The 57671-nt window shown below is 68.0% G+C and carries 51 protein-coding genes and 2 pseudogenes (1 of these 53 running past the window's edge); 24 read left to right on the forward strand and 29 right to left on the reverse strand.

Annotated features, from left to right (window positions below; translation table 11 throughout):
* The first annotated feature begins 140 nt into the window (after nucleotides 1–140).
* Nucleotides 141–1172, forward strand: coding sequence for a nucleoside hydrolase (locus GOAMI_RS09240; protein ID WP_006436221.1), 1032 nt, complete (start codon nucleotides 141–143; stop codon nucleotides 1170–1172).
* Nucleotides 1173–1240: 68 nt separating this feature from the next.
* Nucleotides 1241–2191 (forward strand): LLM class F420-dependent oxidoreductase, encoded by a 951-nt coding sequence (locus tag GOAMI_RS09245; RefSeq protein WP_006436222.1) that lies wholly within the window; start codon nucleotides 1241–1243, stop codon nucleotides 2189–2191.
* 19 nt (nucleotides 2192–2210) lie between these two features.
* Here the strand turns inward: GOAMI_RS09245 and meaB are convergent, their stop codons facing one another.
* Genes meaB through GOAMI_RS09260 form a run of 3 tightly spaced genes read right to left on the reverse strand, consistent with a single transcriptional unit; the run spans nucleotide 2211 to nucleotide 7425 of the window.
* A complete protein-coding gene (gene meaB / locus GOAMI_RS09250) occupies nucleotides 2211–3209 on the reverse strand; it encodes a methylmalonyl Co-A mutase-associated GTPase MeaB (RefSeq protein WP_006436223.1) in 999 nt (332 codons plus the stop codon).
* On the reverse strand, nucleotides 3209–5494 hold the full coding sequence (scpA, locus tag GOAMI_RS09255) for a methylmalonyl-CoA mutase (protein ID WP_006436224.1): 2286 nt from the start codon (nucleotides 5492–5494) through the stop codon (nucleotides 3209–3211). Before scpA ends, meaB begins: the two co-directional genes overlap by 1 nt.
* The gene (locus GOAMI_RS09260; RefSeq protein ID WP_006436225.1) at nucleotides 5491–7425 is read right to left on the reverse strand and encodes a methylmalonyl-CoA mutase family protein; all 1935 of its coding nucleotides are present in this window, start codon (nucleotides 7423–7425) and stop codon (nucleotides 5491–5493) included. The genes scpA and GOAMI_RS09260 overlap by 4 nt, the downstream gene beginning before the upstream one ends.
* Before the next feature lie 165 nt (nucleotides 7426–7590).
* Here GOAMI_RS09260 and GOAMI_RS09265 point away from each other — a divergent pair, with 165 nt between their 5' ends.
* The 3 genes from GOAMI_RS09265 to GOAMI_RS09275 are packed head-to-tail and all read left to right on the forward strand — an operon-like array spanning nucleotide 7591 to nucleotide 9631.
* On the forward strand, nucleotides 7591–8349 hold the full coding sequence (locus tag GOAMI_RS09265) for a TVP38/TMEM64 family protein (RefSeq protein WP_006436226.1): 759 nt from the start codon (nucleotides 7591–7593) through the stop codon (nucleotides 8347–8349).
* 53 nt (nucleotides 8350–8402) lie between these two features.
* Complete coding sequence (locus GOAMI_RS09270; protein ID WP_006436227.1) at nucleotides 8403–9011, forward strand: hypothetical protein; 609 nt, start codon at nucleotides 8403–8405, stop codon at nucleotides 9009–9011.
* Nucleotides 9008–9631: a hypothetical protein gene (locus tag GOAMI_RS09275; RefSeq protein WP_006436228.1), complete on the forward strand. Its 624-nt coding sequence runs from the start codon at nucleotides 9008–9010 to the stop codon at nucleotides 9629–9631. Before GOAMI_RS09270 ends, GOAMI_RS09275 begins: the two co-directional genes overlap by 4 nt.
* A gap of 29 nt (nucleotides 9632–9660) precedes the next feature.
* Here the strand turns inward: GOAMI_RS09275 and GOAMI_RS09280 are convergent, their stop codons facing one another.
* The 3 genes from GOAMI_RS09280 to GOAMI_RS09290 form a co-directional block, all read right to left on the reverse strand.
* Nucleotides 9661–10854 (reverse strand): SPFH domain-containing protein, encoded by a 1194-nt coding sequence (locus GOAMI_RS09280; protein ID WP_040004712.1) that lies wholly within the window; start codon nucleotides 10852–10854, stop codon nucleotides 9661–9663.
* 45 nt (nucleotides 10855–10899) lie between these two features.
* Nucleotides 10900–11328, reverse strand: coding sequence for an NfeD family protein (locus tag GOAMI_RS09285; protein ID WP_006436230.1), 429 nt, complete (start codon nucleotides 11326–11328; stop codon nucleotides 10900–10902).
* A 65-nt stretch (nucleotides 11329–11393) separates the two neighbouring features.
* On the reverse strand, nucleotides 11394–12221 hold the full coding sequence (locus tag GOAMI_RS09290; protein ID WP_006436231.1) for a DUF3097 domain-containing protein: 828 nt from the start codon (nucleotides 12219–12221) through the stop codon (nucleotides 11394–11396).
* A gap of 119 nt (nucleotides 12222–12340) precedes the next feature.
* Between GOAMI_RS09290 and GOAMI_RS09295 the strand changes: the two genes are divergently transcribed.
* The gene (locus GOAMI_RS09295) at nucleotides 12341–13189 is read left to right on the forward strand and encodes an Rv1486c family protein (protein ID WP_006436232.1); all 849 of its coding nucleotides are present in this window, start codon (nucleotides 12341–12343) and stop codon (nucleotides 13187–13189) included.
* Here the strand turns inward: GOAMI_RS09295 and GOAMI_RS09300 are convergent.
* The 9 genes from GOAMI_RS09300 to GOAMI_RS09340 all read right to left on the reverse strand — a co-directional run bounded on the left by GOAMI_RS09300 (nucleotide 13159) and on the right by GOAMI_RS09340 (nucleotide 22916).
* The gene (locus GOAMI_RS09300) at nucleotides 13159–13785 is read right to left on the reverse strand and encodes a hypothetical protein (protein ID WP_006436233.1); all 627 of its coding nucleotides are present in this window, start codon (nucleotides 13783–13785) and stop codon (nucleotides 13159–13161) included. The genes GOAMI_RS09295 and GOAMI_RS09300 overlap by 31 nt on opposite strands.
* 519 nt (nucleotides 13786–14304) lie before the next feature.
* Nucleotides 14305–15396 (reverse strand): ferrochelatase, encoded by a 1092-nt coding sequence (locus GOAMI_RS09305; protein WP_006436234.1) that lies wholly within the window; start codon nucleotides 15394–15396, stop codon nucleotides 14305–14307.
* A gap of 17 nt (nucleotides 15397–15413) precedes the next feature.
* Nucleotides 15414–16253 (reverse strand): NADH-dependent enoyl-ACP reductase InhA, encoded by an 840-nt coding sequence (gene inhA / locus GOAMI_RS09310; protein ID WP_006436235.1) that lies wholly within the window; start codon nucleotides 16251–16253, stop codon nucleotides 15414–15416.
* Between the two features lie 69 nt (nucleotides 16254–16322).
* The gene (gene fabG1 / locus GOAMI_RS09315) at nucleotides 16323–17057 is read right to left on the reverse strand and encodes a 3-oxoacyl-ACP reductase FabG1 (protein WP_006436236.1); all 735 of its coding nucleotides are present in this window, start codon (nucleotides 17055–17057) and stop codon (nucleotides 16323–16325) included.
* An 88-nt stretch (nucleotides 17058–17145) separates the two neighbouring features.
* Entirely contained in the window at nucleotides 17146–18114 is a 969-nt protein-coding gene (locus tag GOAMI_RS09320) for a VWA domain-containing protein (RefSeq protein WP_006436237.1), read from the reverse strand.
* 3 nt (nucleotides 18115–18117) lie between these two features.
* Entirely contained in the window at nucleotides 18118–19056 is a 939-nt protein-coding gene (locus GOAMI_RS09325) for a DUF58 domain-containing protein (protein WP_006436238.1), read from the reverse strand.
* Entirely contained in the window at nucleotides 19046–20242 is a 1197-nt protein-coding gene (locus GOAMI_RS09330) for an AAA family ATPase (RefSeq protein WP_006436239.1), read from the reverse strand. The genes GOAMI_RS09325 and GOAMI_RS09330 overlap by 11 nt, the downstream gene beginning before the upstream one ends.
* A gap of 142 nt (nucleotides 20243–20384) precedes the next feature.
* On the reverse strand, nucleotides 20385–21923 hold the full coding sequence (locus GOAMI_RS09335) for an NlpC/P60 family protein (RefSeq protein ID WP_040004713.1): 1539 nt from the start codon (nucleotides 21921–21923) through the stop codon (nucleotides 20385–20387).
* Nucleotides 21924–22286: 363 nt separating this feature from the next.
* On the reverse strand, nucleotides 22287–22916 hold the full coding sequence (locus GOAMI_RS09340; protein WP_006436241.1) for an Rv1476 family membrane protein: 630 nt from the start codon (nucleotides 22914–22916) through the stop codon (nucleotides 22287–22289).
* Nucleotides 22917–23212: 296 nt separating this feature from the next.
* Between GOAMI_RS09340 and GOAMI_RS09345 the strand changes: the two genes are divergently transcribed.
* Both GOAMI_RS09345 and GOAMI_RS09350 read left to right on the forward strand, forming a co-directional pair.
* Nucleotides 23213–26014: an aconitate hydratase gene (locus tag GOAMI_RS09345; RefSeq protein ID WP_006436242.1), complete on the forward strand. Its 2802-nt coding sequence runs from the start codon at nucleotides 23213–23215 to the stop codon at nucleotides 26012–26014.
* A 14-nt stretch (nucleotides 26015–26028) separates the two neighbouring features.
* Complete coding sequence (locus GOAMI_RS09350; protein WP_006436243.1) at nucleotides 26029–26595, forward strand: TetR/AcrR family transcriptional regulator; 567 nt, start codon at nucleotides 26029–26031, stop codon at nucleotides 26593–26595.
* Here GOAMI_RS09350 and GOAMI_RS09355 read toward each other — a convergent pair whose 3' ends face one another.
* Complete coding sequence (locus GOAMI_RS09355) at nucleotides 26596–27456, reverse strand: hypothetical protein (RefSeq protein ID WP_006436244.1); 861 nt, start codon at nucleotides 27454–27456, stop codon at nucleotides 26596–26598.
* A gap of 122 nt (nucleotides 27457–27578) precedes the next feature.
* Here GOAMI_RS09355 and GOAMI_RS09360 point away from each other — a divergent pair.
* Nucleotides 27579–29201 (forward strand): annotated as a pseudogene (locus GOAMI_RS09360) (GMC oxidoreductase).
* Between the two features lie 137 nt (nucleotides 29202–29338).
* A complete protein-coding gene (locus tag GOAMI_RS09365) occupies nucleotides 29339–30883 on the forward strand; it encodes an AMP-binding protein (protein WP_006436246.1) in 1545 nt (514 codons plus the stop codon).
* A gap of 18 nt (nucleotides 30884–30901) precedes the next feature.
* On the opposite strand, the gene GOAMI_RS09370 is transcribed toward GOAMI_RS09365, so the two are convergent.
* Entirely contained in the window at nucleotides 30902–32530 is a 1629-nt protein-coding gene (locus GOAMI_RS09370) for an ABC-F family ATP-binding cassette domain-containing protein (protein ID WP_006436247.1), read from the reverse strand.
* 99 nt (nucleotides 32531–32629) lie between these two features.
* Here GOAMI_RS09370 and GOAMI_RS09375 point away from each other — a divergent pair, with 99 nt between their 5' ends.
* Nucleotides 32630–33445: an SDR family oxidoreductase gene (locus GOAMI_RS09375; RefSeq protein ID WP_040004714.1), complete on the forward strand. Its 816-nt coding sequence runs from the start codon at nucleotides 32630–32632 to the stop codon at nucleotides 33443–33445.
* Between the two features lie 58 nt (nucleotides 33446–33503).
* Nucleotides 33504–34655, forward strand: a complete 1152-nt coding sequence (locus GOAMI_RS09380; protein ID WP_040004715.1) for a lycopene cyclase family protein — start codon at nucleotides 33504–33506, stop codon at nucleotides 34653–34655.
* 2 nt (nucleotides 34656–34657) lie between these two features.
* On the opposite strand, the gene GOAMI_RS09385 is transcribed toward GOAMI_RS09380, so the two are convergent.
* Nucleotides 34658–35146, reverse strand: coding sequence for a nitroreductase family deazaflavin-dependent oxidoreductase (locus GOAMI_RS09385; protein ID WP_006436250.1), 489 nt, complete (start codon nucleotides 35144–35146; stop codon nucleotides 34658–34660).
* Nucleotides 35147–35297: 151 nt separating this feature from the next.
* On the opposite strand from GOAMI_RS09385, the pseudogene GOAMI_RS09390 reads away from it, so the two are divergent.
* Nucleotides 35298–35887 (forward strand): annotated as a pseudogene (locus GOAMI_RS09390) (sigma factor).
* Nucleotides 35888–35956: 69 nt separating this feature from the next.
* On the opposite strand, the gene GOAMI_RS09395 reads toward GOAMI_RS09390, so the two are convergent.
* Genes GOAMI_RS09395 through GOAMI_RS09430 form a run of 8 tightly spaced genes read right to left on the reverse strand, consistent with a single transcriptional unit; the run spans nucleotide 35957 to nucleotide 42838 of the window.
* Nucleotides 35957–36358 carry a DnaJ family domain-containing protein gene (locus GOAMI_RS09395; RefSeq protein WP_006436253.1) on the reverse strand — a complete coding sequence of 134 codons (402 nt, stop codon included), beginning with the start codon at nucleotides 36356–36358 and terminating at the stop codon, nucleotides 35957–35959.
* Nucleotides 36359–36377: 19 nt separating this feature from the next.
* Nucleotides 36378–36776 carry a metal-sulfur cluster assembly factor gene (locus GOAMI_RS09400; protein WP_006436254.1) on the reverse strand — a complete coding sequence of 133 codons (399 nt, stop codon included), beginning with the start codon at nucleotides 36774–36776 and terminating at the stop codon, nucleotides 36378–36380.
* Nucleotides 36773–37252: a Fe-S cluster assembly sulfur transfer protein SufU gene (gene sufU, locus GOAMI_RS09405; RefSeq protein ID WP_006436255.1), complete on the reverse strand. Its 480-nt coding sequence runs from the start codon at nucleotides 37250–37252 to the stop codon at nucleotides 36773–36775. Before sufU ends, GOAMI_RS09400 begins: the two co-directional genes overlap by 4 nt.
* 3 nt (nucleotides 37253–37255) lie before the next feature.
* Nucleotides 37256–38542, reverse strand: coding sequence for a cysteine desulfurase (locus GOAMI_RS09410; RefSeq protein ID WP_006436256.1), 1287 nt, complete (start codon nucleotides 38540–38542; stop codon nucleotides 37256–37258).
* Between the two features lie 26 nt (nucleotides 38543–38568).
* Complete coding sequence (gene sufC, locus GOAMI_RS09415; protein ID WP_006436257.1) at nucleotides 38569–39342, reverse strand: Fe-S cluster assembly ATPase SufC; 774 nt, start codon at nucleotides 39340–39342, stop codon at nucleotides 38569–38571.
* Between the two features lie 54 nt (nucleotides 39343–39396).
* Nucleotides 39397–40584: a Fe-S cluster assembly protein SufD gene (gene sufD / locus GOAMI_RS09420; protein WP_006436258.1), complete on the reverse strand. Its 1188-nt coding sequence runs from the start codon at nucleotides 40582–40584 to the stop codon at nucleotides 39397–39399.
* Complete coding sequence (gene sufB, locus GOAMI_RS09425; RefSeq protein WP_006436259.1) at nucleotides 40584–42038, reverse strand: Fe-S cluster assembly protein SufB; 1455 nt, start codon at nucleotides 42036–42038, stop codon at nucleotides 40584–40586. The genes sufD and sufB overlap by 1 nt, the downstream gene beginning before the upstream one ends.
* Nucleotides 42035–42838 (reverse strand): helix-turn-helix transcriptional regulator, encoded by an 804-nt coding sequence (locus tag GOAMI_RS09430; RefSeq protein WP_024497103.1) that lies wholly within the window; start codon nucleotides 42836–42838, stop codon nucleotides 42035–42037. The genes sufB and GOAMI_RS09430 overlap by 4 nt, the downstream gene beginning before the upstream one ends.
* Before the next feature lie 175 nt (nucleotides 42839–43013).
* On the opposite strand from GOAMI_RS09430, the gene mptB reads away from it, so the two are divergent.
* The 4 genes from mptB to GOAMI_RS09450 all read left to right on the forward strand — a co-directional run bounded on the left by mptB (nucleotide 43014) and on the right by GOAMI_RS09450 (nucleotide 47728).
* Nucleotides 43014–44846, forward strand: coding sequence for a polyprenol phosphomannose-dependent alpha 1,6 mannosyltransferase MptB (mptB, locus tag GOAMI_RS09435; protein WP_040004716.1), 1833 nt, complete (start codon nucleotides 43014–43016; stop codon nucleotides 44844–44846).
* A gap of 109 nt (nucleotides 44847–44955) precedes the next feature.
* Nucleotides 44956–45894, forward strand: coding sequence for an ABC transporter ATP-binding protein (locus GOAMI_RS09440; protein WP_040004727.1), 939 nt, complete (start codon nucleotides 44956–44958; stop codon nucleotides 45892–45894).
* 11 nt (nucleotides 45895–45905) lie between these two features.
* Nucleotides 45906–46709: an ABC transporter permease gene (locus tag GOAMI_RS09445; RefSeq protein ID WP_006436263.1), complete on the forward strand. Its 804-nt coding sequence runs from the start codon at nucleotides 45906–45908 to the stop codon at nucleotides 46707–46709.
* Nucleotides 46706–47728, forward strand: coding sequence for a COX15/CtaA family protein (locus GOAMI_RS09450; protein WP_006436264.1), 1023 nt, complete (start codon nucleotides 46706–46708; stop codon nucleotides 47726–47728). Before GOAMI_RS09445 ends, GOAMI_RS09450 begins: the two co-directional genes overlap by 4 nt.
* A gap of 77 nt (nucleotides 47729–47805) precedes the next feature.
* Here the strand turns inward: GOAMI_RS09450 and GOAMI_RS09455 are convergent, their stop codons facing one another.
* Entirely contained in the window at nucleotides 47806–48189 is a 384-nt protein-coding gene (locus tag GOAMI_RS09455) for a hypothetical protein (protein WP_006436265.1), read from the reverse strand.
* Between the two features lie 74 nt (nucleotides 48190–48263).
* Here GOAMI_RS09455 and GOAMI_RS09460 point away from each other — a divergent pair, with 74 nt between their 5' ends.
* On the forward strand, nucleotides 48264–49238 hold the full coding sequence (locus tag GOAMI_RS09460; protein ID WP_006436266.1) for a quinone oxidoreductase family protein: 975 nt from the start codon (nucleotides 48264–48266) through the stop codon (nucleotides 49236–49238).
* A 19-nt stretch (nucleotides 49239–49257) separates the two neighbouring features.
* Here the strand turns inward: GOAMI_RS09460 and GOAMI_RS09465 are convergent, their stop codons facing one another.
* Nucleotides 49258–50250: a heme o synthase gene (locus tag GOAMI_RS09465; RefSeq protein WP_006436267.1), complete on the reverse strand. Its 993-nt coding sequence runs from the start codon at nucleotides 50248–50250 to the stop codon at nucleotides 49258–49260.
* A 240-nt stretch (nucleotides 50251–50490) separates the two neighbouring features.
* On the opposite strand from GOAMI_RS09465, the gene tkt reads away from it, so the two are divergent.
* From tkt to ppnP, 6 genes are read left to right on the forward strand one after another with little or no spacing between them, the layout of a single operon-like run.
* Nucleotides 50491–52569: a transketolase gene (tkt, locus tag GOAMI_RS09470; RefSeq protein WP_006436268.1), complete on the forward strand. Its 2079-nt coding sequence runs from the start codon at nucleotides 50491–50493 to the stop codon at nucleotides 52567–52569.
* 48 nt (nucleotides 52570–52617) lie between these two features.
* Nucleotides 52618–53739, forward strand: a complete 1122-nt coding sequence (tal, locus tag GOAMI_RS09475) for a transaldolase (protein WP_006436269.1) — start codon at nucleotides 52618–52620, stop codon at nucleotides 53737–53739.
* Nucleotides 53740–53746: 7 nt separating this feature from the next.
* On the forward strand, nucleotides 53747–55300 hold the full coding sequence (gene zwf / locus GOAMI_RS09480; protein WP_040004718.1) for a glucose-6-phosphate dehydrogenase: 1554 nt from the start codon (nucleotides 53747–53749) through the stop codon (nucleotides 55298–55300).
* A gap of 34 nt (nucleotides 55301–55334) precedes the next feature.
* The gene (locus GOAMI_RS09485) at nucleotides 55335–56267 is read left to right on the forward strand and encodes a glucose-6-phosphate dehydrogenase assembly protein OpcA (RefSeq protein WP_006436271.1); all 933 of its coding nucleotides are present in this window, start codon (nucleotides 55335–55337) and stop codon (nucleotides 56265–56267) included.
* Nucleotides 56264–57004: a 6-phosphogluconolactonase gene (gene pgl / locus GOAMI_RS09490; protein WP_006436272.1), complete on the forward strand. Its 741-nt coding sequence runs from the start codon at nucleotides 56264–56266 to the stop codon at nucleotides 57002–57004. Before GOAMI_RS09485 ends, pgl begins: the two co-directional genes overlap by 4 nt.
* Nucleotides 57005–57028: 24 nt before the next feature.
* On the forward strand, nucleotides 57029–57355 hold the full coding sequence (gene ppnP, locus GOAMI_RS09495; RefSeq protein WP_006436273.1) for a pyrimidine/purine nucleoside phosphorylase: 327 nt from the start codon (nucleotides 57029–57031) through the stop codon (nucleotides 57353–57355).
* A gap of 16 nt (nucleotides 57356–57371) precedes the next feature.
* Here ppnP and ppc read toward each other — a convergent pair whose 3' ends face one another.
* A protein-coding gene (ppc, locus tag GOAMI_RS09500) for a phosphoenolpyruvate carboxylase (protein WP_040004720.1) crosses the window boundary here: on the reverse strand, nucleotides 57372–57671 show its 3' portion. It continues 2541 nt past the right edge of the window; the window shows 300 of its 2841 coding nt (coding positions 2542–2841); its start codon lies off the right edge, out of view; its stop codon occupies nucleotides 57372–57374.

Below are 57671 nucleotides of genomic sequence, written 5' to 3' on the forward strand. Positions count from 1 at the left end.
TGTCGATGAGAGTCGTTGTGGGTGCATCGCGTTCCTCTGCGGCCGTCGCGCCGACGGCGGTCCGTCCGGCATCGGCAGGGATACTAGGGAAGGCCGGGGCGGCGCGGGTGTGGTCACCGCAGACCGGGCACAATTGTGACGTGACCCAGCGCCTGTTCTTCGACTGCGACACCGGTATCGATGATTCGGTGGCACTGCTCTATCTGCTGGCCCGCGCCGATGTCGACCTCCTCGGCATCGCCTCGACGGCCGGGAACGTCCCCGTGGACGTGGTCACGACGAACAACCTGTCCTGGCTCGAACTCTGCGGCCGTCCCGAGATCCCCGTCCACGTCGGGTCGGCCACTCCCCTCGTCGCCGACCTGATGACGACCGAGGACACCCACGGTCCACTGGGCGTCGGCCATGCCGAACTTCCCACCCCGACCATCACGGCGAGCCACGTCGACGCCGCGGATGCCTGGATCGAGGCGTCGCGAGCTCACGACGGCGAACTCGTCGGGCTGGTGACCGGGCCGCTGACCTCGCTGGCGACCGCGGTCCGCCGGGATCCGGCACTGCCGTCCCGCATGCGCCGGCTGGTGATCATGGGCGGCGCGTTCCACACCCACGGCAACACGACGCCGACCTCGGAGTGGAATGTCGCCGTCGACCCGGAGGCCGCCGCAGAGGTCTTCGCGGCGTTCGGTACGGCAGGCGCACCGGAGCCCATCGTGTGCGCGCTGGATCTCACCGAGCAGGTCGTGATGACCCCGGACCACGTGGTGCGCCTGGCCGCCGCGTCGGGAAGCACACCGCTCGAATGCCCGGACCCCGGCGACGAACGGGGTCTGCGTTCGGTTGCCGACAACCAGATCATCCGGCACCTCACCGATGCCCTGCGCTTCTACTTCGAGTTCCATCACGACCACGACGAGGGCTACATCGCCCATCTCCATGACCCGTTCGCGGCGATGGTCGCACTGAGCCCCGGCCTCGTGGCCACCATTCCGGCGCGCGTGGGCGTCGAGCTCACCGGAACCCTGACGCGCGGGATGACGGTCGCGGACGAACGCTGGATGTCGCCGCTGGGACCCAACGCCCGCATCGCCACGGCCACCGACCTCGACTCCGTGTTCGACAATCTCATCGAGACGATCGGGACCTACGCTCGCGCACTCGTCCGGATCTGAGACCCCCACCGCCGTCTGAGGTGTCAGCGAAGCGAGCACGACGGCCCATCGGCACCTACGGTTGACCGGTGACTCGACTCGGTTATCAGATCGCCAACTTCACCTACCCGGACGTTCCCCCCGAAGGGCTCTTCCCCACCGTCGTCGCGCAGGCGCGCGAGGCCGAGGGCTCCGGTTTCGACACCGTCTTCGTGATGGACCACTTCTATCAGTTGCCCATGCTCGGTGAACCCGACGATCCGATGATCGAGTGCTACACACTGCTGTCCGCGCTCGCCCAGCACACCTCGACGGTCCGCCTGTCGTCGCTGGTCACCGGTAACACCTACCGCAACCCCGCGTTGCTGGCGAAGACCGTGACCGCCCTCGACGTGGTCTCCGGCGGTCGAGCACAACTCGGGATCGGGGCTGGATGGTACGAGCACGAACATGATTCGCTCGGATTCGAGTTCGGTAGCTTCAGCGACCGGTTCGAGAGGTTGGAGGAGGCCCTGCAGATCGTCCGCGGCATGCTCGCCGGGGAGCGCCCCAGCCTCGACGGCAAGCGGTACCGCGTCACCGATGCGCTGAACGTGCCTGCACCGCTGTCGAAGATCCCGGTGATGATCGGCGGCGGCGGCGAACGCAAGACCCTGCGGATGGTCGCGCAGTACGCCGACGAGTCGAATCTGCTGTGCGCGCCCGAGGACATCCCGCGCAAGCTCGATGCGCTCGACGAACACTGCGAGCGCCTCGGACGCGACCGGTCGGAGATCACGGTGACCGTGCAGACCTACACCTGTATGGCACCCACCCACGAGGAGGCGGTCGCCGAGTACGAGGCCTACGTCCGGCGCACGCCGGCGGCCGCGATCCGGCGCGGACAGACCATCGTCGGCGATCCGGACGAGGTCGGCGCCCGGTACGCCGACATCCTGGCCGCGGGCGTCGACGGTTTCACGGTCAATGCGGCCGCCAACGGCCATGTGCCGGGTCGGGTCTCACACCTCGGTGAGACGCTCGCGCCACTGATCGGCTGAGCGGAGGCCGGCGCGGCGATCAGCGATTGTCGAAGGCGTCGACGATGCGCTGGGCGGCGAGCGCCGGCGTGAGCACACCTTCGCGCAGCTCGTCCTCGACCGTGCCGCGGATGTCGCGGACGCCGGGCGACTCCGCGAGCCGGCTGAGCACGATGTCGTGGACCATCGACCACGTCCAGTCGATCTGCTGCTGGTTGCGGCGGGCAGTGAATTCGCCCGCCTCCCTGAGGGTCTGGTTGTGTTTGACGACCGTGGCCCAGAACTCGTCGATACCGGTCTTCTCGATCGCGCTCATCGTCAGCACCGGCGGTGTCCAGAGGGCGTCGTGCGGGTAGATCAGTCCCAGGGCGTTCCGCAGTTCGCGAGCCGCACCCTTCGCCTCGTTGAGGTGTTTGCCGTCCGCCTTGTTCACCACGACCACGTCGGCGAGTTCCAGGACACCCTTCTTGATGCCCTGCAGCGAATCCCCGGTGCGGGCCAACGTCAGGAAGGTGAAGGTGTCGACCATATTGGCCACGGTGACCTCGGACTGCCCGACACCCACGGTCTCCACGAGCACGACGTCGAAACCCGCGGCCTCCACGAGCACGATCGACTCACGGGTGGCCTTCGCCACACCGCCGAGCGTGCCGGAGGTCGGTGACGGACGGATGTACGCGTTCTTCTCCGTCGACAACCTGCCCATGCGGGTCTTGTCGCCCAGGATGGAGCCGCGGGTGCGCGTCGAACTGGGGTCGACGGCGAGAACCGCCACCTTGTGCCCCAACTCGACCAGGTGCATGCCGAGCGCCTCGATGGTCGTCGACTTGCCCACGCCCGGAACGCCGGTGATGCCGACCCGGAACGAGTTGCCCGCGTGCGGGGTCAGCTTGAGCAGCAACTCCTGCGCGGCCGCCCGATGATCGGGGCGCCTGGACTCCACCAGGGTGATCGCACGCGCCAGGTCGGCGCGGCGATCGGCCAGCACGGCATCGGCCAGCGCGTCGACGTCGACGCGACGCCGAGGACTGTCCGCCATCAGTTCGCGGCCACCCCGGGCAGTTCCAGGCCGAGGGTGTCGGCGAGCTTGCCGATGAGCTCCACGGCCGAGTCGGCGATGACCGATCCGGGCGGGAAGATCGCGGCGGCGCCCGCTTCGTACAGCTCGGCGAAGTCACCCGGCGGGATGACGCCGCCGACGACGATCATGATGTCCTCGCGCCCGACTTCCTTGAGCGCCTCCCGCAGTGCGGGAACCAGGGTGAGGTGACCGGCGGCCAGCGACGACACACCCACCACGTGCACGTCGTTGTCGGCGGCCTGGGCGGCCACCTCCTCCGGCGTGGCGAACAGCGGGCCCACGTCGACGTCGAAGCCGAGGTCGGCGAAGGCGGTCGCGATGACCTTCTGGCCGCGGTCGTGACCGTCCTGGCCCATCTTGGCGACCAGCACGCGCGGCTGGCGGCCCTCGGCCTCGGCGAACTGGCGTACCGCCTCGATCGCCGCGTCGATGTTGCTCACCTCGCCTGCCTCATGTCGATACACCCCGCTGATCGTCTTGATCTCCGCCTGATGACGACCGTAGACCTTCTCCAGCGCCTCGGAGATCTCCCCGACCGTCGCCTGATGACGCGCAGCCTCGATGGCCAGGGCCATCAGGTTGTTCTCCATGCCACCCTCCGACGACGCCGCGGCGCGGGTCAGGTCGGTCAGTGCCGCCTCGACCGCGGCGGAATCCCGCTGTGCGCGAAGGGTGCTGAGCTTCTCGAGCTGCTCGGCGCGCACCTTGGAGTTCTCGACCTTGAGGACCTCGATCTCCTCGTCGTCGGCCACCTGGTACTTGTTCACACCGATCAGCGGCTGCTGACCCGAGTCGATGCGGGCCTGCGTGCGGGCCGCGGCCTCCTCGATACGCAGCTTCGGCAGACCCTCGTTGATGGCCTGCGTCATGCCGCCGGCCTCTTCGACCTCGCGAATGTGCTTGCGCGCCTTCTGCGCGAGCTGGTGGGTGAGGGTCTCGACGTAGTTCGAACCGGCCCACGGGTCGATCGGGCGCGTGGTGCCCGACTCCTGCTGCAGCAGCAGCTGGGTGTTACGCGCGATGCGGGCCGAGAAGTCGGTCGGCAGGGCGATCGCCTCGTCGAGCGCGTTGGTGTGCAGCGACTGGGTGTGACCCTGCGTCGCCGCCATCGCCTCCACACAGGTGCGGGCGACGTTGTTGAACACGTCCTGCGCGGTCAACGACCAGCCCGACGTCTGCGAATGTGTGCGCAGCGACAGCGATTTCGCGTTCTTCGGGCCGAACTCGGCGACCAGCTCGCTCCAGAGGAGACGAGCCGCGCGCAGCTTGGCGACCTCCATGAAGAAGTTCATGCCGATGCCCCAGAAGAAGGACAGACGCGGCGCGAACTTGTCGATGTTCAGACCGGCCTCGAGGCCCGCACGGATGTACTCGACGCCGTCGGCCAGCGTGTAGGCCAGCTCCAGGTCTGCGGTCGCGCCGGCTTCCTGGATGTGGTAGCCGGAGATCGAGATCGAGTTGAACTTCGGCATCTTCTGGCTGGTGTATTCGAAGATGTTCGAGATGATCCGCATCGACGGCTTCGGCGGATAGATGTAGGTGTTGCGGACCATGAACTCTTTGAGGATGTCGTTCTGGATGGTCCCGGCCAGCTTCTCCGGCGGCACACCCTGCTCCTCGGCCGCCACGACGTAGAGCGCCAGGATCGGCAGCACCGCACCGTTCATCGTCATCGACACCGAGACGTTGCCCAGGTCGATGCCGTCGAAGAGCTGACGCATGTCGAGGATCGAGTCGATCGCAACACCGGCCATGCCGACGTCTCCGGCGACGCGCGGGTGGTCGGAGTCGTACCCACGGTGGGTCGCGAGGTCGAAGGCCACCGACAGACCCTTCTGACCGGCCGCGAGGTTACGGCGGTAGAAGGCATTGGACTCGGCGGCGGTCGAGAAACCCGCGTACTGCCGGATCGTCCACGGCTGGTTCACGTACATCGTCGGGTACGGGCCACGGATGAACGGGGCCTCTCCGGGAACCGAGTCGAGCGGGTACGGATGCTCGGCGTCGTCGAGGATCTCGTCGCGATCGGTGCGGGTGTACACCGGCACGACGTCGATCTGCTCGGGGGTGTTCCAGGTGACCTGGTCGACCGAGTAGCCGTGTGCGGAGGCCAGTTCCTCGGTGACCGGCGCACCGGGTCCGGCGACTGTCGTGGCCGGTCCCCCGGTGAGCTCGACCCCGGCGAAGCTCGGGATCGACCGGGCCGAATCGGACTGTGACAGGTTGGGTTCGGTCTGGGTCATGCCGTCGCTCCCGAAGTAGAGAGAAGCTGATCGAGGAGATCCCCGAGGGTGCTCACCGCGTCGATACCGACGCGCAGCGAACCGTCGGGACGATCATCGGATTCGGGCCATTCCTTGTCCGGGCCGGCGAGCAGGACCTTGGCGAGACCGGCCGCACGTGCGGCCGCGAGCGCCGCCGGACCTTCCTCGGCATAGCGCGCCTTGGTCCCGCAGATGACCGCGATCGGGGTGTTCGCACCGGCCACCGCGTCGCCGATCTTGTCGGCGGTCAGCGGGCCGGGGTTGACCACGGTGATGCCGCCGGCACCCAGCAGGTTGGCCACGAAGGTGGTGCGTCCGTTGTGCTCGGCGACGCTGCCCAGCGGAATGAGCAGGATCGACGGGCGCGCACCCTGCTCGGCGAGCACCACGTCCGAGCGATCGCGCAGCGCCTCGAAGGCACGGCCGACACGGGCCAGCTTCGGGGTTCCGGTGACCACATCGGTCACGCCCGACACCGAGGCGCCCCGGGCATCGGAGAGGGCCCGCTCGTCGATGTTCGGGAACTCGTTGACGCCGGTGACCGAGATGCGTCGGTGTGCGACCTCGGCGTCGCGTCGGGCCAGCGAGGCCTCGACCTTCTCGGCGATCCAGCCGCTGTCGAGAGCGGCGCGGTAGCCACCGGCGGCCTCGACCTCGGTGAAGACGGCCCATGCGTTGGCGGCGAGGTCGTCGGTCAGCGACTCGACGAACCACGAACCGCCGGCCGGGTCGAGGACACGTCCGATGTTGGACTCCTCGAGCAGCAGCAGCTGGGTGTTGCGGGCGATGCGGCGCGAGAAGGACGCACTCGAGGTGCGCTTGTCGGCCGGGATCGTCGCGTCGTACGCCAGGACGGTCAGCTGGTCGGCGCCGCCGACACCCGCGCCGAATGCGGCGATGGTGCTGCGCAGCATGTTGACCCACGGGTCACGCTGGGAGTACATCGACAGGTCCGTCACGCCATGGGTCAGTGCACCACCGGCGTCGGGCGCACCGACGACCTCGGCCACCCGGGCCCAGATCTTGCGCAGCGCACGGAACTTGGCGATCGTCGCGAACTGGTCGTCGTCGGCCGAGACGCCGAAGGTGATCTGGTTCAGTGCCGCCTCGGCGGACAGACCGGCGGCGGTCAGGTCACGCAGATGCGTGACCGCGGCGGCCGCCACGAGAGCGAGTTCGAGGCCGTTGTCGGCGCCGGCCGTCGCGAAGTCACTGCCGTCGACGCGGAAGGTCCGGACCCCGGCGGAGAGGTTCGACGCGGCGAGCGCGGTGGCCTCGTCGGCGTCGACGGTGGCACGACCGGAGAACGCCGCGGTCAGCGGCGAGAGTCCGAAGGAGTGCGTGGTCGCCGCGGTGGGGGGTGCGGCGACCGGTGCGGCCTGCGCCTTCTCCTTGAGCGACAACAGTTCCCGGGCGGCGGCGATGCCCTCGGTACCGGCGTCTAGCGTCACCGGCACGAGGTCGAGGTACACACCGCGCAGGACAGTGGCGAGGTCGGCGACACCGAGGCCGCCACCGGGCTTGCCGACGGACAGCCAGAGTCCGCTGGTGCCGTTGGCCATCGCCTCGAGTACGAGTTCGTTGACGTCCTCGGCCTGGGTCGCGTCGTCGCCGAACCGCTCGGTGACGCGCCACCCGGTGGTGACGTCACGAGCGGGATCGGCGCCACGAACGTATGGGAACCGGCCCGGCAGGCCGGGTTCGGTCGTCTCGTCGCGACGTGTGTACAGCGGCCGGATGGTCAGCCCGTCGGCGGTGTCGGTCGAGAGCAGGGCCTCCGGAGTATCCGGGAGCTCGTCGACGTCGACCCCACGCGATTTCGCCAGAACGGCCGCGGCGGCCTTCGACCACGCCTGGTAGGCGCCGTCGAGATCTGACTCGGGTTTGGGCTGGTCAGTTTGCTGTGGCATGTGGGGAAGCACACCTCCGTGAGTGCTCTGTGCGAGCGCGTACACGACCTTAGCCGATCGCTCGCTCGGCCCATCAACAAGGTCGGCGTGAACTGTGCCACCCACCAGGGTGCGTGCAGGTCGCAGGGTCGAGGGGTCTCGTGAGATCCAGAGTAGAGTGTCCGGATGCCCCAGCCAGCCCCCGTCACCGAGGTGACCCCCGACGCGGCGGGCCGCCGACGGCGAGTCGTCTTCGACCGGCGGGTCGTGCGGCGCGCACTGGCCGCCGCCGCTCTCGTGGCACTGGTCCTGCTCGGGTCCTACTTCATCCCACTGCCCTCGATCGGCAGCGTCCGCGCCTGGGGCGACGACCTCGGGCCGGCTTTTCCGTGGCTGTTCTTCGCGGCATATGCGATCGTCACGATCGCCCCCATCCCCCGCTCGACCTTCACCGTCATGGCCGGGATCTTCTTCGGTCCGGTCGTCGGCTTCGTGGGGGCGATGATCGCGTCGTCGATCGCGGCGGTCGCGGCCTTCGGTCTCGTGCGGGCACTCGGACGCGACCGGGTGCGGCCGTTCCTCAAGAAGCCGGTCGTCAAGGCCGTCGAGTACCGCCTCGAACGTCGTGGCTGGCTGGCCGTCGGTTCCCTCCGCCTGATCGCGGCCTGCCCGTTCTCGGTCGCGAACTACTGCTCGGCGTTGTCCTCGGTACGACCGGTGCCGTTCACGGTGGCGAGCATCATCGGCATGGCTCCGGGCACCGCGGCCGTGGTGATGCTCGGCGACTCGCTGACCGGCGAGACCAATCCGCTGCAACTACTGGTCAGCGGCGCACTCTTCGCGGTCGGGATCGCGGGATTGATCCTCGACGCCCGGTTGCCGGTCGCGTCCGATGGTTCTCAAGCACCCAGGCCTGAGAAGGGATCATCAAGCTCCCTCACTTGATTCATCTAGTCCTAGGACTTGATTGTGCTCGATCAAGCTCGTAGGCTTGTGTGATGTTCGTCATGACCGTCGATCAGCGGGGAAGCCGCACCGACATCGATCGCGTCGACGCCGTGCTCACCCGCCTGGGCGACGTCGACACGGTGCGCTCCTTCGAGCGCACCGCCGGCGACGAGATCCAGGGTGTTCTCGACGATCCGACGACCCTGGCACATCTCGCCGTGGAACTGACCGCCGACGGCCACTGGAGTGTCGGCATCGGCACCGGCGGCGTGGAACAGCCGCTGCCCTCCTCCACGCGCGCCGGCCGCGGAGCCGCCTTCCTCTACGCCCGAGACGCGGTCGAGGCGGCCAAACGACAGCGGATACCACTGTGCGTGCGCGGACCCGACGCCCGATGGTGCCGTCACGCACAGACCGCCGGACGCCTGATCAGCGACATCGTCGCCACCCGGAGTGCCGCCGGGATCGAGGCGGTGGCACTCATGCGGCGGGGACTCACCCAGGCCGACGCCGCGGGCGCCCTCGACATCACGCCGCAGGCCATGAGCCAACGGCTCCGCGCCGCCGGTTGGGATCTGGAACCGGATGCGCTGGACCTCCTCGCCGACGCGCTCGCCGAGGCCGATCGTCATGCCTCGGACGCGGAGCTCGCGCGATGACCGGCACCGCACTCGTCCTCCTCCTGCTGACCGTCGTCGCGCCGGTGCTCTGGCTCGGTGTCGAACACTGGATGCGCGGACGTGCCCGGGATGGACTGGCCGTGCCGCGTTCGGCGGCGATCATCCACACCATCGGCTTGATCGTCCTGCTGGGCCTCGCGACCGCGACCGCAATCGTCGCGGCGACGGCCGGACCAGCCGCCGGATTCGCCGCCGCGGCGGCTCCGGTGATCGCGGCGATCGCGGCCATCACCGGTGGCGGTCCGGTGGTGCGGGCGGTACTGCAACTCGGCGGCGTCCGGGCGGGTCCGACGCCACCGCACGACCCTGACGCCGACGACACCGACACCGACACCACCGAGACGGAACCGTCCGACCCGACGGAGGTCGGCCCGCTCCGCGGCGGACGCGTGATCGGCTACCTCGAGCGACTCGCGGTCGTCACGACGCTGATGGCCGGATGGCCGGAGGGACTCGCGATCATCCTCGCGGTGAAGAGCCTCGCGCGCTATCCCGAACTACGCGCCCCGCAGGCCTCGGAGCAGTTCATCATGGGCACCTTCGCCTCGGTGCTGTGGGCGATCGGCCTCGCGGGCATCGAACACCTCATCACGACCTGATATGCGCGTCCGGTCCCAGCTGTCGTGACCTAGCCGGGAGTGCCGGGGGTGGTACCGGTCTCCTCGATCGCGGCATCGAGCGACGGGTGCCGTGACGACCGGCCCATCCCGGTACCGATCTCCGGGGCGACGGGTTTGCGGGCCACCGCCTCGGCCTCGGCGACGGCCTGCGCAACCTTGGGGTCGGAGGCCAGCGAGAACCAGTCCTCGGTCTCCGACTCGTCGACCTGCGAGGGCGGTGAGTCGGTCGGCTCGTACCGGAACACACCGTCGTCGCCCTGGACGCCGAAGGACTTCGCGAAACCCTGCAGTGCCGAACCGAAGTCGGACGGCACGACCCAGACCTTGCTGCCCTCGCCCTTCGCCATCTCCGGCAGCTGCTGGAGATATTGGTAGGCAAGCAGTTCCGGGGTGGGCTTGGCGGCCTTGATCGCCGCGAAGGTCTTCTCGATGGCCTTCGCCTCGCCCTGCGCGTTCAGGTAGTACGCCGCGCGATCACCCTGCGCGCGCAGGATGCGCGACTGCCGGTCCGCCTCGGCGGCGAGGATCGCAGCCTGCTTGGCGCCCTCGGCCGCGAGGATCTGCGACTGCTTGTTGCCCTCGGCCGTCTTGATCGCCGACTCCCGTTGTCCTTCCGCGGCCAGGATCGTCGCGCGCTTCTCGCGGTCGGCCTTCATCTGCTTCTCCATCGACTCCTGGATCGACGGCGGCGGCATGATCGACTTGAGTTCGACGCGGGCGACGCGCAGCCCCCACCGGCCGGTTGCCTCGTCGAGCACTCCGCGCAGCTGCCCGTTGATGGAATCGCGCGAGGTGAGGGTCTCCTCGAGGGTCATGCCGCCGACCACGTTGCGCAGCGTGGTGATGGTGAGCTGCTCGACGCCGGCGATGTAATCGTCGATCTCGTAGACCGCCGAACGCGGGTTGGTCACCTGGAAGTAGACGACGGTGTCGATGGACAGGGTGAGGTTGTCCTCGGTGATCACCGGCTGCGGCGGGAAGGACACGACCCGCTCACGGATGTCGACGCGCGCCCGGATCCGGTCGATGAACGGCAACAGCAGGGTGAGCTGTCCCGACGCGGTGCGGGTGTAGCGGCCGAGCCGTTCGATCACCGCGGCTTCCGCCTGTGGGATCAGTGCCACCGATTTGACCAGCACCACCACCACGAGCAGAACCAGCAGTACGACCACGACCAGGCCGAAGATCTGATAATCGTCCATCATTCACCTTCCTCGCGAAACGTCGAGCAGGTCAGGGTCGAGGGATCAGGGGTGCCACACCACCGCGGTCGCACCGTCGATCTGCACGACGGTCACATGGGTTCCGGGTTCGATGACCTGTGCGGGATCCATCGTCCGAGCGGACCAGATGTCGCCCCCGATCTTGACCCGGCCGTCGTGCTGGTCCACCTTCTCGGTGACGATCGCCGCTCGCCCCTCGAGGGCCTCGGTGTTCATGAGCACGGCGGGACGGTTGAGCATGTGGCGTTTGGCAACCGGACGGACCGCGACGAGCAGCAGCACCGACACGACGGCGAAGACCAGACCCTCGACCCACAGGGGCGGCTCCCAGACGAAATCGACACCGGCCGCGGCAAAAGCACCACCGGCCAGCATGAGCAGCACCAGTTCGCCACCGAACATCTCCGCGACCACCAGGACGATCGCGGCCGCCAACCACAGCAGGGCGCTCATGTGTCCAGTCTGCCAGAGTTGTCGGGGCCCCTCCGGTCCTCGGACGCGCGAGCATGCGGAATGCTCTAGCCGGCCTCCTCCGCGGCCGTCACGAAGTCGATGAGTTCCTCGACGGACCGCAGCAGATCCACCTCGAGGTCGCGATAACTGCTCACTCCGCCGAGCACCCGGCGCCATCCGTCTCGGGGGTCACCCCAGCCCAGCTCGGCGCACACGCCGGCCTTCCAGTCGGTGCCGCGCGGGATCTTCGGCCAGGCCGTGATCTTCACCGACGCGGGCTTCACCGCCTCCCACACGTCGATGTAGGGATGGCCGCACACCAGCACGTGCTCGCCGACCTCGGCGGTGAGATGGGCTTCCTTCGAACCGGCGACGAGATGGTCGACGAGGACCCCCGCGCGCCGGTGCGGGGCGGGCTGGAACTCGGCGAGCGCCTCTTCGAGGTTGTCGAGGCCGTCGAGGCTGACGACCACCACGCCCTCGGCCCGCAGGTCGTCGCCCCACACTCGTTCGAGCAGGGTCGCGTCGTGCACGCCTTCGACGAAGATCCGGCTCGCCCGCGCGGTGCGGGCGCGGGTGCGGGGTGCGGCGCGCGAACCCGACGCCGTCGTCGCGGGCTTCTGGGGGCCGCGCGTGCGCGGGCGCACGAGGGTCACGGTACGGCCGTCGATGAGGAATGCGCCGGGGTTCATGAGGAACACACGGGTCCGGCCGTGCCGGTTCTCGAGGCGGACGAGGTCGCCGGCGTAGCTCTTCTCGAGACCGACGACGGCACCGCAGAATCCGGTGGCGGCGTCCTCGACCACGAGGTCACGGTCGGCGGCGACCTCCACCGGACGCGGCTTGGCCCGGCGTGGCTGGGACAGCACATCGCGTCCGTACCGGTCATCCATCGCGTTCCACCTCTCCGGTCCCTGGACATCTGCGTCCAACACCGTATGCGCCCGGGACACCGGCAGCGGGTTGCCACGCCCGGCGACCGGGAGGGGGACGGCGGTATCGTTGTCTCCTGATGAAACGCAGCGACATCCTCCCTCACATCGTCGCGTGGCCGACCTGCGCCCTCGGCGCCTGGGCGGCTGAGTGGCTGACCGGACGCTGCTCCCCCGACGACGTGATCGAGGCACTGGCCGAATCCGCCGACCGGCACGAGGTGCAGAGCGAACAGTCCACGTCCGCAACGGAATCCGGCAGCAACATACACAACGGCAGCGGCGTACTCGACCTGCTGGGCTTGCTGAAGTCAGCCCGACGGTTGGCCGTGCGCCTGCCGTCCACCGGCGATCCGCAGGGCCTGCCACCGAATCCCGCGACGTCGAAGGCACTGATCACCGGCGAGGTTCTCCTGGTCGACGACTCGGACACGGCCGGCACCCTCGCACTCGTCCCCGAGTTCTCCACCTTCGGCATCGATCCCCCGTACGTGACGTGCCGGTGGACGGTCTTCCGGTATGCGGATCGGCTGGACCTCGACCATCTGGTGTCGTCCGGACCGTCTGCGGGTGACCTGGAATACGATCTGCGGCAAGCAGTCCGCGATGCGGCCATGATCATCGGCGGCCTCGGCGGACGCCGATCGCTCGACGCGGGCGACCTCCGCAAGGAGCTCGCGGTCCTCATCGCCCGGCATCGCGTCGCCCTGCCGCCGCATGCGCTCGACGCCCGCTCGACCCGCCTGATCGACACCGCCGCCCAGGTCGAGGCGATCGTCGACCTGGCCGGCACCCGCCGGGTGGAGATCGGGGACAGTGCGGGCCAATGGGATTCGGGTGACTCCGCCCTGCGCGGGTTACAGACGCTCACGAGAACCGCACGCGCTGCCGCCGTCAATCACACGATCGGTGAACTACTCCGGCGCTGAGCCGCGAGGTCCGGCCCTCTCGGGTCCGGCACCGGACCCGGCCTCGGCGGCCGCTCGGAGACGAGGCCGTACATGGTGATGCCGTTCCAGTCCTCGGCTGCGAACTCCGCGGCCCCCCACGCCAGCGCGTACCAGTCACGCAGCCGGGGAGATCCGGTCCAGGCGTAGTACGGCCGGGATGCCGCGGTACAAAATCGCTCCACCTCGCGCATCATGGCGGTCAACACACGACCGCCGCGTTCCTCTGCCGCCACGATCCCGATCCGGAGGTTGACCGCGTCGTTCACCGGCGGCGCCATCTGCGGACTCCTCAGGAGTTCGGCGACGCATTCCCGTACTCCGGGAACAGTCGCCACCACTGCGAAATCGGCTGGGGTCAGCGGCGGCTTGCCCCCGGGTGACAGGTCGGTGTCGTGTGGCTGGAAGACCAGCATTCCGACGAGACGGCCGTCCCGCCGTGATCCGATCACACATCCCGCGTCCAGCAACGGCCGCAAGAGTATCTCTGCCAACCATCTGCGCAGCGAAAGGTCGGCTATGCACTCACCGAGCAGCCAGCTGTACAGCGGGATCTCGTGCAGGGTGTCCGCGAGCAACTCGACCCCTGGCCGAGATCGTCGGCGTCGAGGATAATTGTTTCAATCCCCTCGAATTGTTCATCACTCATAGCAGGTCACAGCGCTTTGGAGACGACATCGAAAAAAATCAGTGGAAACACCTCGGGTGGACCGCGTCATTGCCGCGGCCCACCCGAGAAGGCTTCTCACACCGTCGGAGTCGTGTCGTCGCCACCCTCGATGGAACCGGTGATCAGGGATTCCAGGATCGGTTCGAGGACTTCGGGACTGAGTTCGATGTAACCGTCTGCCATTACAGATTTCCTCTCTCACAATCGCAACCCGGGACGGGAAGCTAAGTAAGCGAATGGCATTCTGCGGACGACGGGGCCACTTGTGCAGTCTCCCGTTATTCGATCGTTACCCGTGCAAACCATTTACGATTTGAGGGCGTTCGCTGCCCTTTAAGGATTCAAATCCGACAATATGTCTCAGAAATGCACTTAAACGGACGTCAATCAAGATGCATGATTTCGTCCCGGACTTATGGAGTCCCGGTTATTGCCCGCCGGACGAGGTGGTCGGCCGCCGCGATGGGCGCGCGGCAGGCACGCAGCACCGGTCCCGGCACACCCGGCCGTTGTCGCCGCAGCCCATGGCGGCCAGGTCGCCACCGCCGGTGGCGTAGTTCTCCACGAGTTCGCCGATCATCTCGACGAACCGCGGGTCCGTACCGACGGTGTCGGCGCGGACGTACTGCATGCCGAGTCGTTGAGCCGTCTCGGCGGCCTCGTTGTCGAGGTCCCAGATCACCTCGAGGTGATCGGAGATGAATCCGACGGGATAGACCACGACCCGTCGGACGCCCTGTGCCGCAAGATCTTCCAGGTGGTCACAGATGTCCGGTTCGAGCCACGGGATCTGCGGGGGTCCCGACCGCGACTGCCAGACCTGGTCGAAGTCGTCGACGCCGAGCGCGTCGGCGACGGCCCGCGACGCCGCCAGCACCTGGCGGGAGTACAGACCGCCACCCTCGGCGGCCGGCCCGGAGGCGGCGTCGGCCGAGTTCGGGACGGAGTGCGCGGTGAAGACCAGGCGCACCGGGTCGGCGGACTCACCGAGCGCCTCGATCCCCCGACGAACGGCATCTGCACCGGCTGCGGTGAATGCGGGATGCGACCAGTACTGCGGCAGCTTGCGCAGCACCACAGCGCCCTCGCGTGTGGTGCTCGCGGGTTCGCGTTCGGCGAGCGCCGTCAGCGCGCGGTCGATGTCCTCGTGGTACTGACGGCATCCCGAGTAGCCGCCCCATGCGGACGTCGGGAAGACGAGGATCCGGCGATGCCCGGCCCGGTACATCTCGGCGAGGGTGTCCTCGGCCATCGGATGCCAGTTGCGGTTGCCGAAGTAGACCGGCAGGTCGAGACCGCGGCGTGCCAGTTCGGCGCGCAGGCCGTCGATCATGTCCAGGTTGAGCCGGTTGATCGGCGACACCCCACCGAAGTGCAGGTAGTGCTCGGCGACCGACTCCAGTCGCTCCCGTGGTATCCCCCGGCCCCTGGTCACGTTCTCCAGGAAGGGCATCACCTCGTCGGGCCCCTCGGGGCCACCGAAGGACAGGAACAGGACGGAATCGAAAGCGGTCTCCACTGCGTGTCTCCCCAGGCTCACGACCCGGAGGTCATGCCCTCCGGGAACCAGGTGTTGTGGCTGGCGCCGCCGTCGACATAGACGATGGAGCCGGTCGTGCCCGGCAGCCAGTCGCTCAGCAACGCACAGACCGACTTCGCGACCACGGTCGGATCGTCGACGTCCCAGCCGATCGGCGAGGCACCGTCCCAGTACTCGTTGAGCATGTTGAGCGGCTTGGCGTCGTCGGTCGCGGTGCCGGCGATGGCCTTGGCCGCGAGGGTCTTGATGGGTCCGGCGGCGACCAGGTTGGAGCGAATGTTCTTGGCGTTGCCCACCTCTCGCGCCACGTAGCGGTTCACCGACTCGAGGGCGGCCTTCGCGACGCCCATCCAGTTGTAGAACGGCATGGCGGTGCGCGGATCGAAGTCCATACCGACGATGGAGCCGCCCTCGTTCATGACGGGCAGCACGGCGCGGGCCAGCGACGCGTAGCTCCAGGCCGAGATCTCGAAGGCCTTCGCGGCGTCGGGACCGGGTCCCTCGAGGAACGGCTTGGCGTCCGGACCCATCAGGGTGCGCGGCGCGAACGCGATCGAGTGCATGACTCCGTCGACGCCCTGCGGGGCGATCTCGCGGATCTTGCCGGCGAGCGCCTCGAGGTCTTCCTCGTTGGTCACGTCGAGGCCGATGGCCGGCGGGACCTCCTTGGGCAGCCGCTTCGCGATCCGGTCGATCAGCCGTAGCCGCTCGGGGATGCCGGTGATGATCACCGTCGCGCCCTGCTCCTGCGCCATGGCGGCCGCGTGGAAGGCGATCGACGCATCGGTGATGATGCCCGTGATGAGGACGGTCTTCCCGTCCAGGATTCCGCTCACGAAGATGTGCTCCTGAGATCGACGTTGATTGAGATGTGGTGTGGCCGGTGGCGGGTCTGACCCGGTGGGTCAGTGGCCCATGCCCATGCCGCCGTCGACCGGGATGACCGCGCCGGAGATGTAGCCGCCCTCGTCGGAGGCCAGGAAGCTGATGGCGGCGGCGACGTCTTCGGGCTTGCCCGTACGGCCCAGCGGGATGGCCTGCTTGGCCATCTCGATGTAGCGATCCTCCATCGCCGCGGTCATGTCGGTCTCGATGAACCCCGGTGCGACGACGTTGGAGGTGATGTTGCGGGACCCGATCTCGCGGGCGATCGAACGTGCCATGCCGATCAGGCCCGCCTTGGACGCCGCGTAGTTGACCTGGCCGGGGATGCCCGACATCGCGACGACCGAGCCGAGGAAGATCATCCGACCCCACTTGGCACGCTGCATCCCCTTGGTGGCGCGCTTCGCACAACGGAAGGCGCCGGTGAGGTTGGCGTCGATGACCTTCTCGAAGGACTCCTCGGACAGGCGCATGAGCAGCATGTTGTCGGTGATCCCCGCGTTGGCGACGAGGACCTCCACCGGCCCCTGGTGGGCCTCGACCTCGGCGAAGGCCGCGTCGACGGACTCCGAGTCGGTCACATCGCACTTCACGCCGAACAGCCCCTCGGGCGCACCCGAGCCGCGGTGGGTGACCGCGACCTTGTGGCCGTCGGCGGCCAGCCGCTGGGCCACGGCCAGGCCGATCCCGCGGTTGCCGCCGGTGACCAGGACCGACCGGGAAGGATTCTGCGCTTCGCTGCTGGATGCCGTCATGGGTGTCTAACCTATCCGTTCTGTTGGGGGCGGCGTCGCGGTGGTCGGCGGATGTGGCACGCCAGTGGGTCGGACCAGCGGGTTCGGGTCAGGGCAGCCGGCGATTGATCGCCAGGGCTGCGAACGCCGAGACCAGCGCGAACAACGTACCTGCGATGAGCCATGGCTTCGAATTGTCCCCCCGCCGGGTCTCGTAGCCGATCTCGTTCTGCAGTTTCTCGTACACCTTGTTGAGCTCGTCGAGGCTCGTCGCGGTGAAGAAGTCGCCGCCGGACAGGTTCGCGATCTTGCGGAGCGAATCGTCGTCGACGGGGACCGGCACCCGGTCGCCCTCTAGTTCGACGGTGCCCGTCCGGGTTCCGAAGGAGATGGTGGAGACCGGGATCTTCTCCTCCTTGGCCTTGCGGGCCGCGGTGAAGCCGCCGCGGGGGTCGTCGGGATCGTCGGGCACGGTCTCCTTGCCGTCCGACAGGAGCACGATCCGCGCCGGCGGGGCCGCCTCACCACCGCCGAGGACGGCGTTGAGCGTGCTGATCTGCTGCAGTGCCGCGAAAATGCCCTCGCCGGTCGCCGTCTTGTCGTCGAGTCTCAGTTTGTCGACGGCGACCTTGGTCGCGTTGTGGTCGGGGGTCGGCGACACCAGACTCGCCGCGGTCCCGGCGAAGGAGATCAGCCCGAGGTTGATGCCCTCGGTCAATTCGTCGGCGAACTTCTTCGCCGACTGCTGGGCGGCCCGGATGCGCGACGGCGCCACGTCGGTCGCGTTCATCGACCGGGACACGTCCATCACGAGGATCACCGTCGCCTTGTTGCGCGGGACCTTGCGGTCGGCCTGCGGACCCGACAGCGCGACCGTCAGCAGGATCAGCGAGATGATCAGCAGCGCGATCGGCACATGGCGGAACCGGTTGCGGTCGGCGGGGGCGACGGATTTCAGGAGATCGAGGTTCGCGAAGGTCAGCGCCCGCTGCCGACGACGACGCAGCATGTACACGTACGCGGCGCCGAGTAGCGCCACGACGAGCAGCAGCAACAACCACCAGGGACTGGACAGCATGGTCTACCCCACCCCGGCGGCGAGGCCGCGACGTCGCTGGGCGATGAACTTCACGGTGTCGGCGATCCACTCGCGGTCGGTGCGCAGCGTCAGCGTGGCGCCACCGCAGCTGCGCAGCGTCCGGTGCACGCGCTGCTGATGCGCGCGCGCGGCCGCGGCGAAGTCGCGTCGGAGGTCCTCGGTGACCGTCACGTCGTGGATCTCCCCTGATTCGGCGTCGGCGAGGGTGACCTCGCCGATCGGCGGCAGTTCGAGGTCACGCGGGTCGAGGACCTCGACCGCGAGCAGCTCGTGGTGAGCGCCGATCGCGCGCAGTGATCGTTCCCAGTCGATCGGCCCGAGGAAGTCGCTGATCACGACCGCGAGACCCCGACGGCGCTGCGGTCGCCGCAGGGCCTCGATGCCGGCCTTGAGGTCTCCGCGGACACCGGGAGCACTCCGATGCGTCGTCGCGATCGCCTTGAGCAGGTTCTGTGCATGGGCGCGACCGGCCCGCGCCGGTACCCGCACGAGGTCGTCGCCGGTCACGACGAGGGCGCCGTGACGGTTACCGCCGCCGGTGGTCAGGTGCACGATCGCGGCTGCCGCGGCCACCGCGAGGTCTCGTTTGGTGCAGCCGACGGTGCCGAAGTCGAGGCTCGCCGACGCGTCGACCACGAGCCAGGTCTCGAGCTCGCGGTCGGCGATCATCTGGCGCACGTGCGGTTGGGTGGTCCGCGCGGTGACCGACCACTCCATGCGACGGACGTCGTCCCCCGGCTGGTAGGCGCGCGCCTCTCCCGGCTCCGAACCCGGTCCGGGGATGAGTCCGAGGTGCTCGCCCTGCAGCACACCGTCGAGCTTGCGGCGAACCGTGAGCTCCAACATCTTCAGAGCCGCGGTGAGCTGGGGCTCCTCGAGCAACCCGGCACCGAGGCTCGGCAGGTCCCGATTAGCCGCCATACCGCGAATTCGGGTTCACCGGACCGGAACCCTGCGGAACCTGTTGCGCGGCATAGCCGTTGGCACCCTGCGGGGCTCCCTGCGGCACGCCGGCGGCGTGGCCCTGCGGACCCGGACCCGACTGGTAGGAGTTCTGCGCCACCGGCTGCGCGCCGACCTGCGGGAGTCCCACGGTCTGCAAGACCCGGGTGATGACCTGGTCGGCGTCGATCTCGTCGGCCAGGGCGTCGTATGACAACACCAGACGGTGACGGAGGACGTCGGGCATGATCTCGACGATGTCCTGCGGGATGACGTAGTCGCGGCCGCGGACCAACGCGAGCGCGCGAGCGGCGGCGACGATACCCAGGGTCGCGCGGGGCGAGGCGCCGTAGGACAGCCACGATGCGACGTCGCTGAGACCGAGCTCGGCCGGGCGGCGCGTCGCGTTGATGACGCGGACGACGTAGTCGACGAGCGCGTGGTGGACGAAGACGTTGGCGGCGGTCTTCTGCAGCCGCAGCATCGCGGCGGGGTCGAGGACCTGCGAGGCCATCGGCGGGACATTGCCCATCCGGTAGACGATCTCGCGCTCCTCCTCCACCGACGGGTAGTCGACGAGCACCTTGAACAGGAAGCGGTCGCGCTGTGCCTCCGGCAGGGGGTAGACACCCTCGTTCTCGATGGGGTTCTGCGTCGCCATCACGAGGAACGGGTCGGGCATCGGATAGGTCTTGCCGCCGATCGACACGTGCCGTTCGGCCATGACCTCGAGCAGCGCGGACTGCACCTTGGCGGGCGCGCGGTTGATCTCGTCGGCGAGGAGGAAGTTCGCGACCACCGGACCGAGCTCGGTGTCGAACTCCTCGCGGCCCTGGCGGTAGATCCGCGTACCGATGAGGTCGGTCGGCACCAGGTCGGGGGTGAACTGCACCCGGGAGAAGGACCCGCCGACGACCTTGGCGAAGGTCTCGACCGCGAGCGTCTTGGCGACGCCGGGAACACCTTCGAGGAGGATGTGGCCGCGGGCGAGCAGACCCACGAGGATTCGCTCGACGAGCTGGTCCTGACCGACGATGACGCGCTTGACCTCGTAGATGGCCCGCTCGAGCAGGGCGACGTCGGCGTCGCTGAGCACCGACGAATCGGCGCCTGCCGCGGCCGGGTCCCCCGTGGCCGCCTTGTCGAGGGAGTGCGATTCGGTCAACCCGTGCTCCTGTTCATCTGAACTCTGCTGCTCGCTGGTGAGGACACGTCGGGACCGAAGGCACTCCCGCGTGTTTGTGCCAGCCTAGCCGTGCGAACTGAAAAGCTGCCAAGAAGATCCACGGCTCGTCGGTCAGACGCATTCAGAGCAGGCGGACCACGTTCGGCATCGCGCCGTTGGTGCGCAGCGGCGACACCTTCACGACGGAACCGGACTGCGGGGCCTCGACCATCTTGTTGTCGCCCAGGTAGAGCGCGACGTGCTGACTCGCGTTGGGACCGTAGAAGATCATGTCGCCGCGACGCATCTGCGAGAGCGGGAAGTGCGGACCCGAGGTGTACTGGTAGCCCGTGTAGTGCGGCAGTTCGATGCCCACGCCGCCGAAGGCGTACATCATCAGGCCCGAGCAGTCGAAACCGACCTTGCGGTAGTCGCCGTAGCTGTCGGCGACACCGCCGTCGCGGATGCCCTGCGTCGGACCGTTGGCGTCGCCACCACCCCAGGCGTAGGTGACGCCCAGCTGCGACAGAGCACGGTTGACGACGATCTCCACCGCCTGCGGGCCGCGCAGACCCGGGCGCACCATGCCGCCCGATCCGCCGCCGCCGCCACCGGAACCGCCGAACAGGGAGCCCAGGCTCCCCGAACCCAGCCGTGAGCTCAGGCTGTCGTTGCCGCTGCTGCCGGTGAGGTCCACGCCGCCGAGGCCGAGCTCGTTGAGGAGTTCGGACTGCGGGAGGCGCTGCTCCCCGATGATGCCCGAGAGCATCTGCGAACCCATGTCGAGACCGATGCCGAGAGCCGCCGAACCCACGTCGACCGCGATCTTCGCGGCGGCACGCGCGGCGATCGCGAGCAGCTCGTTGTCGGAGACGTTGGTGGTCGGCAGATCCGGGAGGGCGGCCGGGGCCGACGGGAAGAGGTCGGACAGCAGTTCACGGGTGGACGGCCCGGCGGCGTTCTTCTTCGGGACGTAGCCGCGGATCGAGTCGATCTTCTTCTGCACGCGGTCCCGCTTGGCGATCAGGGTCGCCTTGCGCTGCTGCTGATCGGTGATGGCGGTCCGGGCCTCGGCGACCGCGGTCAGTGCGTCGCGCTTTCGCTGTTCGGCGCTCTTCGCGGCGAACGACGCCTGCCGGCGGGTCGCCTCGACCGCGGCGAGGCGATTGGCCTTCTGGTTGCGGGCGACCTGCAGTCGACGGATGGTCTCCTGCTGCTTCTTGCCGACCTGGTCGAGCAGCTTCATCCGGTCCAGGACGGCCTGCGGGTCCGGGGAGGCCACGTAGTTGGACATCGAACCCTGCTCGGCGCCCTGCTGGTAGGCGAGGCGGACGAAGCCGTCGAAGGCCTTCTGCGCCTCGACGACGGCCTGGCCGGCCCGGTCGAGTTCGGTGCGCGCACCGCGCGCGGCGACCGTGGCCAGTCGCCGCTGGGCGAGTGAGTTCTGGAAGTCGACGATCGCGCGGTTGACGTTCTCCTGCCGCATCGCCAGGGCCTGGTCGAGGTCGACGATGTCCTGGTTGACCGACGCGATCTCGTTGATCAGCCCGGACACCGGCGACTCGGGCGCCTTCTTCGGGGTGGCGACCGCATGACCGGCGCCGACCGCACAGATGAGAACGGCAGCCATGGCCGCCGTGACGCGCGCCGGCCAGGACGCACCTGTTCTTCCTCGCCTCACCTGAACTCCTCGCGGTTCTTCCGGGGACGTGCCCGATCCCGGATGTTGATCGAACGGCCACTGTGCCCCGACCACACACTGCACATGGGTCGCAGATGCCCCTATAGGGAACACAGGTCACACATGCGACATCAGAACCGTACGTCACATCAACCACACGAGAAAACCTTACGAAATGAATTACAAAGACGTGATTACCTGGGAAAATGCTGTGAACTGCAGATAGTTCACCAGTGCAGCTCAGGTCTCGAATTCGCAACAAACCGGTGGACGAACCGATTCGGACGCGAGCACCACGACACCGGCGCCGCCGGACCGCGACGAGCGGTCGTCAGTGACGCAGGCGAAAGTGAAGGGCGGGCGTCAGGAAGACGTCGAGGAGTCGACGGTCGCCCCGTCGCGAGACGCGTCCGAGTCGCCGGACGACGACGCTTGCGCACCGGTCGGGTTCACCGGACCGAGGGGTCCTCCCGCCGCCGCTGCGCGGGCACGTCGGGCGCGGAATCGCGCACCCGCCGCACCGAGCACGACGACGAGGATGAGGACGAGTCCGACGACGGTCCAGTCGACGTGCGAACCGGTCATCGAGTCGACCATCTGTCGCGCAGCCCCGGGCGGATCGGTGAGGGCGAGATTCTGAGTCGCCTCCTCCTGGATCACCCGGCTGAACTCCGGCGAGGAGCTGCCGACAGAGTTGGGGCCGAGCACGATCACGGTGCCGCCGACCTGCTCCTGGAGCTGGTTGGCGATGTCGCGGTAGAGGCTGAAGCGCGGCTGCACCTGGTCGACGACCACGAAGCTGAAGTCCTGGCCCTTGGACTTGGCGTACTCGATCACCTCGAGCATCCCGGGTACCTGCTCGGGAGTGGCGCCGGCCACCCCGTCGTCGGCGATGTCGCGCGAGAGCTCGGCCATGTCGACCCCGACCAGCCCGGTGAGTTCGCTGTTCTCCGCGGGAGCGGCCAGCATCAGCATCGTCGGCTCGGGACCCATACGGCCTCACCCCTGTCTGTCGGTAACCCCCGCGGCGAGCAAAGCGGACGCTCACCGGACTTCGCCCTGCACCGTACGACACAATGGAGTCGTCCGGGTATTCGCCTACGCGTGCGGCCTCGACGGCGTGTCGTCGCCACCCCGCTGGGACAGTACGCTCGTACTGTTAGGCTGGACGAAGTTGTCGCGGGTCGTCTCGCGGACACCCGATGGCACCGGTGCAGCCCGCCGGGTTCAACAATTCATCGAGCATCGCCGACGCGGCCCGTCGGCACACGAGGAGAGTGGATTTAGAAGTGAGTATCAATTCCTTCGGCGCCCGCGGCACGCTGGACGTCGGCGACAACAGCTACGAGATCTACCGCCTGAATGCCGTCAAGGGCGCCGAGAAGCTCCCCTACGCCCTCAAAGTGCTGACCGAGAACCTCCTTCGTACCGAGGACGGCGCGAACATCACCGCCGAGCACATCGAGGCCCTGGCCAACTGGGATCCGAACGCCGAGCCCAGCGTCGAGATCCAGTTCACGCCGGCCCGCGTGATCATGCAGGACTTCACCGGCGTGCCCTGCATCGTCGACCTCACCACGATGCGCGACGCCGTCAAGGAGCTCGGCGGCGACCCGAACAAGGTCAACCCGCTCGCGCCCGCCGAGATGGTCATCGACCACTCCGTGATCATCGAGGCCTTCGGCAACGCCCAGGCCTTCGAGCGCAACGTCGAGATCGAGTACCAGCGCAACGAAGAGCGATACAAGTTCCTCCGCTGGGGCCAGGGCGCCTTCGACGACTTCCGCGTCGTCCCGCCGGGCACCGGCATCGTCCACCAGGTCAACATCGAGCACCTCGCGCGCTCGGTCATGGTCCGTGACGGCGTCGCCTACCCCGACACCTGCATCGGCACCGACTCGCACACCACGATGGAGAACGGCCTCGGCGTCCTGGGCTGGGGCGTCGGCGGCATCGAGGCAGAGGCCGCGATGCTCGGCCAGCCGGTCTCGATGCTCATCCCGCGTGTCGTCGGCTTCAAGCTGACCGGTGCCACCAAGCCCGGCGTGACCGCCACCGACGTGGTCCTCACCATCACCGAGATGCTGCGCAAGCACGGTGTGGTCGGCAAGTTCGTCGAGTTCTACGGCAACGGTGTCGCCGAGGTGCCGCTGGCCAACCGCGCCACGATCGGCAACATGAGCCCCGAGTTCGGTTCGACGTGTGCGATGTTCCCCATCGACGAGGAGACCGTGAAGTACCTGCGCCTCACCGGCCGCAGCGAAGAGACGCTCGCCCTCGTCGAGGCGTACGCCAAGGAACAGGGCATGTGGCTCGAGAAGGACGCCGAGGAGGCCGTGTACTCGGAGTACCTCGAGCTCGATCTCGCCGACGTCGTCCCGTCGATCGCCGGCCCGAAGCGTCCGCAGGACCGCATCGAGCTGTGGGACGCCAAGAACGCCTTCCGCAAGGACATCCACAACTACGTCGAGAACGGCAACAGCCCGGCTCACACCAAGCTCGACGAGGCCGTCGAGGAGACCTTCCCGGCCTCCGACCCGGCCACGCTGACCTTCGCCGACGATGACGCGGAACCGCTGCACTCGGCCGCCAACGGCGCCGAGGGCCGTCCGACGAAGCCGGTGCGCGTGGACTCCGAAGAGCGCGGCTCGATGATCCTCGACCACGGCATCGTGACCATCGCGTCGATCACCAGCTGCACCAACACCTCCAACCCGTCGGTCATGCTCGGCGCGGCGCTGCTCGCCAAGAAGGCGGTCGAGAAGGGCCTGACCTCCAAGCCGTGGGTGAAGACCTCGATGGCTCCGGGCTCGCAGGTCGTCACCGGTTACTACGAGAAGGCCGGCCTGTGGCCCTACCTGGAGAAGCTGGGCTTCTACCTGGTCGGCTACGGCTGCACCACCTGCATCGGCAACTCGGGCCCGCTGCCCGAGGAGATCTCGAAGGCGATCAACGACAACGACCTGACCGCCACCGCGGTGCTCTCGGGCAACCGCAACTTCGAGGGTCGCATCAACCCCGACGTGAAGATGAACTACCTGGCCTCGCCGCCGCTGGTCATCGCCTACGCCCTGGCCGGCACCATGGACTTCGACTTCGAGTCCGACCCGCTGGGCAAGGACACCGACGGTAACGACGTCTTCCTCAAGGACATCTGGCCGACCAACGAGGAGATCGAGGCGACCATCGCGTCGTCGATCTCGCCGGAGCAGTACGCCGCCGACTACGCCGACGTCTTCAAGGGCGACGAGCGCTGGCAGAACCTGCCCACGCCGTCGGGCAAGACCTTCGAGTGGGACGAGAAGTCGACCTATGTGCGGAAGCCTCCGTACTTCGAGGGCATGCAGCTCGAGCCGGCACCCGTCTCCGACATCAAGGGCGCTCGCGTGCTCGCGAAGCTCGGCGACTCGGTGACCACCGACCACATCTCCCCCGCGTCGACGATCAAACCCGGCACCCCCGCCGCGCAGTACCTCGACGCCAACGGTGTGGCACGCAAGGACTACAACTCGCTGGGCGCCCGTCGTGGCAACCACGAGGTGATGATCCGTTCGACCTTCGGCAACATCCGCCTGCAGAACCAGCTGCTCGACGGTGTGTCCGGTGGCTACACCCGCGACTTCACCCAGGAGGGTGCACCGCAGTCGTTCATCTACGACGCCGCGCAGAACTACGCCGAGCAGAACATCCCGCTCGTCGTGCTCGGCGGCAAGGAGTACGGCACCGGGTCGTCGCGTGACTGGGCGGCCAAGGGCACCAGCCTGCTGGGCGTCAAGGCGGTCATCACCGAGAGCTTCGAGCGCATCCACCGCTCGAACCTGATCGGTATGGGCGTCATCCCGCTGCAGTTCCCCGAGGGTGAGTCGCACAAGTCGCTGCGCCTCGACGGCACCGAGACCTTCGACATCACCGGTATCGAGGAGCTCAACGAGGGCAAGACCCCGAAGACCGTGCACGTCACCGCCACCAAGGAGGACGGCTCGAAGGTGGAGTTCGATGCCAAGGTGCGCATCGACACCCCCGGTGAAGCCGATTACTACCGCAACGGAGGCATCCTGCAGTACGTGCTGCGGAACATGATCAAGAGCTGACAGGAGCACGCGACGTGCCCAAGGTCAGTGATGACCGCCTTGCCGCGCGTCGTCGGGAGATTCTCGACGGCGCGCGGCATTGCTTCGCGGAGTACGGATACGACGGTGCGACCGTCAAGCGGATCGAGGAGTCCACGGGTCTGTCCCGCGGCGCGATCTTCCACCACTACCGGGACAAAGAGGCGCTGTTCCTCGCGCTCGCGCACGAGGACGCCGAACGTATGGCGGATGTCGCCGCCGAAGAGGGTCTCGTGCAGGTCATGCGTGACATGCTCACGCGGCCAGAGGATTTCGACTGGCTCGGGACCCGCCTCGAGATCGCGCGAAAGCTGCGCACCGACAACAGCTTCCGGGCCGAGTGGATGGCACGGTCGGCCGAGCTCGAGCAGGCCACCCTCACCCGCCTCGAGCGCGGCCGTCAGGCCGGTCGTCTTCGCGACGATGTCCCCACCAACGTCCTGGTCAAGTATCTGGATCTCGTTCTCGACGGACTGATCACCCGACTGGCGTCGGGTCAGCCCACCGACGATCTGCACGCAGTCCTCGATCTCGTCGAGGAATCGGTGCGGGCCAAGGACTGATCACCGCGCGTCGAGGATCTGCCCGACCTCGGCGATCGTGCGCCCCGCCGAAATCCGGTACGCGTGGACCGCCTCGTCACCGGTGAGCTGGACGGTGGGGTGCCCCCTCGTCGACCAGCGAGGTTCCCGGAACACGCCCCGAGACATCGGATACAGATCCGGGTGCGACAACAGCCGGTCCGGGGCCGGTGGCAGGCCCCGGACCTGCCGCATCCGTTGCCCTACGGCCGCCACCAGCCAGACCTCGGCGACAGCCGCCGGCCGGATGGACGACAAGAATCTGTTCTCCCCGCGGGCGGTGACCGTCATCGTGTCCATACGCCGCACCCGCCACAACGACCCGAACACGTCGAACCGCGCCATCCGATCGTTGTGCAGGTCGAACTCCACACCGAGGCCGCGCAGCGCCGCGGAACATTCGACGCCCAGGAGCCGCCCCGGGAGTTCCCGCTCTCGGCGCCGATCCTCCTCCTCACGGAGCCGGTCGCCGATCGGCTGGTATTCACGTTCCAGCACACGTCGATTCGCTTCTGCGCCGTCGACGAGCCGCCGGTCCAGCCACTCGGGATCGATCTGCAGGAAATAGCGGAAGAAGATCCGACGCGGCGCATTGTCCGCGATCACCACATCGTCTTCGACGAGCATCTCGACGCCGCGATCGATCGACCAGACCGCGGCGGTCCGTCCGTCGACCTCGGCCACCCAACTCCAGCCGCGCGAACGGATCTCGGGTGCAGCCTCGGCGAGCACAGAACTCAGCGTGGTTCCGGACATCACCGAGATCCGGCGGGCATGGGACTGCACGTCGTCGCCCATGGCCACGCTGTCGCGGTCCACCTCGATGTCGAACGAATCGGTCATCACCCGGAGTGTATGCGGCGATCAGAGTAGTCTTCGGAGCACAGTCCCAGGGTGATGCATCCCACTCTCCCACACTAAGTAAGGTGTCCCTTACCTTAGTTAGTGCAAGCTAAGGTTCCATCGTGAACTTGGACAGACCCGACCCCGCCGTCTCGCGCCGGACCGTCCTCCGCTCCGTGGCAGGTGCCGGAGCCCTCGCCGCGCTGGCCACCACCGCGAGTACCGCGACTCCCGCGAACGCCACGCCCGGACGCACCGCGATCGTCATCGGCACCGGTTTCGGCGGCTCGGTCGCCGCGCTGCGACTCGGTGAAGCCGGTTTCGCCACAACGGTGTTCGAGCGTGGCCGCCGCTGGCCGATCCGCTCGGACGGCAACACCTTCGCCTCTTTCTCGAGCCCGGACAAGCGTGCCGCCTGGTTCGTCGGCAACCGGGCCGGCGCGAACAACGCCACCGCTATCCCCGTCCAGCCGTACCCGGGCGTCCTCGACACGTCATCGGAAACGGGATCGAGGCCGTCTACGGCGCCGGCGTGGGCGGCGGATCGCTGGTGGTCGGCTCGTTCACGCCGGTCCCCCGGCGCCAGGACTTCGAGCACATCTTCCCGGCCGCGGCGAACTACCCCGAGCTGCTGTCCGTGTATTACCCGCGCGCCAAGAAGGCCCTCGGGGTCTCGCCTCTTCCCGCCGACATCCTCCGCCACCCCAACTACGTCGGCCCTCGGTCGTGGCTGAACGTCATCGCCCGTTACGGCGCGAGCCCGCACTTCTTCGACTTCGCGATCGACTGGGACATCGTCCGCGCCGAGATCGCCGGCCGTAAACGCCCGTCGGTCATCGTCGGTGAGCTGAGCTACGGCGTGAACAGCGGTGCCAAGAAGTCCACCGACCGGACCTACCTCGCCGCCGCCGAACGGTCCGGCAACGTCACGATCAAGCCGATGCACGAGGTCTTCGACATCCGGCCGCGCGCACGCCGGGCCGGTTTCGTCGTCACGGCGCGGGTCCGCGACGAGCAGGGTCGGACGATCCGGACGGTGACCGCCGAGGCCGATCATCTGTTCCTGGCGGCCGGCTCGTTCCACACCACCCGCATGCTCGTCGAGGCACGGGCGAAAGGCACTCTGCCGCAACTGTCCCCGCACATCGGGAACGGATTCGGGACCAACGGCGACTTCCTCACCATCCGCACCAACCCGTCCGACGACTTCGGGCTCGTCCAAGGTGGACCTGGCTACGCGCGGATCTACGAGGACAGGCTCTCGGAGACCCCGATGTCGATGGTCTATCAGGCGACGCCGCTGCCGGCGCCCCTCGGCAAGGCCGGGACCACCCACCTCGTCCAGACCCACACCGATGAACGAGGCACAGTCGACTTCGATCACGCGAGCCGGACGGCGAAGCTCAACTATCCGTATCCGGAGGGAAGCAACGACGTCGATCGGCAGGCGGCCGCCTTCGTCGGAAAGTTCCACCAGCGCACCGAGGCACGCTACGGCAGGCCGGCCAACGGCGTCCCGATCTACACCCGCGCCGTCGGATTCGGTTCGGCGGGCACGTATCACGGCCTCGGTTGGCGTCGTGATGGGACAGGCGGCGTCGATGGACGGTGCGGTCCGCGGCTACGACAACCTCTACGTCGTCGACGGCTCGTTCGTGCCGGGTGCCGTCGGACTGGTGAATCCCGCCCTGACGATCACCGCGCTCGCCGAACGGACGATGGATCGGTTCCTCGCCGACCACTGAGCGCAGTTCTGCGCCAACCACGGCCGAGAGTGATGCCGGCCGCGAGGGCTCGGGTACTGTGACACACGACACCCCGAACGATCGTTAGTTAACGGTTGTTCGGGGTCAATGTCCCCCTTCGTCAGAGGAGTGCACCCTTGTTCCCTGGAGTCTTCGCCAAGTCCACTCCGGACAAGCCCGCCGTCATCCGAGCCGCCACCGGCGAGCAGCTGACCTACCGTCAACTCGACGAGAACTCGACCCGGCTCGCCAACTACCTGGAGTCGCTGGGGCTCGAGCGCGGCGACAACATCGCAGTCGTGTCCGCCAACGATCTCCACGTGTTCGAGGTGTACTGGGCCGCGCTGCGCAGCGGACTGTACGTGACGGCGGTCAACCACCACCTGACCGCTGCCGAGACCAACTACATCCTCAACGACTGCAACGCCCAGGTGCTGTTCGCGGGCGCATCGGTCGCCGACGCGGTGTCGCGCTCCGGCGAGGTCGAGGCCCTGTCCGGCACCGGCCGACGCGTCGCCTGGGGTGGAGATCTCCAGGGCTTCGACAGCTACGACAAGATCCTCGCCAACGCCTCCGCCGAACCGCGCACGGATCAGCCGCGCGGAACCGACATGCTCTACTCGTCGGGAACCACCGGCCGCCCCAAGGGCATCAAGACCCCGATGCCCGACGGTCAGGTCGATCAGGTCCCCGACACCTACACGGCGATTTTCGCGCCGATGTACGGCTTCGACGAGAACGCCGTCTACCTGTCCCCCGCACCGCTGTATCACGCTGCGCCGCTCCGCTATTGCGGCGTCACCAACTCGGTCGGCGGCACTGTGATCATGCTCGACCGCTTCGAGCCCGAGGCCGCACTGGCCGCCATCCAGAACTACAAGGTGACACACAGCCAGTGGGTGCCCACGATGTTCATCCGCATGCTGAAGCTGCCCGAGGAGGTCCGTAACTCCTACGACGTCAGCAGCCTCAAGATCGCGGTCCACGCCGCGGCACCCTGCCCGGTCGAGGTCAAGAAGGCGATGATCGACTGGTGGGGCCCGGTCATCCATGAGTACTACGCCTCCACCGAGGCCGCCGGCGCGACGTTCATCGGCCCGCAGGAAGCACTCGATCACCCCGGCTCGGTGGGCAAGCCGCTGCTCGGCGTCATCCACATCTGCGACGAGGACGGCAAGGAGCTCCCGGTCGGCGAGGTCGGACAGGTCTTCTTCGAACGCGAGGACGTGACCTTCCAGTACCACAACGATCCGGAGAAGACCCGCAAGGCCCAGCACCCGGAACACGAGAACTGGTCCACGACAGGCGATGTCGGGTACGTCGACGCCGACGGTTACCTGTACCTGACCGACCGCAAGGCGTTCATGATCATCTCCGGCGGCGTGAACATCTACCCGCAGGAGGCCGAGAACGTCCTCATCAACCATCCCGCCGTCTTCGACGTCGCGGTGATCGGTGTCCCCGATCCGGACCTCGGTGAGGTGGCCAAAGCGTGTGTGCAGCTCGCCGAGGGACACGAGCCCTCCGACGAACTCGCCGACGAGCTCATCACGTTCACCAAGGACAGCATCGCCGCGTACAAGGCGCCGCGGTCGGTGGACTTCGTCGACGAACTGCCGCGCACGCCCACCGGCAAGCTGGTCAAGGGCGAACTACGCAAGAAGTACTGGCCGGCAAGCTGATTGCTCGGACGGCGAGTGTCAGGCGAGCTCGATGATCTCCTGATACTCGTCGCTCCAGTGGTCCTCGGTGCCGTCGGGCAGGAGGATCACGCGTTGCGGATCGAGTGCGGCGGCGGCGCCGGGGTCGTGGGTCACGAGGACGACGGCCCCGGTGTAGCTGCGCAGGGCGTCGAGCACCTGTTCGCGTGACACCGGGTCGAGGTTGTTGGTCGGCTCGTCGAGGAGCAGGACGTTGGCGGCCGACGACACCAGACCGGCCAGCGTCAGGCGGGTCTTCTCACCACCGGACAGGGTGCCGGCGGGCTGGTCGAGCTGGGCCCCGCTGAACATGAACGCGCCCAACAGGCCTCGCAGTTCCTGTTCACCCGCGTCCGGTGCGGCGTGGCGGATGTTCTCCCACACCGATGCCTGGTCATCGAGGGTGTCGTGCTCCTGTGCGAAGTAGCCGACCTTCAGGCCGTACCCGGGCTCGAGCTGTCCGGTGTCCGGCTTCTCCACGCCGGCAAGCATTTTCAGGAGCGTCGTCTTACCGGCACCGTTGAGTCCGAGGACGACGACGCGACTGCCCTTGTCGATGGCGAGGTCGACACCGGTGAAGATCTCCAGTGAGCCATAGCTCTTCGACAGGCCCGAGGCCATCAGCGGCGTCTTGCCGCAGGTCGCCGGCTCCGGGAAGCGGATCCGTGCGGTGCGGTCGGCCACCCGCTCCTCGTCGAGCGAGTCGATCATGCGCTCGGCGCGCTTGAGCATGTTCTGCGCGGCGGTGGCCTTGGTGGCCTTGGCACCGAGCTTGGCGGCCTGCGCACGCAGTGCAGAGGCCTTCTTCTCGGCGTTGGCGCGTTCGCGGCGACGGCGTTGTTCGTCGGTGGCGCGCGCGTCGAGATAGCGCTTCCAGCTCATGTTGTAGATGTCGGCCTCGCCGCGGACGGCGTCGAGGAACCACACCCGGTTCACGACGTCGGCGAGCAGGTCGACGTCGTGGCTGATCACGACCAGCCCACCCTCGTGGTTCATCAGGAAGCTGCGCAGCCAGGCGATCGAGTCGGCGTCGAGGTGGTTGGTCGGCTCGTCGAGCAGCAGGGTGGTGTCGGACTTCCCGGAGCCGTCGGAGGCGGCGAACAGGATGCGTGCGAGCTCGATGCGGCGACGCTGACCACCCGAGAGTGTGCGCAGCGGCTGGTTCAGGACGCGGTCCGGCAGGCCCAGGCTGTTGCAGATGCGGGCGGCCTCGGATTCGGCGACGTAGCCGCCGAGGGCGGCGAAGCGCTCCTCGAGACGTCCGTAGCGGGCGACGGCCTTGTCGCGCAGCTTGTCGTCGGCGGCCTCGGCCATGCGCGCCTGCTGCTTCTCCATGTCGCGCAGGATCTCGTCGAGTCCGCGCGCGGACAGGACCCGGTCCTTGGCGAGGACCTCGAGGTCGCCCTCCTTGGGGTCCTGGGGAAGGTAGCCGAGTTCACCCGAGCGCCGGACGGTGCCGGCGTAGGGTTCGGTCTCCCCCGCCAGGATGCGCAGGGTCGTGGTCTTGCCGGCGCCGTTGCGGCCCACGAGGCCGATCCGGTCGCCGGGCTGGATACGGAGGGCGTCGCCGGGCGCCGACAACAGGGTCCGAGCGCCCGCTCGTACCTCCAGGTCGGTCGCGGTGATCACGACGGACCAGTCTACCGGGGCGAATCCAGTGGTTTTGCCACGACAAGGCTCCAGACCGCGCTGCGGAGTCGCCCCACGGCGACACGGTGGACCGATACGGTGGCAGACGTGACGCAATCCACAACGATTCCCCAGTCCTCGTTTCCCCAGACGTCCGACCTCACCGGCCGTTCTGCCCTGGTCACCGGCGCCAGCCGGGGCATCGGCGAGGCCATCGCCACCGAGCTCGCCCGCCGCGGCGCCTCGGTGGTCATCACGAGTCGCAAGCCGGAGCCCCTCGCCGAGGCCGCGGACCGGATCCGCCAGGCCGTGCCGTCAGCGACGGTGACCGCGTTCGCGGCCAACACCGGTGACGCCGACGACCGGGCGGGTGCGGTCGCGGCGGTTGTGGAGCAGGGTGGCGGAATCCACATCCTGGTCAACAACACCGGCATCGCTCCTCTCGCCGGACCGCTGATGGACGCCGACCTGGGCGCCTACCGAAAGACCTTCGACACCAATGTCGTCGCCGCCCTCGGCTTCGTGCAGGAGGCGTATCGGGCGGGCATGAAGGACACCGGTGGTTCGGTGGTCAACATCTCCTCGGTCGCCGGCCTGCGGTCGACGGGGGTGATCGCGGCCTACGGCACGTCGAAAGCGGCGCTGATCCGCCTCACCGCGGAGTTGGCGTGGGAACTGGGGCCGAACATCCGGGTGAACGCGATCGCGCCCGCGATCGTGCGCACCAAGTTCGCCTCCGGACTGATCGCGGGCGAGAACGAGGCCTGGGCCGCCGCGGCGTATCCGATGAAGCGCATCGGCGAACCCGAGGACGTCGCCCGCGCGGTCGCGTTCCTCGCCAGTGACGAATCGGCCTGGATCACGGGCGAGACCCTCGCCGTCGACGGGGGCATGCTGGCGACCGGCGGATCATGACGACGCCCGGCGGCCCGGAGTTCCCGTCCGGATCACCGGCTGCGACGAAGGAAGACGTGTGAGCGCTGGAGTGATCGTTGTGGGCGCGGGACCGGCAGGGCGCGCACTCGCGCACCGGCTGCTGGCCGCCGCGATACCGGTGACCGTGGTCGACCCTCGTCCCGAACGGGTCTGGCAGTCCACCTTCGCCTGCTGGTCCGACGAGTTGCCCGGCTGGCTCGATCCGACGGCCTTCGCCGCCCGCCTCGAACGCATCGGCGTCGCCGGCACCGCCCTCGAAGAGGTCGACCGCGGTTACACGGTGTTCGACACCCCGGGACTGCAACGTTCGCTGACTCTCGACGGCGCCGAGATCGTGACCGACCGCGTCACCGGGATCGACGGAGCGCGAGTGCAACTCGACACCGGTCGGGCACTGACCGGGGACGTGGTGGTCGACTGCCGTGGCGCACTCCCCCACGAGGCGCCACGACAGACCGCCTACGGCATCGTCGTCGACAAGGCCACCGCCGCACCGGTTCTGGAGGGCCACGGGGCGTTGCTGATGGACTGGCGGGGCGGTATCGTCGACCGCCGCTCGTTGCCGTCGTTCCTGTACGTCGTGCCGCTCGGCGGGGACGAGTATCTCCTGGAGGAGACGTGCCTGGCCGGGTTGCCCGCCCTGGATCTCGACGAGCTGAAGCGCCGGCTCGAGGTCCGGCTCGGCGGGTTGCCGTCGGGTATCCGTCGCGTCGAACACGTGGCGTTCCCGCTGACCGGGTCCTCGCCTCAGCCGTGGCGGGACCCGACGTTCTGCTTCGGCGCCGCAGGCGGATTCAAGAATCCGACCACCGGCTACAGCGTCGCCACGTCACTGATGTGCGTCGATGCGGTGGTGGCCGCGCTGGCCGCGGGGCGCGATCCGGCCCCCGACCTGTGGCCCGCCTCGGCGCGCGCGGTCCACAACCTTCGACTGCGCGGGCTCAGCGCGCTCCTGCGGCTCAGCCCCACCCAGACGATCGCGTTCTTCGAGGCGTTCTTCGCCATGCCGATCGAGTCGCAGCGCAGCTACCTCAGCCGTCGCGACGACCTGACCGGCACCATGGGCGCGATGACCCGGGTCATCCGGGCGGTCGACATGCGCACCCGCGCCGTCGTGGCCCGCGGTGCGATGTCCACGCCGGAATGGGCCGGGGACCTCGGCTCAACCCCGCGCTTCCAGCGCCGCTGACCTCACTTCTCGCTGTCCCAGCCGTCAAACCGGAACACCGCCAGTCGTCCTGCGAGTGCCTCGAACTCGTCCGGCGTGCCGTCGACGACGAGGCCGCTGCGCTTGGCGAATCCGACGCCGACCGGGACCTCGATCGCGAAGGCGCGCAGCACCGGTCGCGACTCCTCGGGCGTGAGTTCGACGATCCTGACCGGACGGGACCGCCGGCCCCGGCTCAACGTCCCGGCGCCGGCGGCCCGGGCATTGGCCGCCCAGTCCGAGCCCGGATAACCCGCGACCGTGTAGAGGCCGCCGTCATGCCCGAACGGTGTCATCGGCGTGCTGCGGGGCACCCCGGATCTCCGACCGGGCACCGTCAGCACCATCGCGGGACCGGTGCGAATGCCCACCCGTTGCGCCGCCGTCACCAGCTTGTTCATCGGTGTGAGCCAGCGGGGCGGCCGGGGATCGAGACCGGCGATGTCGTCGTCGGCCGTGTCATCGTTGGTCATGTCATCTAGGACGGGGCGCAGGCCGGGGAAGTTACATCTGCGCGCGGTAACTTTCCGGGACGCTTGTTCGTCGTGAAGACATGACCGATCCGGCGGCCCTCGAACAGGCCTGCGCGAGCACCACCCGTACACGGTGAATCTCGCCTATCAGATGCTGGGTGACATCGGGGCTGCCGAGGACACCGCACAGGAGGCTTTCCTGCGGCTGGCCCGCGTCGAGATCGAACGCCTGCAGGACATCCGAGCGTGGCTGACCGTGGTGACCGGGCGGTTGTGTCTGGACCACGTCCGATCCGCCCGAGCCCGCCTGGAACGTGTGGACACCGACGACGTCATCGAGACGGCCGCCCCGGGTGCAGATCCTGCCGACCGGATCACACTCGACGACGAGGTGCGGGCCGCGCTGTTCGAAGTGCTCAACCGGTTGTCCCCGGGAGAGCGTGTGCCACCGGCGATCTGCAGGCGTTGACCGCCGTGCTCGACCCGACCGTCTGGGGTGTGGGCACGGTGCTGGCCGACCCGGCCCCGACGAAACAGGTCAACCACGGTCCCGATTCCGTGGCCACGAACCTGCTGCGTCATCTCGGGCCCGGCGCGACGTTGGTGTGTGGGCCGGCCGGGGATCCGGTCCTGCTGGCGTACGACCGCCGCCGGTTGTTCGCCGTCGTCGTGCTGAGCATCCGGGACGGCCGGGTCGTCAGGATCGAGGCCACCGCGGACCCGTCGGCCCGAAATCGGTGACTGCCGATCGGCGTCTCAGCTCGTGGCGGTCAGCGCAGGTGACGTGGCCTCTTGGATCCCGAGCAGGATTCATCCGCGCCGGCGAAGCTCACGCCATTGCCGGATCATGGCGTCGACGTCGATGGTGTGGGCGACGACGCTGTGGGGCATCGCGATCTGACGCGCGGCGAGATGAGCTTCGCGCACGCGGCGGTTGAAGTCTTGGAGGATCTCACGCACGGCGTCCTCGTCGGCGATGTCGCGCAACGACTCCGGGAAATCCTGTGCCTCCCGGCGTAATTGGAGAGGCGCGGGAAGGAGAGCCGACGAGTCCAGGTTCTCGTCGCGGATCTTGCGTTTGACCCACCAGTCGGGATCGTCGCTGTCGGAGAGGTCGAGTGGCTTCCCGGCGCCCGGAAGATTGTCGAACTCACCGCGTTCGGTGGCCTCACGGATCATCCGCTCGACCCGGGACTCGAACCACGACGTCATGAGCGTCGAGCGTTGGGACCTAGACGGTGAAGCCGAGCGCCCGCAGCTGTTCCCGGCCGTCGTCGGTGATCTTGTCCGGGCCCCACGGCGGCAGCCAGACCCAGTTGATCTCCAGATCGGTGCAGAGACCACTGCTGACCAGCGCGCCGCGGGACTGGTCCTCGATGACGTCGGTCAGCGGGCACGCGGCGGAGGTGAGGGTCATGTCGATCTTCGCGACGGCGTCGTCGGTCACCTCGATGCCGTAGACGAGTCCGAGGTCGACGACGTTGATACCGAGTTCGGGGTCGACGACGTCGCGCATCGCCTCCTCGACGTCCTCGACGGCCGGCAGCGAGGTGGACGGGGCGGCGGGTGTGCCGGTAGCCGTGGTGTCGGTTGCCGGTGTGTCTGTCGCGGTGGTGGTCTCGTCACTCATGCTGACTCCACTTCTGTTTTCTGACTGTCGATGTGGGCGTTCACCGTCTGGGAAAGTGCGTCCTTGAACGCCATCCAGCCGAGGAGTGCACATTTCACGCGTGCCGGGTACTTGCTGACCCCGGTGAACGCGATGCCGTCACCGATGATGTCCTCGTCGCCCGGGTCCTTGCCACGGGAGGTCATCATCGCAGTGAACGACTCGACGGTGGCCAGCGCCTCGCCGACCGGTTTGCCGACGATCAGGTCATGGAGAACCGACGTCGACGCCTGGGAGATCGAGCAGCCCTGGCCATCGTAGGAGACGTCGTCGATGGTTGCGCCGTCTCCGGACACCGCGACGCGGAGGGTCACCTCGTCACCGCACGTCGGATTGACGTGGTGCACCTCTGCGCCGAACGGCTCACGCAGTCCCCTACCGTGCGGGTGCTTGTAGTGGTCCAGGATCACTTCCTGGTACATCTGCTCCATACGCATTGCTCAGTTCACCCCGAAGAACTTCTGCGCCTTGACGATCGCCGCGGCCAGCGCGTCGACCTCGGCGAATGTGTTGTACGCGGCGAACGATGCACGTGCGGTCGCGGCCACACCGAACCGGCGGTGAAGCGGCCAGGCACAGTGGTGGCCGACACGGATCGCGACGCCCTCGTCGTCGAGGATCTGACCGAGGTCGTGCGCGTGGATGCCGTCGACGACGAACGCGACCGCTCCCCCGCGGTTCTCGGTCGTGGTGGGTCCGACGATGCGCAGACCGTCGATCTCACCGAGCCGGGAGAGTGCATGTCCGACGAGCGCGTGCTCGTGTGCGGCAACGGCTTCCATGCCGATCGTCTGCAGGTAGCGCACCGCGGCGCCGAGACCCACGACCTGCGAGGTCATCGGAACACCCGCCTCGAAACGCTGCGGCGGCGGCGCGTAGGTGGACACCTCCATCGTCACGGTCTCGATCATCGAGCCACCGGTGATGAAGGGCGGCAACGCATTCAGGAGTTCGGACTCGCCGTAGAGCGCGCCGACGCCGCTCGGACCGAACATCTTGTGTCCGGAGAAGGCGGCGAAGTCGACGTCGAGCGCCGAGAAGTCGACCGGCATGTGCGGCACCGACTGGCAGGCGTCGAGTACGACCAGCGCACCGACTGCACGGGCACGCGTGACGAGTTCGGCGACGTCGGCGACGGCACCGGTGACATTCGACTGATGGGTGAACGCGATGACCTTCACCGACTCGTCGAGGGTCAGCGAATCCAGGTCGATACGACCGTCGTCGGTCACGCCGTACCAGCGCAGGGTCGCACCGGTCCGACGGCAGAGTTCCTGCCATGGAACCAGATTCGCGTGGTGTTCGAGTTCGGTGATCACCACGGTGTCGCCCGGACCCAGCGACGATCCGCCGAGGATCGACGCCGAGCGCGGATCTCCGAGCGTGAAGGTCACCAGGTTGAGAGCCTCGGTGGCGTTCTTGGTGAACACCAACTGGTCCGACGACGCCCCGACGAACCCGGCGATGACCTCGCGCGCGTCCTCGTAGGCGTCGGTGGCCTCTTCGGCGAGCTGATGGGCTCCCCGATGCACCGCCGCATTGTGGTGCGTCAGGAAGTAGCGCTCGGCGTCGAGCACCTGGACCGGACGCTGCGAGGTGGCCCCGGAATCGAGGTACACCAACGGTTTCTCGTCGCGAACGGTGCGCGAGAGGATCGGGAAGTCCGTCCGCAGCGCCTCGACATCGAGAGCGGTTGCCGCGGTTGTCGTCTCAGGCGAGAGTGTCACGTACGTGCACCTCCTGGGGTGTTGGTTCAGCCGGCCTTGGCCGCCGAGGTGAAGCGCTCGTAGCCGTTCTCCTCGAGCTCGTCGGCCAGCTCCGGACCGGCGGATTCGACGACGCGGCCGTTGACGAAGACGTGCACGTAGTCGGGCTTGATGTACCGAAGGATGCGCGTGTAGTGCGTGATCAGCAGGATGCCGCCGTTCTCCTGCTCCTTGTACCGGTTGACGCCCTCGCTCACGACGCGCAGCGCGTCGACGTCGAGACCCGAGTCGGTCTCGTCGAGGATGGCGATCTTCGGCTTGAGCAGGTCGAGCTGGAGGATCTCGTGACGCTTCTTCTCACCGCCGGAGAAGCCCTCGTTGACGCTGCGCTCGGAGAACGACGGGTCGATCTCCAGCGCGGTCATCGCCTCCTTGGTCTCCTTGACCCAGTGGCGCAGCTTCGGGGCCTCGCCGCGGACGGCGGTGGCTGCGGTGCGCAGGAAGTTCGACATCGAGACGCCGGGCACCTCGACCGGGTACTGCATGGCCAGGAAAAGGCCGGCACGCGCACGCTCGTCGACGCTCATCTCCAGGACGTCTTCGCCGTCGAGGGTGATCGAACCCGAGGTCACCTGGTACTTGGGGTGGCCGGCGATGGCGTAGGACAGCGTCGACTTGCCCGAGCCGTTGGGGCCCATGATCGCGTGCGTCTCACCGGACTTCACGGTCAGGTTCACACCCTTGAGGATGTGGATGGGCTCGGCGTCGGCGTCGGTCTGGGCGACGTCGACGTGCAGGTCACGGATTTCCAGTGTGGTCATGTTCTGTGTTCTCTCTTACGGGCTGAGGAAGGTTCGGTCGGGCGCGGAAGCGGTTCAGGCGCCGGCGAGTTCGAGCTCGCGCTCGACGGCGGCGGACAGACGCTCGCGCAGCTCGGGAACGGCGATCTTGGCGATCACCTCGCCGAAGAATCCGCGGATGACCAGGCGGCGCGCCTGATCCTCGGGGATGCCGCGAGCCTGCAGGTAGAACAGCTGCTCGTCGTCGAAACGTCCGGTGGCACTGGCGTGGCCGGCACCGACGATCTCGCCCGTCTCGATCTCGAGGTTGGGCACCGAGTCGGCGCGGGCGTTGTCGGTGAGCACCAGGTTGCGGTTGAGCTCGAAGGTGTCGGTGCCCTCGGCCTCGGCGCGGATCAGCACATCGCCGATCCAGACGGTGTGGGCCTCGCGCGACCGGTCGCCGCTCGTGTCACCCTGCAGCGCACCCTTGTACACCACGTTCGAGCGGCAGTTGGGCTGGCTGTGGTCGACGAGCAGGCGCTGCTCGAGATGCTGTCCGGCGTCGGCGAAGTACAGCCCCCACAGCTCGACGTCGCCACCCGGCGCGTCGTAGTGGACGATCGGCGACAGCCGGACGAGGTTGCCGCCGAAGCTGACCGCGAAGTGGCGGACCACGGCGTCGCGGCCGGTGCGCACGTGATGGGCGGCGACGTGCACGGCGTCGTCATCCCAGTCGTGCACGTTGACGACGGTGAGCGCGGCGCTGTCGCCGACGACGAATTCGACGTTCTCGGCAAAGGTCCCGCCGCCCTTCTGGTCCAGCACCACGACGGCGCGGGCAAAGGGTTCGAGCCGGACCTGGGTGTGCCCGAAGGCGGTCTCGCCCTCTCCGGGGCCGGTGACCGTGATGGTGACCGGCTCGGACAGCTCGACCTCGCGGCCCACGGTGACCACCGTGGCCTGGGTGAACGACGAGTACGCCTGTGCGGCAACCCGATCGAAGGGCACGCCGCCCTGGCCGAGACGCTCGTCATCGCGTCCGACGGTGTCCACGGTCACACCGTCTGCGATACCGGTGACCTCGACGGTCGCCTCACCGGTCCGCTGGGCGGAACCGTTGTGCAGACCGCGCAGGCGGCGGAACGGGGTGAAGCGCCAGGCCTCTTCGCGAGGGCTGGGCACCTCGAAGGCGTCGACGTCGAACGAGGTGAACAGTTCACCCTTGTTGACGACAGGCGAATGCGAGCCCGGTGTGGAGACCGGGAGTGTCGGATCGGCCATCAGCCGACGGCTCCTTCCATCTGAAGCTCGATCAGGCGGTTGAGCTCGAGCGCGTATTCCATCGGGAGTTCCTTGGCGATCGGCTCGACGAAGCCGCGGACCACCATGGCCATCGCCTCGTCCTCGGTCAGGCCGCGGCTCATCAGGTAGAAGAGCTGATCGTCACTGACCTTCGAGACGGTCGCCTCATGCCCCATCGTCACATCGTCCTCACGGATGTCGACGTAGGGGTAGGTGTCGCTGCGCGAGATCGTGTCGACCAGCAGCGCATCGCATTTGACCGTCGACCGGCTGCCGTGGGCGCCGTTGTTGATCTTGATCAGTCCGCGGTAGGAGGCACGGCCACCGCCGCGGGCCACCGACTTCGAGACGATGTTGCTCGAGGTGTTCGGTGCCAGGTGGACCATCTTGGAACCGGTGTCCTGGTGCTGTCCCTCGCCGGCGAATGCGACCGAGAGGACCTCGCCCTTGGCGTGCTCACCGGTCAGCCACACGGCCGGGTACTTCATGGTGACCTTGGAACCGATGTTGCCGTCGATCCACTCCATGGTGGCGCCGGCCTCGGCCTTGGCACGCTTGGTGACCAGGTTGTAGACGTTGTTCGACCAGTTCTGGATGGTCGTGTAGCGGCAGCGGCCGCCCTTCTTGACGATGATCTCGACGACCGCGGAGTGCAGCGAGTCGGTCTTGTAGATCGGCGCGGTACAACCCTCGACGTAGTGCACGTAGGCACCCTCGTCGACGATGATCAGCGTGCGTTCGAACTGACCCATGTTCTCGGTGTTGATCCGGAAGTAGGCCTGCAGCGGGATGTCGACGTGGACACCCGGCGGGACGTAGATGAACGATCCACCCGACCACACGGCGGTGTTCAACGCGGAGAACTTGTTGTCGCCGGCCGGGATGACCGAACCGAAGTACTCCTGGAACAGCTCCGGGTGCTCCTTGAGACCGGTGTCGGTGTCGAGGAAGATCACGCCCTGCTTCTCGAGATCCTCGCGGATCGAGTGGTAGACGACCTCGGACTCGTACTGCGCGGCGACACCGGCGACCAGCCGCTGCTTCTCCGCTTCCGGGATGCCGAGCCGGTCGTAGGTGTTCTTGATGTCCTCGGGCAGGTCCTCCCACGAGGCGGCCTGCTTCTCGCTCGAGCGCACGAAGTACTTGATGTTGTCGAAGTCGATGCCCTCGAGTCCTGCACCCCAGTGCGGCATCGGCTTCTTGTCGAAGATCTTGAGAGCCTTGAGGCGCTGTTCGAGCATCCACTCGGGCTCGCTTTTCTTCGACGAGATGTCGGCGACGACGGCCGGGGACAGGCCGCGCTTGGCGCTGGCACCGGCGACGTCGGAGTCTGCCCAGCCGTAGCCGTACGTCCCGAGGGACGCGATCGTCTCCTCCTGTGTGAGGGGAGCCGCGGCGGACGGCGTGGTGGCGGCCGGATCGGTGACGGTCATCGCGTGGCCTTTCGGGTTGTCGTGGGCTGGGCGGGTGCGGTCGTGGAGAGTGGGGTCTCGCGCGGGGGCGATTCCGGTGGTGGATGCATCGGCACGTGGGTCGTGCAGGCGCAGTCGCCGTTGGCGATGGTCGCCAGGCGCTGCACATGCGTGCCGAGCAGTTCGGTGAAGACCGCGGTCTCGGCCTCGCACAGTTCGGGGAACTCGGTGGCGACGTGCGCCACCGGGCAGTGGTGCTGGCAGATCTGGATGCCGTTGCCGACCTGCCGGGTGTTGGCGGCGTAGCCCGCACCCGTCAACGCATCGGCGATCTCGTCGACGGTGTCTGCCACATTCACCGGATCGGTGCTCGGTTCGACGTCGGCGACGATCCGCTCGACTCGTTCACGGGCGAACTCGGCGACCGCGTCGTGACCACCGAGGTCACGGAGCTTGCGCATCGCCGCCCCGGCGAGGTCGTCGTAGGCGTGACGCATCTTGCCGCGCCCGGATGCGGTGAGCTGGAACCATTTGGCCGGACGTCCGCGGCCCCGCTGACCGAAACCGGTCGATGCGACCTCGATGTCCCCGGCCGCGGTGAGCGCGTCGAGGTGACGGCGCACGCCGGCCGCGGAGATACCGAGACGCTCGCCGATCTCGCCCGCGGTCAGCGGGCCGTCTTCGACGAGCAGGTTCAGGACGGCATCACGGGTCTGACCGTCGTGGTGCGCATCGGCACCGGCGGTCGTGTGAGGGGTCGCCGTACCAGCGGAGGGCACGGCATTGCGGCCGCCCGAGGGCAGCACAACATCGTTCCGCATGGTTTTCACAACACGAGTGTGACGTAATTGATTCCTCGCTGCCAGCAAGGGTGCCCTTAGCGATGCGTCCGATTCCGTCCTCCGGTCCCGCATGTTGCCGATAAAGGGTGGTGGCGAGGGATCCGTCCCCGCCGATTAGAGTCGTCGTGTGCCCGAAACCACAGCTGGCCGCCGCGTGCCGGACTTCTTCGGACTCGTGTGGAATCACCTGATCACCGTGCTGAACTACCTCGGCCTGCGCAAACAGCGCCCCGTCGGCCCCGACACCGACACCAGCGAGCAGCGCGGCGACTACGGAAAGACCGTCGCCCGCCTACACGACGACGAACGCGAGGTCGGACCCCTCAACGCCGCGGAGACCCGTCGTCTCCGCCGCATCAAGCTCTTCGGCGCCACCGGTTCGGTCCTGATCCTGATCGGCGCCCTCGGCACCGGTGCGGTGCCGGTGCTGCAGAACCCGGTCGCCGGCATGCGCGTGCTGTCACTCCCGTCCCGGATGTTCGGCACCGCCCTCGCACTGTCGATCGGCGGCACGATCACCCTGGTGGTCGCATGGCTGCTGATCGGCCGCTTCGCCGTCGGCCGCCTCAGCGTCGAGGTCCGGCACGGACGGAGTCCGGAACGACGGATGAGCCGCCGCCAGGCCGACCGGACCCTCATGCTGTGGATCACACCGATCGTGCTGGCTCCTCCGCTACTGAGCAAGGACATCTACTCCTACCTGGCCCAGAGTGCGATCGCCTCCCGCGGCATGGATCCCTACTCGGTGAGCCCGGTTCGCGGTCTGGGCGTCGACCACATCCTCACGCGGTCGGTGCCCAACCTGTGGCGGGACACCCCCGCGCCCTACGGACCGCTGTTCCTGTGGATCGGCGAGGGCATCACCAAGGTGACCGGCGCGAACATCACCGCCGCGATCTTCCTGCATCGCATCGTCGCCCTGATCGGCATCGCGCTCATCGTGTGGGCGCTGCCGCGACTGGCGAAGCGCTGCGGGGTGTCGTCGGTGGCCGCCCTGTGGCTCGGCGCGATGAACCCGCTCGTGATCCTGCATCTGGTGGGCGGCATCCACAACGAGGCACTCATGCTCGGTCTGATGCTCGTGGGCCTCGAGCTGAGCTTCCGCGCCATCTACGGCGTCGACCGGTTACGGAAACCGGGGACGCTGATACCCACGAGAGCAGGCTGGATCCTGATCGCCAGTGGAGCCGTTCTCGCCGCGTCGGCGATGATCAAGGTGACCTCGATGCTCGCGCTCGGCTTCGTCGGCATCGCCCTGGCGATGCGCTGGGGTGCGACGCTGCCCGCCCTGCGGCACGCACCCGTCCGGGAGTGGTGGACGCGGTCGAAGTGGTCGGTGTACGCCCTCGGCGTCTCCGCCGGGTTCTACGTGGTCGTGCTCGGCATCGTGATGGTCGGGATCTCGCTGGCGACCGGGCTCGGATTCGGCTGGACGGGCACGCTGTCGACCGGCGAGATCGTCCGGTCGTGGATGTCGATGCCGACGCTGCTCGGGGTGACGACGGGTCGGATCGGTGTGACCCTCGGACTCGGCGAGCACACCCAGGCGATCCTCGAGGTCGCACGCCCGATCGGGCAGCTCGTCGCCGGCCTCTTCATCATCCGGTGGATGCTCGCGACGTTGGGCGGACGCCTGCATCCGCTGGGCGCGCTGGGTGTGTCGATGGCCACAGTCGTGCTGTTCTTCCCGTTCGTCCAGGCCTGGTACCTGCTGTGGGCGGTCATTCCGCTGGCTGCCTGGGCGACCGGCCCGTGGTTCCGGATCTCGACCATCTCCGCATCGGCGATCATCGCCATCGTGGTGATGCCGACGAGCTCCAACACCAGCGGAGTCGTTCTCGCGCAGGGTCTTCTGGCAGGTGTGATCATGGTCGCAGCGCTGACCGCGCTGTTCTTCGAGGACCGGTCACCGCGCCGATGGCGTCGTCGCAGAACGGGGGCCTCCGACGACACCCCGGAGCCCGCGGAGAACGCGCCGACGCGGTGACGATCCCCCACCGCACCCGCGAACGGCGTTTTTCGTCCGCGGGGTCCGAGCGCCTAGTCTGACCTGTGTGCGCGGCACGACTTCTCGGCAGATCAACGACGACGATCAGATGGACGATCGTCTGCTGAGTGTTCCCGCGGTCGAGGTTCGCGGACTGGTCAAGACCTTCGGCGACCGTACCGCGGTCGACAGGCTCGATCTGACGGTGGAACGCGGCCAGATCCTCGCCCTCCTCGGACCGAACGGCGCGGGCAAGACCACCACCGTCGAGATCTGTGAGGGCTTCACCGAACCGGACGCCGGCACCGTGCGGGTCCTCGGACTCGATCCCATCGCCGACAACGACGCCCTCCGGCGCCGCGTCGGCGTGATGCTGCAGGGCGGCGGCGCCTACCCCGGTGCCCGTGCCGAAGAGATGTTGCGGCTGGTCGCAGCGCATTCGGCCGACCCCATCGACCCCGAGTTCCTCATCGAAGCGCTCGGGCTCGGCGAGGTCCGGCGCACGTCGTACCGCAGGCTGTCCGGCGGGCAGCAGCAGCGCCTCGCCCTCGCCTGCGCCATCGTCGGCCGTCCCGAGCTCGTGTTCCTCGACGAGCCGACCGCCGGCCTCGACGCCCACGCACGTCTCGTCGTCTGGGAGCTCGTCGACCGCCTCCGCGCCGACGGCGTGTCCGTCCTCCTCACGACCCATCTCATGGACGAGGCGGAGCAACTGGCCGATCAGGTCGTGATCATCGATCACGGCCGCGCGGTCGCCGCCGGGACCCCCGCCGACCTCACCAGCACCGGCGCCGAGAACGAATTGCGGTTCACCGCGCCCCGCGGACTCGATCTGTCGATGCTGACGCTCGCACTGCCCGAGGGATATCACTGCACCGAGTCCAACCCGGGCTCCTACCTCGTCCTCGGCCCGATGACCCCGCAGGTGCTCGCGACCGTGACCGCCTGGTGCGCCAAGATCAACGTCCTCGCCACCGACCTGCGGGTCGAGACCCGGAGTCTCGAAGACGTCTTTCTCGACCTGACCGGACGGGCCTTACGACAGTGAACAGCCCCACAGTGAACTCCCCCGCTCCCCAGACGGCCCTCTTCGCCGAGGGCATGTTCCGTCCCGCGCCGCGCCCGGCATCCCTGACGGCGATGATCGTCGCCCAGTCCACTCTCGAGCTCAAGCTCCTGCTCCGCAACGGTGAGCAGTTGCTGCTCACCATGTTCATCCCGATCACCTTGCTCATCGGGTTGTGCCTGCTGCCCATCAACACGACCTTCGGCGCCGGTCCGGCCGAGCGCGCCACGCTCTTCGTCCCGGCGATCCTGACGGTCGCCGTGATGTCGACGGCGTTCACCGGCCAGGCGATCGCCGTCGGCTTCGACCGGCGCTACGGCGCGCTGAAACGGTTGGGCGCCACACCGATCCCGAGGTGGGGCATCATCGTCGGGAAATCGGTGGCGGTGCTGATCGTGGTGGCGCTGCAGTCGGTCATCCTGGGCGCGATCGGATTCGCCTTCGGCTGGCGGCCCGACGCGCTCGGCCTGCTCATCGGCGCACTGGTGATCACCATCGGCACCGCCTGCTTCGCCACCCTCGGCCTGCTGCTGGGCGGCACGCTCAAGGCCGAGGTCGTCCTGGCCCTGGCGAACCTGCTGTGGTTCGCGTTCATCGGTCTCGGCAGCCTCGTGGTCGTCGATTCCAACGTGCCCGGCGCCGTGCACACCCTTGCACGATGCATCCCCTCGGGTGCGCTCAGTGAGGCCCTGGAGATGGCCGCACGAGGTTCGTTCGACGCCTTCGGGGTGGGCGTCCTGCTGGTGTGGGCCGCAGTGGCCGGCACCTTGGCCGTGAGGTGGTTCCGATTCCGATGACGACGTCGCAGACTTCTTCGACACGACCCGACGGCCCGGCTCCCGCCGAGCGCGACCCCCGGCCGGCGGCGCGTGGGGTCTGGCGATTCATACCCGGATTCGGCCGGCCGACGATCCGCTTCGTCCACCGCTGGGCTATCGCCCTGCTCGTGTCGAACGTCGGCATCGTCGCCACCGGCGGCGCGGTTCGGGTGACCGGTTCCGGTCTCGGTTGCCCGACCTGGCCGCGATGCACCGACAACTCCTTCGTCCCGCACGAGGAACTGGGCATCCACGGAGCCATCGAGTTCGGCAACCGGATGCTCACCTGGGTGCTGATCATCATCGCGATCGCCGCCTGGGTCGCGGTGCTCCGCTACGCCGGGTCGGCGCGCCGCGACAAGTGGACGGTCACCCTGATCGCGCTGGGCATCCCATTCCAGGGCGTGATCGGCGGGATCACCGTCCTCACCGACCTCAACCCGTGGATCGTCGCCCTGCACTTCCTGCTGTCGATGGCGCTCGTGTCGGCCGCAACCGTCCTGGTCTATCGGATGCGGCCCTACCCGACGCCCGCCGAACCCGCCGCCGTCGACGCCGATGTCCCCGCGTCGGCCACGCGCCGGCTCGGGGTCTACCTCGCCTGGCTGATCTATGCGGTGACCTGGGTGACGATCTATCTCGGCACGGTGGTCACGGGTTCCGGCCCGCACGCCGGCGACGTCGACGCCCCTCGGAACGGACTCGACCCCGACAACGCCACCCAGCTCCACGCCGACGCGGTGTTCGTCCTGGTCGGTCTGGGCCTGGCCGCACTCGTGTACGCCCGCGTGTTCGCGCGTCCGCAGCAGCGCTCGGCGCTGGTCTTCGTGGCGCTGCTCGCACTGCAGGGCGTGATCGGATTCGTCCAGTTCGCGACCGATCTCCCCGTCGCGCTCGTCATCGCCCACATGTTCGGCAGCGCGCTGCTGCTCATCGGCGCGACCTGGCAGGTGCTGGTCGCGCGGGCGACCGATCAGCCGCGCGTCGACGCTGCCTGAGTCCCTGCCCACTACGAGAACGACCCCGACGATGTGCACGTCGGGGGTCGTTTTCGTGTACGGGGCGGACGGCCGCGTCAGAGGATCGCGCGGTTGCGCGGCTTCGGGAAGCGCGTCTGCCGGGCGACCCAGCCGGCCATCTTGCGGTAATGCGACGGCTTGACGGTGGTCTCCGAGGTGAGGTCACGGTCCCACTCGGCGATCTCGAGGCCATCGACGGCGTCGACGACGGCCTGGGCGGTGGCGAGGTCGGGGACCACCCGGTCGCCGAGGACTCCACCGGCGTCACCGACGAGCGTGATACGGACACCGGCCGCACCGATCGCCTGCAGGACGACCTTGGCGCTGCCGCCCTCACGGGCGACGAACTTCTTCACCGAGGCGACGACATCGCCCGGGGCCTGAACCGTCGGCGTTGCGGTGGTGTCGGTGGCGGCACTGTCAGTCATGACGCTCAGCATACCGGTGAGCGCAGGGCGCTCCCGATACCGGGATGGGCGTCACATCCGGCCTGTACGGCGTGTAGAACGGTGTCGTGCGTGCGATACAGGTGACCCGTCACGGCGGCCCGGACGTCCTGGCCTTCGGTACCGTCGACGACCCCATCCCGGCCGCCGACGAGGTGATCGTCCGGACCTCCGCGGTGGGCGTGAACTACATCGACACCTATCTCCGGCGGGGCCTGTACCCGTCGATCCCGCCGTACATCCCGGGCACCGAGGGTGCCGGCGAGATCGTCTCCGTCGGTCCGGAGGTCACCGGCTTCGAGGTGGGACAGCGGGTCGCCTGGTGCGCCGCACCTGGGTCGTACGCCGAGCTCGTCGCGGTCCCCGCCGCGCAGGCGGTGGTCGTGCCCGACGGTGTCGACGACGCGATCGCCGGTTCGTCACTGCTCCGCGGGCTCACCGCCCACTACCTGCTCGACGGCAGCGCCCACCCTCATCCGGAGGACACCGTGTTGATCCACGCGGGGGCCGGCGGGGTCGGGCTGATCCTCACCCAGATGGCCAAACGTCATGGGCTGCGGGTCATCACGACGGTGTCCTCCGACGAGAAGGCGGACCTGTCCCGGCAGGCCGGCGCCGACCATGTGTTGCGGTACGGGGACGACCTGGCCGCGCGCGTCCGGGAACTCACCAACGGCCTCGGTGTCCCGGTGGTCTACGACGGCGTCGGCGCGGACACCTTCGAGCAGTCGCTGGCCGCCACGGCGGTCCGCGGCATCATCGTGCTGTTCGGGGCGTCGAGTGGACCGGTGCCGCCGTTCGATCTGCAGCGCCTCAACCCGGCCGGTTCGCTGGCGGTGACACGACCCACCCTGGCGCACTTCACCGCGACGCCGGAGGAACTGAACTGGCGGGCGGGCGAGTACTTCGAGGCCATCCTCGACGGCGACGTGGACGTGCGGGTGGGACAGCGTTACCGCCTGGCCGACGCCGCGCAGGCCCATGCTGATCTCGAGGCCCGCAAGACGACAGGTACGACGGTGCTGCTGCCCTCGGATTCCTGACGGCGGCGGCGAACGGAAATCAGAAGTACGACGAGATCGTCTGCAGGCCGACGACCGCGTCGACCGCGAGACCGCAGAAGACGATCGCCAGGTACTCGTTGGACTGCAGGAAGACCTTGAGGGGTTTCACCTCGGCGCCGCGCTTGGTGTCGCGGTAGAGCTTGGTGACCCGTTCGAGGAACCAGCCGCCGGCTACCAGCGCGATCACCGTGTAGATCCAGCTCGTCGCCGGGATCAGGGCCAGCGAGGTGACGACGGTCAGCCACGTGTAGACCAGCATCTGCCGGGTGACGCGTTCCTCGGTCGCGATGACCGGCAGCATCGGCACGCCGGCCGCCTTGTAGTCCTCCTTGTAGCGCATCGCCAGCGCCCAGGTGTGCGGCGGGGTCCAGAAGAAGATGACCAGGAACAGCACGATCGGCTGCCAGCTGAGTGAGCCGGTCACCGCCGCCCAGCCGACGAGCGTCGGCATGCATCCGGCGGCACCGCCCCACACCACGTTCTGCCAGGTGCGGCGCTTGAGGATCATCGTGTAGACGCCGACGTAGAAGATGATCGTCGCCGAGACGAGCAGCGAGGACACCAGGTTCGCGGCGAAGTACAGCACCGCGAACGAGGCGGCCCAGAGCACGAGACCGAATATCAGCGCACTCCGTGTGGCCACCGCGCGCCGCGCGAGCGGTCGGCGCTCGGTGCGCTTCATCTTCTTGTCGATGTCGGCGTCGACGACCATGTTGAGGGTGTTCGCGCTGCCGGCGCCGAGCCAGCCACCGATCAGGGTGAAGGCGATGACGGCGATGTCGACATGGCCGCGATCGGCCTGCAGCATCACCGGGATCGTCGCCACCAGCAGCAGCTCGATGACCCGCGGTTTGGTGAGCGCGACATAGGCGAGCACCGTCGCGCGCACACGTCCGGCCCACGTCAGATCCGCCGGCAGGACCGGCTCGGTCGAGACCTGCGGTGATGCGGTGTCGGTCGAGTGGGATGCGGCGGGATGGTCTCCGCTCACACGCTCCCCTATCCTCACGAACACTCCTCGTCCGCCCGCACAGATCGCCGCGGGCTACTACAGAGCATGGTAGACGTTTGCCTTCGCGAACCGTAATCGCGTCGTGGCCGAGCCCGCGACCGGCGCAGATCGCCGAACCGGGCGGTAAGTTTCGGTCGGCGCGCAGGGCACCCTCGGGGCCGATTACTCTGGACCCGAACGCGCCGAAAACCCGAGCAGGCACAGGAGACAATCACCATCGTGGCCGACACAGATGAGATCCGCGCACTGACCACCCCTCGCCATCCGGACGACTGGAGCGACCTCGACACCCGGGCCGTCGACACGGCCCGCCTGCTGGCCGCCGATGCGGTGCAGAAGTGTGGCAGTGGTCATCCCGGCACCGCGATGAGCCTCGCCCCCCTGGCCTACACGCTCTTCCAGCGCGTCATGCGTCACGATCCCACCGACACCGACTGGGCCGGCCGCGACCGCTTCGTGCTCTCGTGCGGACATTCCAGCCTGACCCTCTACATCCAGCTGTACCTGGGCGGCTTCGGTCTCGAGCTCGAGGACATCGAGGCGCTGCGCACCTGGGATTCGCTGACCCCGGGTCACCCGGAGTTCCGCCACACCCGCGGCGTCGAGATCACCACCGGGCCGCTCGGTCAGGGTCTCGCCTCGTCGGTCGGCATGGCGATGGCCGCCCGCCGCGAGCGCGGCCTGTTCGACCCGGATGCCGCGGTCGGCGCGAGCCCGTTCGACCACTACATCTACGTGATCGCCTCCGACGGTGACATCGAGGAGGGCGTCACCTCCGAGGCGAGCTCGCTCGCCGGCACCCAGCAGCTCGGCAACCTGATCGTGTTCTACGACCAGAACCAGATCTCGATCGAGGACGACACCGACATCGCCCTGTCCGAGGACGTCGCCAAGCGCTACGAGGCGTACGGCTGGCACGTCCAGACCGTCGAGGGCGGCGAGGACATCGTGGCCATCGAGGCCGCGATCAAGGCCGCCCAGGAGGTCGTCGACCGTCCGTCGATCATCTGCCTGCGCACCATCATCGGCTACCCGGCGCCCAACATGATGAACACCGGCATGGCTCATGGCGCCGCACTCGGCGAGGACGAGGTCGCCGCCACCAAGAAGGTCCTCGGCTTCGACCCGGAGAAGAACTTCGAGGTCACCGACGAGGTCATCGCGCACACCCGCAAGCTCGTCGACCGCGGCGCCGAGGAGCGCAAGGCCTGGACCGCATCGTTCGACGCGTGGGCCGAGAAGAACCCCGACGCCAAGGCACTGTTCGATCGCCTGACCGCCCATGAGCTCCCGGAGGGCTGGACCGAGCAGTTGCCGACCTGGAACGTCGGCGACAAGGACGTGGCCACGCGCAGCGCGTCGGGCAAGGTCCTCGGCGCCCTCGCGCCCGTCCTTCCCGAGCTGTGGGGCGGTTCCGCCGACCTCGCCGGCTCGAACAACACCACGATGGACGGCGAGCCCTCGTTCGGCCCGACGTCGATCAGCACCAAGAAGTGGTCGGCCAACCCGTACGGGCGCACCCTGCACTTCGGTGTCCGCGAGCACGCGATGGGTTCGATCCTGTCGGGCATCGCCCTGCACGGCCCGACCCGCGCCTACGGCGGCACCTTCCTGCAGTTCGCCGACTACATGCGTCCGGCCGTGCGCCTGGCCGCGCTGATGGAGATCGACCCGATCTACGTCTGGACCCACGACTCCATCGGTCTCGGCGAGGACGGCCCGACCCACCAGCCGATCGAGCACCTGGCCGCACTGCGCGCGATCCCGAACCTCGACGTCGTGCGTCCCGCCGATGCCAACGAGACCGCTCACGCATGGGCGCACCTGCTGACCCGGCGCAACCACCCGGTCGGTCTGGCGCTCACCCGCCAGAACGTCCCGATCCTGGAGGGCACCTCGGCGCAGGGCGTCGCCAACGGCGGCTACGTCCTCAGTGATTCCGAGGGCGACCCGCAGGTCGTGCTGATCGGCACCGGTTCCGAGGTGCACCTGGCGGTCGAGGCACAGAAGGCCTTGGCCGACAAGGGAATCAAGGCCCGCGTCGTGTCGATGCCGTGTGTCGAATGGTTCGACGAGCAGCCCAAGGGGTACCGGGACCACGTGCTGCCGCCCTCGGTTCCGCGTGTCGCCGTCGAGGCCGGCATCGCGATGCCGTGGTACCGGATCGTCGGTGCCGGCGGCGAGATCGTCGGCATCGAGCACTTCGGCGCGTCGGCCGACTACAAGGTGCTCTTCACCAAGTTCGGGATCACCACAGAGGCGGTCACCGCCGCCGCCGAACGAGTCGTCGCCGGCTGACCGGCCGCCCACGACACCGGCTCATCCACACTCATCAAGGAGAGAATCGTGACCCAGAACGAGAAGCTCGCCGAACTGTCCGCCGCCGGTGTCTCGGTATGGCTGGACGACCTGTCCCGGGACCTGATCACCTCCGGTGATCTCGCCGAACTGATCTCGACCAAGTCGGTGGTCGGCGTGACCACCAACCCGTCGATCTTCCAGGCGGCACTGTCGAAGGGCACCGCCTACAACGCACAGGTCACCGAGCTGGCCGCCCGCGGCACCGATGTCGACGGCACCATCCGTACGGTGACCACCGATGACGTCCGCAACGCCTGCGACGTGCTGACCCCGGTGCACGAGGAGTCCGACGGCGTCGACGGTCGGGTGTCCATCGAGGTCGATCCCCGTCTGGCGCACGACACCGACGCCACGGTCGCCCAGGCCATCGAGCTGTGGAAGATCGTGGACCGCCCGAACCTGCTGATCAAGATCCCGGCCACCAAGGCCGGACTCCCGGCGATCACCCGGGTCATCACCGAGGGCATCAGCGTCAACGTGACGCTGATCTTCTCGGTCGAGCGCTTCAAGGAGGTCATGGACGCCTACCTCGACGGCCTCGACGCCGCCGCGGAAGCCGGCTACGACCTGTCGACCATCCACTCGGTGGCGTCGTTCTTCGTCTCCCGCGTCGACACCGAGATCGACAAGCGCCTCGACGCCATCGGCACCCCGGAGGCCACCGAGCTGAAGGGCAAGGCGGCGCTGGCCAACGCCCGTCTCGCCTACTCGGCCTACCAGCAGGTCTTCGAGGTCGAGTCGCGCTTCCCGGACCTCCTCGCCAAGGGCGCTCGCCCGCAGCGCGCGCTCTGGGCGTCGACCGGCGTGAAGAACCCGGACTACCCGGACACCCTGTACGTCAGCGAGCTCGTCGCACCCAACACGGTCAACACCATGCCGGGCAAGACGATGGATGCCTTCGCCGACCACGGTTGGGTCAACACCGGCTCGATCATCGGTCTCGCGCAGGAGTCGCAGGATGTCTTCGACAAGATCGCGGCGCTCGGCGTCGACACGGTCGACGTCTTCAAGGTCCTCGAGGAGGAGGGCGTGAGCAAGTTCGAGGACGCCTGGAACGACCTTCTCAACGCGACCGCCGAGCAGTTGTCCGCGGCGATCAAGGGCTGAGTCCGTCGTGGCCGCCGGTGAGGATTCAGTGGGACCCGGTTCTTGGACCAATCCGCTCCGTGACCCACAGGACAAACGGCTGCCCCGCATCGCGGGGCCGTGCAGTCTGATCATCTTCGGCGTCACCGGTGACCTGGCACGCAAGAAGTTGATGCCTGCGGTCTACGACCTCGCCAACCGCGGCCTGCTCCCCCCGTCGTTCGCTCTCGTCGGTTTCGCCCGACGCGACTGGACCGACGAGGACTTCGGGGCGATCGTGCACGACGCCGTGCGGGAACACGCCCGCACGGGCTTCCGCGAGGAGGTGTGGGAGCGCCTCGCGGAGGGTTTCCGCTTCGTGCAGGGCGATTTCGACGACGACGCCGCGTTCGACAACTTGTGCGACACCCTCAAGTCGCTCGACGACGAACGCGGCACGGACGGCAATCACGCGTTCTACCTGTCGATCCCACCCAAGGCGTTCCCGACGGTGTGTGAACAGCTCGAGCGCAGCGGGCTGGCGACACCGAACGGCGACAGTTGGCGCCGCGTGGTCATCGAGAAGCCGTTCGGCCACGATCTCGAGTCGGCCCGCGAACTCAACGCCATCGTCAACAACGTCTTCCCGGAGTCGTCGGTGTTCCGCATCGACCACTACCTGGGCAAGGAGACGGTGCAGAACATCCTGGCGCTGCGCTTCGCCAACCAGCTGTTCGACCCGCTGTGGAGTTCGCACTACGTCGACCACGTCCAGATCACGATGGCCGAGGACATCGGCATCGGTGGGCGGGCCGGCTACTACGACGGCATCGGTGCCGCACGCGACGTCATCCAGAACCATCTTCTGCAGCTGATGGCCCTGGTGGCGATGGAGGAACCGATCTCCTTCGAGCCCAAGCAGTTACAGGCCGAGAAGATCAAGGTCCTGGCGGCCACCCGCAACGTCCTGCCGATCGATCAGAACACCGCCCGCGGCCAGTACGGTCCGGGCTGGCAGGGCAGCGAGAAGGTGGCCGGGCTCAAAGAGGAGGACGGGTTCGCCAAGGACTCCAAGACCGAGACCTTCGCCGCGATCGCCCTCGAGGTCGACTCCCGTCGCTGGGCGGGTGTGCCGTTCTACCTGCGGACCGGCAAGCGTCTCGGCCGGCGCGTCACCGAGATCGCGCTGGTCTTCAAGCGCGCCCCGCATCTGCCGTTCGACCAGACGATGACCGAGGAGCTCAGCCAGAACGCCCTGGTCATCCGGGTGCAGCCCGACGAGGGCATCACCCTGCGCTTCGGATCCAAGGTGCCGGGCTCCAGCATGGAGGTCCGCGACGTGAACATGGACTTCAGCTACGGCACCGCGTTCACCGAGGCGTCCCCGGAGGCATACGAGCGCCTCATCCTCGACGTCCTACTCGGCGTGCCGTCACTGTTCCCGGTCAACGAGGAAGTCGAATTGTCGTGGAAGATCCTCGATCCCGTGCTCGAACAGTGGGCCGCCGAGGACGCCCCCGACACCTACGAGTCGGGAACCTGGGGTCCGCGGTCGGCGGACGAGATGATGGCCCGCGTGGGACGCGCGTGGCGCCGGCCCTGATGTCCACCGCCCAGCCCCTCCAGGAGGATCCGCGATGATCGTCGAGCTGCCCGACACGGACACCCGAAGTGTCGCGAAGAGGATCATCGAGGTGCGGGCGGCCGGTGGCGCGCTCAGTCTCGGTCGCGTGCTCACCCTGGTCGTCTGCGTCGAACAGGGCGAACCGATGGAGGGCGCCATCGAGGCCGTCATCGGTGCCAGCCGCGAGCACCCCAGCCGCGTCATCGTCGTGTATCGCGGTACCCGCGAAGGTGATTCACGCCTCGACGCACAGATTCGAGTGGGCGGGGACGCCGGTGCGTCGGAGGTCGTGGTGCTGTCGCTGTACGGCGCCCTCGCCGACGAACCGGCGAGCGTCGTCACACCGTTCCTGTTGCCGGACACCCCCGTCGTCACGTGGTGGCCCGGCGAAGGCCCCGCACGCCCCGTGGACGATCCCCTCGGCAGGCTCGGTCACCGTCGCATCCTCGATGCCACGAAGGACGCCGATCCGGCCACGGTGCTCGCGCGTCGCCTCGAGACATACTCCCCCGGCGACACCGACATCGCGTGGTCGCGCATCACGCAGTGGCGTGCCATCCTCGCCTCGGCGGTCGACCGTCCGCCGCATTCGCGCATCACCGCGGTGGATGTCACGGGCGCGCACGATTCCCCGGCGGTGGACCTCATCGCCGGGTGGTTGCGTTCGGCGCTCGACGTACCCACGCGGCGCCGGCGCGGGAGTTTCGAGATCCGTCTTCACCGCGACGAGGGTCCGACGATCCTCGCCGTGGACGAGGGCAACAACGCGGTGCTGACGATGCCGGGCAAGCCCGACGGCCGAATCGCGATGGGCCACCGCGACCTACCCGTGTGCATCGCCGAGGAGCTCCGGCGCCTCGACACCGACGAGGTCTATGCCGTCGCCTTGCGGGGTGTCCCCGGGGTCGACTTCATCGACACGAACGAAGGAGTTCTCACACCATGACCGCTGTCGAGACGCTCGTCTTCGAGTCCAAGCAGGAACTCGTCGCCACCGCGGCCGCGCGCTTCGTCGACCTGGTGACCCGCGCACAGGCCGAACGCGGGGACGCGAGCATCGTGCTCACCGGCGGCAGCAACGGCATCGCGATCCTGTCGGCGCTCGCCGCCGACAGCGGCACCATCGACTGGTCGCGGGTCGACGTGTACTGGGGCGACGACCGTTTCGTGCCCGCCGACGATCCGGAACGCAACTCCGGTCAGGCGCGTGCGGCCCTGCTCGACAAGGTGCCGGTGGATCCGTCACGGGTGTTCCCGATGGCCCCGTCCGACGGCCCGTTCGGCGACGACATCGAGGCTGCCGCAGCCGATTACGCGGCGATCCTGGCCGGACGGTCGTCGGACGGCGTGGCACCGCATTTCGATCTGCACCTGCTCGGCATGGGCGGCGAGGGCCACATCAATTCCCTCTTCCCACACACCCCCGCCACCGCGGAGACCGAGAAATCGGTTGTGGCCGTTGAGGATTCACCCAAACCGCCGCCGCGTCGGATCACCTTGACCCTGCCGGTGGTCAATCGCTCCCGCAACGTGTGGTTCCTCGTCGCCGGCGGCGACAAGGCCGAAGCCGTCGCCGCCGCGCATCGCGGTGCCGACCCGGCCGACTGGCCGTGCGCCGGCGCCCGCGGCACCGACGAGACCATGTGGTTCCTCGACGAGGACGCCGCCTCCCAGATCAAGTGATCACATAGCTTCACGCTAGGCTCGGTGATCGTGACCGAGACCTCGACCTACGCGAACGTGACGCTCGACCCTCGCGCCAACGTCTACTTCGACGGCAAGTGCGTGAGCCACACGTTCCACCTCTCCGACGGGACCCGCAAGTCGGCCGGCGTCATCCTGCCCGCGACGCTGAACTTCGGTACCGGGGCACCCGAGATCATGGAGCTGCACTCCGGCACCTGCCGAGTGCGGCTTGCCGGCAGCGACGACTGGGCCTCCTACGGCGCCGGCGACTCGTTCTCGGTGCCCGGCGATTCCTCGTTCGACATCGAGGTCACCGAGGCCGTCAGTTACGTCTGCCACTACGGCTGAGGACAGCTCCTCGAGGCTAACCGCTGTTGCGCAGGGCCGTCGCGAGACCGTTCATGGTCAGCTGGATGCCGCGACGCACCAACGGGGTGTCCTCCCCCGCGCGGAACCGGCGCAGCAGCTCCACCTGGAGCAGATTGAGCGGCTCGAGGTACGGGAACCGGTTGTAGACCGAACGTTTGAGGGCCGCGTTGTCGTGCAGCAGATCATCGATGCCGGTGATCTTGGCGCACATGCCGATCGTGCGCTCGTGCTCGTCGACGATCATGCCGAACACCTTCTCGCGCAGTTCCTCGTCGGGAACGAGCTGTGCGTAGCG

This window comes from Gordonia amicalis NBRC 100051 = JCM 11271 (assembly GCF_000332995.1).
Lineage (GTDB): Bacteria > Actinomycetota > Actinomycetes > Mycobacteriales > Mycobacteriaceae > Gordonia > Gordonia amicalis.

Coding starts and splice junctions, on each gene's coding strand:
- meaB (WP_006436223.1), bottom strand. CDS start 3,209: ATGGCGGACAGTCCTCGGCGTCGCGTCGACGTCGACGCGCTGGCCGAT.
- scpA (WP_006436224.1), bottom strand. CDS start 5,494: ATGACCCAGACCGAACCCAACCTGTCACAGTCCGATTCGGCCCGGTCG.
- GOAMI_RS09260 (WP_006436225.1), bottom strand. CDS start 7,425: ATGCCACAGCAAACTGACCAGCCCAAACCCGAGTCAGATCTCGACGGC.
- GOAMI_RS09265 (WP_006436226.1), top strand. CDS start 7,591: ATGCCCCAGCCAGCCCCCGTCACCGAGGTGACCCCCGACGCGGCGGGC.
- GOAMI_RS09270 (WP_006436227.1), top strand. CDS start 8,403: ATGTTCGTCATGACCGTCGATCAGCGGGGAAGCCGCACCGACATCGAT.
- GOAMI_RS09275 (WP_006436228.1), top strand. CDS start 9,008: ATGACCGGCACCGCACTCGTCCTCCTCCTGCTGACCGTCGTCGCGCCG.
- GOAMI_RS09280 (WP_040004712.1), bottom strand. CDS start 10,854: ATGGACGATTATCAGATCTTCGGCCTGGTCGTGGTCGTACTGCTGGTT.
- GOAMI_RS09285 (WP_006436230.1), bottom strand. CDS start 11,328: ATGAGCGCCCTGCTGTGGTTGGCGGCCGCGATCGTCCTGGTGGTCGCG.
- GOAMI_RS09290 (WP_006436231.1), bottom strand. CDS start 12,221: ATGGATGACCGGTACGGACGCGATGTGCTGTCCCAGCCACGCCGGGCC.
- GOAMI_RS09295 (WP_006436232.1), top strand. CDS start 12,341: ATGAAACGCAGCGACATCCTCCCTCACATCGTCGCGTGGCCGACCTGC.
- fabG1 (WP_006436236.1), bottom strand. CDS start 17,057: ATGACGGCATCCAGCAGCGAAGCGCAGAATCCTTCCCGGTCGGTCCTG.
- GOAMI_RS09320 (WP_006436237.1), bottom strand. CDS start 18,114: ATGCTGTCCAGTCCCTGGTGGTTGTTGCTGCTGCTCGTCGTGGCGCTA.
- GOAMI_RS09325 (WP_006436238.1), bottom strand. CDS start 19,056: ATGGCGGCTAATCGGGACCTGCCGAGCCTCGGTGCCGGGTTGCTCGAG.
- GOAMI_RS09340 (WP_006436241.1), bottom strand. CDS start 22,916: ATGGGTCCCGAGCCGACGATGCTGATGCTGGCCGCTCCCGCGGAGAAC.
- GOAMI_RS09355 (WP_006436244.1), bottom strand. CDS start 27,456: ATGACCGATTCGTTCGACATCGAGGTGGACCGCGACAGCGTGGCCATG.
- GOAMI_RS09385 (WP_006436250.1), bottom strand. CDS start 35,146: ATGACCAACGATGACACGGCCGACGACGACATCGCCGGTCTCGATCCC.
- GOAMI_RS09395 (WP_006436253.1), bottom strand. CDS start 36,358: ATGACGTCGTGGTTCGAGTCCCGGGTCGAGCGGATGATCCGTGAGGCC.
- GOAMI_RS09400 (WP_006436254.1), bottom strand. CDS start 36,776: ATGAGTGACGAGACCACCACCGCGACAGACACACCGGCAACCGACACC.
- sufU (WP_006436255.1), bottom strand. CDS start 37,252: ATGCGTATGGAGCAGATGTACCAGGAAGTGATCCTGGACCACTACAAG.
- sufC (WP_006436257.1), bottom strand. CDS start 39,342: ATGACCACACTGGAAATCCGTGACCTGCACGTCGACGTCGCCCAGACC.
- sufD (WP_006436258.1), bottom strand. CDS start 40,584: ATGGCCGATCCGACACTCCCGGTCTCCACACCGGGCTCGCATTCGCCT.
- sufB (WP_006436259.1), bottom strand. CDS start 42,038: ATGACCGTCACCGATCCGGCCGCCACCACGCCGTCCGCCGCGGCTCCC.
- GOAMI_RS09430 (WP_024497103.1), bottom strand. CDS start 42,838: ATGCGGAACGATGTTGTGCTGCCCTCGGGCGGCCGCAATGCCGTGCCC.
- GOAMI_RS09440 (WP_040004727.1), top strand. CDS start 44,956: ATGGACGATCGTCTGCTGAGTGTTCCCGCGGTCGAGGTTCGCGGACTG.
- GOAMI_RS09450 (WP_006436264.1), top strand. CDS start 46,706: ATGACGACGTCGCAGACTTCTTCGACACGACCCGACGGCCCGGCTCCC.
- GOAMI_RS09455 (WP_006436265.1), bottom strand. CDS start 48,189: ATGCTGAGCGTCATGACTGACAGTGCCGCCACCGACACCACCGCAACG.
- GOAMI_RS09485 (WP_006436271.1), top strand. CDS start 55,335: ATGATCGTCGAGCTGCCCGACACGGACACCCGAAGTGTCGCGAAGAGG.
- pgl (WP_006436272.1), top strand. CDS start 56,264: ATGACCGCTGTCGAGACGCTCGTCTTCGAGTCCAAGCAGGAACTCGTC.